Origin of the sequence: Bacillus sp. SIMBA_074, assembly GCF_046534555.1 — a bacterium.
Classification (GTDB): Bacteria; Bacillota; Bacilli; order Bacillales; family Bacillaceae_G; genus Bacillus_A; species Bacillus_A mycoides.
The window spans coordinates 1-56,884 of sequence record NZ_JAWRYM010000027.1; the positions used below are offsets into that span (position 1 = coordinate 1).

A 56,884-nucleotide genomic window follows, 5' to 3' on the forward strand; every position below is an offset into this window, starting at 1 on the left:
GCCCGGTACAATACCGGGCTCATACCCTAGAGGCTGCCTAATGAAACGACCTGTCTAACTTTCGGGGGTCACTTCACGTTGAGACTGACTCTTTTTTATATAGTAATTAGTTTAAAATTTTCACTGTAACTGTTTTACGTCCCCAGTTACTTGATGTACCTTTATCTGGCATTAAAACATCGATTTTATTTCCTTTAATAGCTCCACCAGTATCACCAGCGATTGCCACTCCGTAACCTTCAACCCATACTTTTGAACCTAATGGAATGACACTTGGATCAACTGCAATTAGTTTCATGTTTGGATTAGCTGTTAAGTTATGACCCATAGCTGATTTTACTTGGTCTCCTGCTTTGTAACCATTTTCAAGTGGATCCGCTGTGTAAGCTGTTGCTTGAACTCTTAATTCACGAGAAGAAGATGGTGCACTTGTTTCAGTTTCTTTCGCAACAGGTTGTTGTGTAGCTGGTTTTTGAGCTTTAGCCGTTTCACGAGCTTTAGCTGCCTCTTGAGCCTTAGCTGCTTCACGAGCTTCAGCTGCTTCTTGAGCTTTAGCCGCTTCACGAGCTTCAGCTGCTTCCTCGGCTTTAGCCGCTTCACGAGCCTTAGCTGCTTCTTGAGCTTTAGCCGCTTCACGAGCTTTAGCTGCCTCTTGAGCCTTAGCTTCTGCTTGAGCTTCAGCTTCTGCCTGAGCTTTAGCTGCTTCACGAGCTTTAGCTGCTTCTTGAGCCTTAGCTTCTGCTTGAGCTTTAGCTGCTTCAGTTGCTTCTTGAGCTTTAGCTGCTTCACGAGCTTTAGCCGCTTCTTGAGCCTTAGCTTCTGCTTGAGTTTCAGCTGCTTCACGAGCTTTAGTTGCTTCTTGAGCCTTAGCTTTTGCTTGAGTTTCAGCTACTTCCCCGGCTTTAACTGCTTCACGAACTTTAGCTGTATCTTGAACGTTAGTTACTTTTTCAGCTTTAACTACTGGCTGAACTTTAACTGGTGCTTTTCCTGTTAAGTAAGGAATGTGTACATAAGCTGTTTGGCCGTTATATTCAAATTGGATCCAATCATTTTGTACTTGGTGTGTTGTTTCGATTACATCATCTTTTTTCAATTTACCAAGAATCGCTGAATCTGTATTCGCTCCAGCACGTACGTTTAATACGTTTGCTGTTACGTAGTAAGTATCTTTTGTGTAGTCAGCGCTTATGAAAGCCTCTTTACCACTATTTAATTTAACTTTTGACCATCCGTTTTCTGTATGTAAAACGTTAACTTTATATCCATCTAATAACTTTCCGACAACTTGTGATTCAGTAGTTGGGTTTTCTCGTACATTTAGTACATCAGTCGTTACGATTGTTTCTGCTTTAGCAGATGTTGTGAAAATCCCAAGACCAAAAACCGCTGCTGTTGCTATACCCATAAATTTTTTCATAATAGCCTCCATTGCATTTGTTTTCGTTGACCTCATTATAGCAACCATTATTTTCTTATTTGCGGAAAACACAAAACTACAAAGCATTCGTAACGAGGCATTAATATTCTGTAATAATTCCATTAATATCCTGATAGCGTTTTCTTTGCGTTTTTGAGAGGATTAGAACATACGATTAATAAAATCAACACTTTTTTAATTACTAATAGATTAATAATGTATCATTGGTGTTACTTGAATGTTTCTGTAACGTTACAAAAAAGGGGTATTTGACTATTTGAATCGTAATGTAGTTATGAAAATATAATCTTCTTGTGTGTGAAGTCGTATATATAGGGAGGATTTTAATGAAATAGAGATATAATTGTTACAAAATAAGTTGTAGTATGGAAAAAATTACGCCTTGAATTTGTTCTTTTACATATTATTTTTGCAATAATAGGATTGCTTGATAGCTTTCGTGAGAAATGAAAGTTTAAATGATAAAAAGATAATTGCAACATGAAACATATATAATAGAAGAAACATGATTTAAAGGGATGATATCGTTATGAGGTGGTTCGCGAATTGCAGTAGAATTATCCCGCTATTTGTGGGCAGTAAAACCCCCACCTCAAAATTCGGCTGAAGCAAAGAAATTAGGTGGGAGATTAACTGCCCGTAAAAGCCCGATTGGTGAAGGCTAATAATCAGTGGGGGATGAACAAAACCCCCACTGATTATAGCTTCACTTTATATAATAGAAGTTAGAGGTTCTTATTTTTGTCAAAACGTCGATGAAATTACATTTGCCTTCAACAAAATAAAAAACGTAGGAGTGTAAACTCCTACGTTTTTTTATTTACTCATATCGTAAACATTCAATTGGATCAAGTTTAGCAGCTTTGTTTGCTGGTAGTAAACCGAATGCAATACCGATTAGCATTGAGATACCTACTGAAAGAAGTCCAAGTTCTTTTGAGATAACGAGTGGCCATCCGGCAAAGATTGAGACGATCCAAGCGAAGAAAATACCAAGCATGAATCCGATGAAACCACCGAGTCCTGTTAAAATACAAGATTCAATTAAGAATTGTGTTAATACTTTACCGCGCGTTGCACCAAGTGCTTTACGAATACCAATCTCACGCGTACGTTCTGTTACAGATACAAGCATGATGTTCATTACACCGATACCACCAACAAGTAAGGAGATAGCGGCAATACCACCGAATACCATTTTCATCATACCGATGGATTCGTCTAATTGCTTCGTAAATTCACCTAAGTCCTGTGCTTCGAATTTGTGCTCAAATTTTGGAGCTTTCATTTCGTTTAAAACAGAAACGGCTTGTTTTTCTACACTTTTACGTTCTGTTGGAGAGGTCATTGTTAATCTTACAGAGTCATATTCATTTACTCCTGAAATGACAGGCGCGTTTTCAAGTGATGTATAACCTTCAGGCATAGCCATTCCAAATTCGTTTTTCGTTTCGTATACACCGACTATTTTATACGGCTTTCCTTTTATATCAGTGTATAAATTTGATTCCCAACCACTAAATAATTTGTTGAAAGCTTCTTCATTTAATATAACGGCAGGAATTGCTTGGTTTAATTCGCTGTCGTTTAATTCGCGACCGTGAACTAATTTTATCTTCGAATCTGTCATAAAGGCGCCTGTTCCACCTTTTAAATCAAGAGAGACATCTTTTGAACCAGAAGATGCTTTTACTTTCATACTCACATCTGGATAAACATCTTTAACGCCTGGCACAGTTTGAAGACGGTTTAGCATATCAGGTGTGATTTTGGCACTATCTGTTCCATAATCAGGGTTGTTGTAGTAAATCGTTACTTCAGTATCTTTTCCTTGGCCTAATTCTTTTTTAAACTTTGCGTTTGTACCATCACCCATTGAAATGATAGTAATAATAGCGCTAATACCGATAATAATTCCTAGCATTGTTAAGATAGAACGCATTTTATGAGCAAAGATAGAGGAAAGGGCCATGCGTATATTTTCACTCGTGTTCAAAATTAACCTCTCCAATCTTGGACGATATTTCCGTCACGAATTACAATTTGACGTGCTGCAGCTTCCCCGATTTCACGGTCATGGGTAATCATAATGATTGTTGAGCCTTGTTTGTTTAATTCGTAAAAGAGGTCCATAATTTGTGTACTTGTTTTCGTATCAAGTGCACCCGTCGGTTCATCGGCTAAAATGAATTTTGGATTATTTACGATTGCACGGGCAACTGCGACACGTTGCTTTTGACCACCTGACAATTCATTTGGTAAGTGAGTAGCACGATCAGCTAAACCTACTTTTGTTAAAGCAGCTAATGAGCGCTCGCGTCTTTCTTTTTTATCGACTCCAGCGTAAATAAGAGGTAGTTCTACATTTTGAAGTGCTGTAAGTCTCGGTAATAACATGAAGTTTTGGAATATGAACCCGATCTCTTTATTACGAACGTGTGCAAGTTCTGTCTCAGACATGTTTGAAATGTTTTGACCAGCTAGTTCGTACGTACCTGTCGTTGGTTTATCTAAGCAACCGATAATGTTCATTAATGTTGATTTACCAGAACCAGATGGTCCCATAATAGAAGTGAATTCTCCTTGATTCAGTGTTACGTCAATTCCGTGTAATATTTGAACTGATTCTGCACCGTTTTGGAAGGATTTCGTGATGCTTTTTAAGTTAATCATTCAACGACAACCTCCATACCATCTTTTAAGTCTTTTTCAGGTTTAGAGATAATTTGCTCTCCTTTTTTCACTCCAGAAACTTTTGCTTCGCTATCTGTCTCGAATTCAACAGTAACCGCTTGTTCTTTCGCTTTACCATCTTTTACAACGAAGACAACATTTTTGTCACCTTTTTTCACAATACTGCTTTTCGGAACAATCGTACCAGTTGCTTCACCAGATTTACTTGTTACGTATACATGGAAGCCGTTTTGTAGTTCTTCACTATTGTCTAATGTGACAGTGAATTGATAATTAGAAACAGTTTTATTTTCGTCCATGCTCTTTAATGGTGTAGAACCGATTTCTGTTACTTTTCCTGTCCAAGTCTTACCAGCGACCGTTTTTGACGAAACAGTTACTTCTTGCCCAACTTTCATACTAGCAAGCTCATATTCAGAGAGTTGACCTTTTACTTTAAATGGACCAGCGTGACGAAGTGTAATGCCACTCATACCTGTTTTTTCATCAGCAGTTTTTACGATATCATCAATTACGCCATCAGTAGGGCTTGTTACAGAAAGCGTATTTACTTTCTCTTTTGCAGCTTTAATCATTTCATCAGATTTTTCAACTTCAAACTTCTTCATTTCAATTTGTGATTCTAATTGTTGCACTTCGACTTCCGATGCCTTTAATGCTTCCTGAGGAAGGCCTGCATTTTTATCTTTTTGTAATTTTTGTTTCGCTGCATCAAGTTGTTTTTGATGCAATGTTACTTCTTTTTGTGCGATTTTCTTTTGCATTTCTGCTTCCGTTACACCTTGTTTAGCAGTAGGGTCATTATATTTAAATAGAAGCTGACCTTTTTTTACTTCATTACCTTTTTTAACAGCTAATTCATACGTACCTTTTGTTGGATCAAATGAAATTGTTTCAATTCCATTTGGAATAACTTCACCGCCAAATTTTTGTGCATTTTCAATTTGTTTTTCCGTAACTTTATAACCGCCGTATGCCATTGCTACTTCTGAACCGCCGCCAGCAAATGCAAAATATGATCCAGCTGCAATTCCAATTGCTACTACACTAGTAATTAACACTTTATTTTTCTTCTTCATCTATTTATCACCTTTTCGTTCGTTTTAGTATCTACATTAAGTATAGAGGAGGTGAAGAATCTGACAAATCGTTTTAGCTTACAATAACCTTACAGTTTTGTAAGGTATGAATATCTAAATGTAAGGTAGAGGTTGTCCCAGCCTAAGCAAATGAGTTGACTCGTTGTTTTTTTCTTACAATAATATTGTGTGAAGGAGAGGAGGAAGGAAGATGGAAGTTTATTTTAGTACGCATCCATTAAAACCGTTTATTCCATACTCAAGGCAACATGCTATTATATTATTTATTATGTTGGTGGGGATAGTTTTTCTATATCAATACCAAGATGTATTACGTCAAAGTGAGTGGAATATAACGGTTCGATATGCGATTGCATTTTTATTTATTGGAAGCGAAATTGGGCTTCATATGTGGGAATGGAAAGCGGGGATTTTTGAGCTAGGCACTTCATTACCATTTGAGTTATGTACGATAAGTTTGTTGTTAGCGTCGATTATGATTGTAACGAAAAGTTATCGAATATATGAGATTGTATTTTTTACAGGAATTATCGGTGCATCACAAGCGATTTTAACGCCAAACGTGCAATACGCTTTTCCGCATTTTCGCTTTATAGAATTCTTCATTGCACATGTATTACTTATTTGGGCACCGCTCTTTATGACGTGGGTAGAAGGATATAGACCGACCTTGCAATCTATAAAGCGTACGATGATATTTTTAAACATAGTAATTCCAATCGTTTCATTTGTTAATTATAAAACGGGTGGCAATTATATGTTTTTAGCTCATAAGCCAGAAACTGCTTCATTACTCGATATGTTAGGGCCGCATCCTTACTATATTATTTCATTAGAAATAGCTGCGCTTATGGGATGTTTCATTTTGTATATACCGTTTGCGAAAAGAGAAGGGCATGCGCATAAAGAATCACTAGGGTCATAACCTAGTGATTTTTCTTTATAAATATTTACAATTCAGAAAATTAAGAATAAAATTAAAGGGTAAATCATAGAGAGAGAAGGGGAAAAATGGTCAAAAAAGTATTTTTGAATGGGATGGAAATGACGATTCAATTTATTATTTCGATTTTGGGTATTATTTGTTTAGGGGCACTGCCGAAATTATTTTATGGATTTGAGCTGAATGCATCAAAGTACATAAAGAGTTTAAAAGAAGTGTTTGTGAACTTAATGGATATCTCCAATTTTCAATATGTGAGCGATAAATTTTTATTTCCGCAGTTGTTCATCCATTATAAAGAAACGATTGTTATTTTTTTAGCTGCTTTTTTCATTTCATTATTTGTAGCATTTTGTATTGTTTATGTGATTATGAGTAGTTCACCTCGTATACAACATCGCATTAAATCATTTCTCATCTTCCTAGAATCCATTCCAGACATTCTTCTTATTTTAGGATCACAAATTTTAGTTATATGGTTTTTTAAACAAACAGGTTTTTTACCTTTTCAAATTGCGGCAATTGGAGGCGAGTCGATTAGAGGATTGCCAATATTTTGTTTGAGTATACCGACTACGATTATGTTTGTAAAAATGTTAGTGCTTCGTTTTGAAAATGAGCTAGAAAAAGATTATGTACTATTTGCTAAGGCGAAAGGGCTGAATCGCTTTCATATTTTAAATCGTCATATTTTACGAAATGTGTTGCTTAGTACACTTTTCTTTGCGAAAACGAATGTTTTTTTTATGTTATCCAATTTATATATTATAGAATGGATTTTTAATACGGGTGGTATTTTTATGTTTTTGAAATCGTATGAGGGTATTAGAGTTGAGGTTTTCATCGTTAGTGTGCTGCTTATTTATATTCCGATATTTATTTTATTTAAGCTGTTTCATTATTTCATTCCAGCTGCGATGAAGGAGAGATTATAATATGTGGATGTATATAAAACGTGATAAAAGATTTTGGATAAGCATTGGATTTCTTCTCATATTAGTTCTTTTGAGCATCGGAAATACGATATGGAATGATGGACAGATTAAAAAAGTTACATTGCAATATGATGCGGCCGGAAATCCAGAAGTGCCACCGTTTTCACCTTCATTACAATTTTTACTCGGGACAGACCGGAAAGGATATGACCTTTTACATTTAGTCATTGAAGGCGCGAAGTGGACGATTGGTATATCTATTTTAATTGCGGCACTTAGAATGGTAATAGGTGTGTTTTTCGGTGTTGTACTCGGAACATATGTAAAAAGAGGATTTTCGAAGATTGAGGCTTTTTTTGATAGTTTCACAGTTATTCCGACGGTTATGATTGCGTATTTCTTTCTTCAATCTGTGAATAGATTTGGAAGTGGAGAGGAAACAACAACTTTTTTTGAAAGGGCTTCGTTTCAAGTTGTATTACTTGTAATGCTTGTGATGCCAGTTATTGCACTGTATGTTGCGAAGGAAGTTCGTAAATTACAAACGGAAGAATTTATTGATGCCGCGCGCATATTAGGTGGATCGAGAAGACATATTGTTATAAAACATCTTTTTCCACATCTCTATATGACGTTTATACTCGTATTTCTTCAACAGTTTACGCAGACTCTTACTATTCTACTGCACTTAGGGTTACTGGAAGTGTTTTTTGGAGGAACTGTTAAGTTTTTAGGGCTGGTAGAAGAAATAGACTCTTACACACATGAATGGTCAGGTTTAATAGGAGTCTATTTTAGATCATTAACAGTGCATCCATGGATTCCTCTCGTTCCAATTACATTTTTTGGACTTACTATCTTTTCGGGAAATATGATTGTAAAAAGTATAGAAGAGGCGATGATGAAAGTTCGATTAGGGGGAGAGAGGAAGAAGGAAGTTGTAGAAGAAGAACAATCTGCTGTGCAGTCAAAAGAAGAGTTGTTTACGTTTAAACATACGATGTGAAAATAAAGAAGAAGCAAGCATAATCAATGCTTGCTTCTTTTTTTATTTTGTAGAAACTTCACCTTCAGCTTCTGTTTGCGGAATAAAGTATCCGATTATACCACCGATTATTGCTGGAACGATCCAGCCGATTCCTAAGTTATAAAAAGGAATTGTGTGTACGATATTAGCGATAAAACTTGGAATCATTCCCACATTATCAAGTGCATGAATACAGCTAATAAGGAATGCCGCGATCATCGCTCCGATATAGACAGAAGGTTTACGTTTCGTATATTTATCGATAAATGATACGAAAATTAAAATGATTGTAATTGGGTATAAAATAATTAATACGGGTAATGTAATTTTGATTAATAAACTTAATCCTAAGTTTGAAATAACGAAGCTAAAAATACAAACGTATAGTACAAGCTTCTTATATGAAACATTTGTTAATACTGTTGTGAAATAGTTGGCGAATGCACTTACAACACCGATTGCAGTCGTTAAACAAGCAGCTATAATCGCTATGCTTAATAAAATGTTACCGCTTGTCCCAAAGAATTGATACATAACAGTTGCTAATAGTTGACCGCCATTTTCAAATTGTCCTAAGTTTCCGTTTGAAGCGCCGATATAACCTAGTAAGAAGTAAACAATTGTTAAGAAAAGAGCCGCAATGCTTCCGCAAATAATTGTATATTTCGCAATGGATTTCTTATCTTGTATACCGTTTTGGCGAATTGCATTTACAACAATTGTTGATAATACGAGAGCTCCGATTGCATCTAATGTTAAAAAGCCTTCGAGAAATCCTTTGAAAAATGGGATTTCTTTATAGTCACCAACAGGTTCTGCGAACGATACTGGTGAAAGAATCGCCTTTGTTGCCATAATTGCAATAATTCCAAGCAAAATTGGCGTTAATATTTTTCCGATATGATCTACTAATTTGGATGGATTTAACGATAAGAAGTAGACGACTATAAAGAAAATCGCACTAAAAACTAACATAGAGTACCATTGATCTGGGAAAAGTGGTGCAATCCCAATTTCATAAGATACAGTTCCAGTTCGTGGAATAACAAATAGTGGGCCGATGGAAAGATAAATAATGATAGCGAATACTGCTGCGAATTTTGGGTGAACACGGCTCGCTAAAGTATTAAAACTACCACCAGCAAGGGCAACAGCGACGATAGCTAGTAAAGATAAACCGACATCTGTAATAATAAATCCTGTAATGGAAACCCACATATTTTCTCCGGAAGAAAGACCGAGAAGAGGCGGGAAAATCATATTACCAGCACCGAAGAAAACTGCGAATAGTAATAAACTAATCGAAAGTATTTGCGCTGGTTTTAAAGTTGTACGCATATAAAGAAAAGCCTCCTAATGAGCGTTTTTTTTGTCGAAAATTCAAATAATTTGTCGATTAACTGTTATTATTTTAAAGGTCTGATGACTAGAAAGCAAGAGGGAATTTTAAAAATATTTTAAAATAATGCGTAAAATTGAATAAATATACTATTTATATGTTAATGCAGGAAGAATTTCACTTTTAACGTAAAAAAAACACATATCGCTAGGATATGTGTATTAAAAATAAATTTGCCTATCACGTTCTTCTTTTAAAATTTCTACAGCCTCTCGGAAACGTTGAGAATGGACAATTTCTCGTTCGCGTAAAAAGCGTAAGCTATCATTTATATCGGGATCGTCTGATAAATCAATTAGCCATTGATAAGTCGCTCGTGCTTTTTCTTCAGCTGCAATATCCTCGTATAAATCTGCGATAGGATCTCCTTTCGCTTGAATGTAAGTGGCAGTAAAAGGAACACCACCTGCATTATGGTAAAACAAGGCGCTATCATGATTCGCATAATGCGCGTCTAATCCGGCAGCTTTCATTTGTTCAGGTGTTGCATCTTTTGTTAATTTATAAATCATTGTAGCAATCATTTCTAAATGTGCGAACTCTTCTGTACCAATATCGGTTAGTAAGCCAACGACTTTATCAGGAATAGTATAACGCTGATTTAAGTAGCGCAGAGCAGCAGCTAGTTCGCCGTCCGCACCACCGTACTGTTCAACTAATAATCTTGCGAGTGCTGGATTACAAGTACTCACCTTAACAGGATACTGTAATTTTTTTTCATAAATCCACATAGTTTCTCTCCTTCATATTTGCCATGGCCACGGTCCTTTGCTCCATTCCCAGGGAGCGTTAGAATAACTATTTCCAAACTGCTGAAGTGGTCCGTATTTTTCTTCAATTTTTTGTTTTAATACTCTTCGTTTATAAGAAAAATCGTTGAATTGATTTATAGCTGCAGTATCGTCGGGATGCGTATCTAAATAGAGAGTAAGTTCAACTAATACAAAGTCTAATTCTTGAAGTTCTTCAATCCATTTGTAATATTCATCAGGCGATGTTTGTGTCACGTCTTTATTCACCGTCCTTTTTTGTAAGGATTTTCATAATAATCATAAAAGGCAGGCCATAAAGTCCCTTTTCTTAAAGCTTCTTTTGGTGTGAATTGGGGTAAATTAGTTGGTTGAAAACCCATATATAAGTGCGGGGGAGTTGAGTAATATTTCTTTCCAATTGGAGGACAAGGATCGTTTGGACCATGATAAGGTATGAAGGATTTCATGAATTTATCCATGTTACACGCCTCCTTTATAAATGAAATATCCATTACTATGTATTGTATTCGTACATAATTGTCATTTATGACTCATATAAAAAACTAATAGAGACAGGGGGAGTTGAGGATGGAAGGCATTACAACATGCATCGTATTAGAATCAAAAAATTTAAAGGAAACATTGTATTTTTATGAAGGGATTTTAGGCTTTAAACCAAGCAAGGAGAGACCTCAACTACATGTAACAGGTGTTTGGTATGACGTTGGTTTAACGAGAATTTGTTTTGTGGTAAATCGGAATTTACGAGAGCGAGAGAAGGTTGCTAATTCTTCGTGTGAATTAATAACCTTTTCAATTTCTGATATGGAAAAAGTAAAGAGAAAATTACAGTTTTACAAAATATCTTTTGCGGAAGAACAGCATGCGGATGGGGTGGTAATTACTCTTTATGATCCAGATTGCTATAAGCTTCAAATTTCATCAGAGGCATGAGTAACAATAGGGGGGATAGTGTGGATAGAATGTATGAAGAAAGCGCACTGTTTGAACATAAATTTTGGCTCAAAGTTCTTGGGGATCATGCTCAGTTTTTACTAGATGCTTTAGCTCCACAGGAGAAAGAAGATATACAGAAAGCCACCTATTTTGTAGAAAAATTCACGAACTTTTTAAATGAAATTCATACTGTAAATTTTATTGCATTTTCAAAAGATGCAGAACAAGCTGCAGAGGAGATTCGAGCATTTAAATTAAATATTATACAAAAGCAATTGGAAGGTAAAATTGTGATTCATTTTACTCCGACTTTTATTAATCATATGGTAAATGAAGTGGAGGAATATATAACAGTATTAGAATACTTAGGGAGGGGAGAAGTCCCGCCCGTTTTTCATGAACTACACTATCATCTCGCGTGGTTAACGGATGCAGCAGGGCATGCTGGTTCTATTTCAGGCGGATTAGATGTTGTGGAAAAAAGATTGAAGGAGAAAAGTGATTTGTTTGCTAAACATTTTGAACAATTTTATTTAAAAGCAGTTGAAATGACAGGCTATTTACGGGCAGAACTGAAACATTTTCCAGCTTTGAAGAAGTTTACAAAAGACGTTTCACTAGAGCTAAAGTTATTCTCGCATTTCCTTCGAGAAGTAGAAGAATTAGAGTTGTCTGAGCAAATATTAAGTTCATTATCAGCCAGGATGGCGGATCATATGGCGAGGGAGGAGTGTTACTATTTATTGAAGTTAGCACAATCCTCAGGGTTAGAGATACCGAAATGTAATCCGCTTTAAAAATAGATTGTAGGGAAGATTAAGCAGACAAATTGTAACAGTGATAGAAGTATGTGAACAGGTTTCATTATGAAAAAAATATTGACAAGCCCCTCCAAATATCTTAATGTGATTGTATAAAATTGTGTATCTAAAGGGGAGTAACTTATTACAGTAAAGTCGTCATTACAGGGAGAAACCCTCGGCTTTATTGGCAACGTTTCGTTGTTAGTGAGACCTTTACCAGCAATGGTAAAGGCCCCTTATTGTCTTTTTAGGACCCTTACCATATTTGGTAGGGTCCTTTTTGTATACAAAGAGAGGAGATAGAAAATGAAAAAACTTATTAGTAGATTAAGAGTTGTATTTCATGTCCGCCGATTTGTTCCATTTTTATTTGACTTTTTCACTTCAAAAGAGGTTTCAATAAAGAAGAAAATCTTATCTGTTGCTTTTTTAGTTGGTTACGTTGCGATGCCGCTCGATTTAATTCCAGACTTCTTACCGTTTATCGGTATTTTAGATGATATTGGAATTGTGTTATTTATTTTAAATCGAATTGTAAAAATGGCGCCAGTACAATTGCAAGAAAAGCATAATGTAAATGTAGGATAGGGGCTAAAAGTATGGAGCAAATTATTTTAGATATAATCGAGTTTTTAAAGCAGTTTTCTTATTTTGGAGTTGTGTTAGCTTTAACTTTTGAGTTTATTCCAGCAGAGGTAGTTTTGCCTATGGTTGGATATTGGGTATACGAGGGTGATATGAATTTTTGGCTAGCTGTATTAGCTGGAACACTAGGGGGAACGACAGGACCATTAACGTTATACGCACTCGGTTATTACGGTGGTCGTCCTCTATTAATAAAATACGGGAAATACTTCTTTATTAAAGAAGAACAAATTCAAAAAGCAGATGATTTCTTTGAGAAATATGGGCCGGTTGTAGCATTTTTAGGACGCTTCATCCCGGGAGTTCGAACGCTTATTTCCGTTCCATGTGGTATGGCGAAAATGAACATATGGAAATTTAGCATATATACATTTGTAGCAATGTTCCCGTTAACGACTTTGTATATTTATTTTGGAATGAAATTAGGTCCGCATTGGGAAAAAGCAGCGGGTGTTGTTGGACAATATATGCTACCGATATTAGCGGTCGTTCTTATTATTGTAGGTGGTATTTTAATCTATAAATTTATGAAAAAACGAAACAAAACTGAATCTATTTAGTTAGTAGCACTAAGGTGTGATTATTTTTTGGAAATGGATGAATAGTACAGGCAAAAGACTCTGAGGGACATACACATATAGGGAATATAAAAGAGAGAGGGGAAACAACTATGTCTTGTGAGTGCTCAGGGTCAGCATTAACTTGCTGTCCAGATAAAAATTATGTGCAAGATAAAGTGTGTAGTCCGTGGTCTGCTACTGTAGTTGCAACAGCAATTGATAATGTTCTTTATACAAATAATATTAACCAAAATGTAGTTGGTACTGGTTTTGTTAAATATGATGTTGGTCCAGGTCCAATTACTGTAGAAGCGCTTGATTCTGCTGGGGCTACAATTGATACACAAACATTAAACCCAGGAACGAGTATCGCTTTTACGTATCGCCGCTTTGCTAGCATACAAGTTGTGTTACCTGCAACACCTGGTGGAACGTATCAGGGAGAATTTTGTATTACAACACGTTATCCACTTTCATAGTAGAATAGGAGAGGATCGAAATGGGAATGAGAAGTTCCGGTTTGTCTTGTTGTTCTAATAAAACACTTGTGCAAGATCAAGTATGTACAGACTGGTCTATTACAGGTGCTGGTACTCAAATTGTATATACGAATAATATTACACAAGAAGTATATGGTTCAGGTTATGTGAAATATGATGTAGGCGCGAATCCCATTACAGTTGATTTTTTAGTCGGTGCTACAGTAGTTGATACAATTACTGTACAACCACAAAGTAGTGGTACTTTCACTGTACGATATTTTACTACTGTCCGAATTACTACGACAGGAACAACTGTTAATCAAGGCGAGTTTTGTATTACAGTACGTTATCCAATTTCATAAAAAAAGCATACCGTAAATGGTATGCTTTTTTAAAATTGAGGAAGTAATAAAATTGATATTCTATAAGCAACATGTAAATTGGCAACAGTACTTGCCTTCTAAATATAGTGAAGGATTATTTTGTATATTAATAATACTAACGGATTTTAAATCTTTACCTGTGTAAGATATTGTATTGCCAGGAAACACAGTGAAAATATTGGTTACTGCTCCAATGATTTGAATTGTAATTGCTTCAGTGCTGCTAGTACTATTGTAAACCGAGACAGTACCTGATATAAGCAGTATCCCATCACTTTTCCACAGTATCATCGTTTGTGGTGCATCTTTAGTAGGGAGAATTGTTTCATTAGTTATGAGGAAGTTTCCAGCAAATTCATTTGTTACTAGTTCACAACTTGGATTTGGCGGAGAGATTGGTGGACAAGGGTTTGGGCAAATAATAGATAAGGGAGCGAAACAGCCGATATTTTTTTTGTTTTTCAACACAACCCCTCCTTTTAAATATTTCTTTACTACTATTAAATGTAGAAGCATGGCCGATGTGTTAAGAAAAGGAAAAAAATTAAAAATTAAGATTGTCTAATAGGCTTAAAACGTATATTGATTTTTATTATATAGAAAATATTATATGTAAATAGACGTGGGAAAAGAATGATCATACTCTTTTAGACAAAATGTGGTTGTTTACAATAATACAAGTAATGTTGGAGTTAATGATTAATTAACTGTATATTTACAAAAATCTAATAAAATTAATTTGTCATTTAAACGGAGTTAATATGTTTTCGTTACAATAACCCTTGTAATTAATCAATTATTATGAGGAGGATTCACGTGGAAAGAACTGCTTTACGAAAAGTAAAAGGCCTTATTGGATTATTGATGGTTGTTGTATTAGCGTTTGTATCATTTCCGTGGAGTACATCAGTCAAAGCGGAAGAGAAAAAACAAGAAAAGGCTCCGAGTGAGAAGAAGCTAGTTTTTCCAGTTGTAAGTGATGTGCATATTAAAGATAGTGGAACAGATGATACGTTCCGCTGGAAAAGAGCGATTGAGCAATTTAATACACTTGCACCAAAGCAAGATGCGTTTGTCATTGTAGGTGATTTTACTGATTCGGGTTCAGTAAAGCAATATGATCGTTTCATGCAAGTGTATAACGAAAATGCAAATAAAGATGCGGTACGAATGAACTCTCTAGGTAATCATGATTATTGGAACGGCTTATCTGTAGAGGGAGCACAGAAGCGTTTCTTAGAAAAGACAGGAATGGAATCGGTTTATTATCATAAGGTGGTAAAAGGGTATCATTTCCTTGTTATGTCTCCAGAGGATGGGACAACACATGGCTATTATTCGGACAAGCAAATTAGTTGGTTAAAAGAAGAAATGGCAAAGGCACAAAAAGATGATCCAGAAAAACCGATTTTTGTGTTTTTACATCAACATATTAAAGATACAGTGTACGGTAGCCAAGAATGGGGAACGAAAGATAGTGCGAAAATTAATGCGGTATTAAAAGAATACCCACAAGTAATTACGTTTTCAGGTCATTCACATTATCCGTTAGATGATCCAAGATCGATTCATCAAAAAGATTTTACGTCTGTTGGAACATCTTCTGTAAGCTATATGGAAGTTGAAGGCGGTAAAGTACAAGGGAATATCCCGCCAGGAGCTAGTACATTAAGCCAAGGTTTATTGGTAGAGGTAGATGACAAAGAGGTAACAATTAATCGCCGTGATTTCCATACAAACTCTTGGACAGGTGAACCTTGGAAAATTAAATTACCATCAAAGAAAGAAACATTTACTCATGTAGAAGATCGTGATAAAGAAAAACCATACTTTGCAAAAGATGCAAAGCTTGCTGTATCAAATGTAACAGAAAATGCAGCAACAGTAACATTCCAGCAAGCGTTGGACAACCTTCTTGTTCACTCTTATCGTGTACAAGCTAGAGATAAGCAAACTGGAGAAATAAAGAATAAATTGTTAGCATTCTCAGAGTTTTATCGAGATCCAGTGCCGAAAGAACTGACATTTACACTTGCAGGACTAGATGGCGGGAAAACATATACACTTGAAGTTGTTGCGATTGATTCATTCGGCAATGAAAGTGTACAACCATTAACGGCAGAAATTACTACGAAAAAAGATAATATTGACCCGAATGTGAAAGTACCAAAGGCAGATGTTTTTGATGTAAACTTTGCAGATGGTACATTTAAAGACAGTTCATCATTTGGTACAAAAGGTGATGTTAAGGGCAATGTGACTATTGAATATGATAAAGCATTGAAAAAGAATGTTATGAAGTTAAACGGAAAAGCAAATACATTTGGATACCTTCCATTTTCAGCAGCACAAAAAGAAAAAGTAGCAAATTCATTTACGTTAGAAACTGTATTTTCAATGAATGAAATTCGTGGACAAGGTATTTTGCAAAATACAGAGAGCGGTGGAATTGGTTTTGAGTCTACAGGAAGTGGCTATGTAGAATTATGGGCTCATATTGGTGGAAGCTATAAACGTGTGGGTGTTCAATTAGAAGCAAACAAAACGTATCATTTAACAGGAACATATAACGGCAGTGAAGTAGCAATTTATGTAGATGGTAAAAAAGTAAATAGTCAGCCGGCTCAAGGGAAAGTATATCACCCGAACGTACCATTCGCACTTGGTGCAGATCCTGATAGCAACGGAAATGGCGGTATTCCGTTAAATGGACAAATTGCATTAGCAAAATTATATAGTAAAGCATTAAGTTCTTCAGAAGTAGTAGCGGCATATAACGAGTTTTCTACTCGTACAAAATTAGAGCAAGTAAATACGTTATATGAAGAAATCGGAAAAGTGAAAGAAGTATTGGCAGGTACTTATGAATTTGGTGAAAAACCAGGTCAGTATTCACAAGCAGCTTTTAACGAATTACAAAGAAGCTATGACAATGCAAAGAAAGTGTTTGAGAATATAGCGAGTACAGGAGAACAAATTGTTCAAACGTATAATGAATTAAAAGCAGCAAACCAAACATTTGTCCAATCAAAGGTAGCAGAAGAACAGCCAAAAACACCGAAAGAAAAATTACAAGTGAATATTGAATCTGCAAAAGCTTTAGTAAAGAAAGCGCAAGATGGAAATGTAACAGACGGTTCTGTTAAATCATTAAGTCAAAAAATCACAGTTGCAGAAGCTGTGTTAAAAGATAAAAATGTAAAAGATGAGTATGTGGAATCAATGAATCGTACGCTAGAGCACGCTATTTCACTTGTTGAAAAAAGCATCAACAAATAAGGTATAAGAAAAAGAAGCTTATCATGATAGGCTTTTTTTTTGTTATACTAAAAGTAGTATAGAAAAAGGGAGCGAATAATTTGGAAGAGAAAAAGCTAAAAAGAATTCTTGAATATGTATGGATCGCCGTTGTGCTCCTTGTAGGATATTATTTATTAAAAGATAAAAGTATATGGATTCTATTTTTAATGACATTTTTATTAGCGGGATTAGGAACGCTATTTATTAACTTTTTCTTTGATAGTGTAAACGCGTGGAGAAAGAAAAAGAAAGAGACGAAGTAAGGGAGAATAAAGTGAAACTTTAATCAGTGGGAGTCTTACTGCCCGGCAAATAGCGGGATAAATATACAAAAGTTGATCGGTATATTTTTCGTTTTACAATCGTTAATGAAAATAGCTCGCCTTTATTATAGGCGAGCTATTTTTTTATACTTCTTTTTTCTCATCATTTGTTTTTTTAGTAGCTAAATGACTATGTTTTCTAGAGTAGAAGAAGTATACGCATAAACCGACTATAAGCCAAAATGAAAAGCTGATCCATGTCGTTTTGGACAAATTAGTCATTAAATATAAACAACAAAGAATAGCGACAACCGGTAATGCAGGTACGAGTGGTGTGCGGAAGCCTCGTTTTAAATCAGGATGAGTTTTCCGTAAAATAAGTACAGCAAAGCAAACGAATGTGAAGGCTGTTAACGTACCGATGTTTACTAAATTCGCTAGTAAATGTAGGTCTAAAAGTCCTGCTAATAAAGCTGCAAATACTCCAGTAATCCATGTGTTTAATAAAGGGATTTTTACTTTTTTATTTACGCGTGATAAAGCTTTTGGGAGTAAGCCGTCTCGGCTCATTGCATAAGAAACACGAACTTGTCCATACATAACGACTAAAAGAACGGTTGTCATTCCTGTCATCGCACCAACTGCAAGTAGCCCCGCAATAGTATCTTCACCAACGAAATGTAGTGCAAATGCAACTGGATCAGAAACGTCTAATTGCGTATAAGGAACCATGCCTGTTAAAACGAAAGATACGATCATGTATAAAACTGTACAAATAAGAAGGGAACCGATAATACCAATTGGTAAATCACGCTGCGGTTTTTTCGTTTCCTCTGCCGCGGTTGCGATTGCATCAAAACCTAAAAAGGCGAAGAAGACAGTGGCAGCTCCGGTAATAATACCGTCGTACCCGAATGGAATGAACGGTGTCCAATTTTCAGGCTTTACATATTTTGCACCTGCTACGATAAAGGCGATAATAACTGCTAATTTTATAAGGACCATAATATTATTAATGCGTGCGCTTTCGCGTATACCAAAACTTAAAAGCCCAATAATGAGAAGTAAAATACAAACAGCTGGTAAATCAATGAGACCACCTTTTCCTGTACCAGGGGCCGAGGCTATTATGGCGGGCAGATGGATGTTAAATCCTTGTAGTAAAGATTGTAAATAACCAGACCAACCGACAGCTACTGCGGCGACGGCAAGTAAATATTCGAGCATTAAACACCAACCAACGATAAAGGCGACAACTTCTCCGACAGTCATGTATGCATAAGTGTAAACACTGCCTGAGACTGGTATAGAAGACGCGAATTCAGCATAACAAAAGGCTACACAAGCACAAGTAAATGCAGCAATAAGGAATGATAACATAATACCAGGGCCAGAATGTTTTGCCGCTACGATACCTGTTAATACAAAAATCCCTGTCCCAATTACGGCGCCGATTCCTAAAAATGTTAAATCGAGTGCCGTTAATGTTCTATCTAGCTGTCGTGGTGATTCAGTACTAAGCGCTTTTTTTCGTAATAATGACTTCACTTTGGACTCTCCTCCCGTTTTTCATCTCCATAACTGCGAATAGTGTGAATCCATTGGAAAAGAGTACGTAAGTGAATAAAGGTACAGTTATGGTATGTAGTTTTTTGAAATTTCTGGATTAATTTTATTATAATTCAGAATATTTTGTCAAATAAAATATGACAAATAAAATGCGAATGAATAGGGGAAACTACTTGCAGGAATGGACGAGGGTTAACAGAGTGACAAAACCACTCATTAAAGTTTCACTTTATCCCGCATTAACTGCCCGTAAATGCCCGATTGGTTTAACTAATAATCAGTGAGGATGGGGAAATTCCCCACTGATTAAAGTTTCACTTTATAAAGTAGGAGAAGATGTTATGTTATTTTATTTTGAACTTGTCGTCATTTTACTTTGTACGAAATTAGCTGGTGATATTAGCGTAAGACTCGGCCAGCCCTCTGTACTTGGTAAATTAATCGTTGGTATTATTATCGGTCCTGCTGTGCTAGGTATTATTAATAGTTCAGAACTTATTGATGAGCTTAGCGAAATCGGTGTTTTGCTACTTATGTTTATGGCAGGACTCGAAACTGATTTAGAAGAGTTAAATCGTAATTTAAAATCTGCATTCGCAGTAGCGATGGGAGGAATTATTTTCCCATTCCTTGGTGGGTATTTAGCAGGGCTTGCTTTTGGAATGTTACAGTCGCATGCGATCTTTTTAGGGTTATTACTTTGTGCCACATCGGTTAGTATTTCTGTTCAAACGCTAAGAGATTTAGGGAAAATGAATACGAGAGAAAGTACGACGATTTTAGGTGCAGCTGTATTTGATGATGTAATTGTCGTTATTTTATTAGCGTTTGTCATGAGTTTTTTAGGCACACAAGATGTAAATGTAACGCTAGTCATTGCAAAGAAAATCATCTTTTTTGTAAGTATTGTTTTCATCGCTTGGAAAGTTGTTCCGTGGATTATGAAAATGCTCGTACCACTTCGCGTAACAGAAGCGTTAATTAGTGCTGCACTTATTATTTGTTTCTCTTTTTCGTATTACAGTGAAATGATGGGAATCGCAGGTATTATTGGGGCATTTGCAGCAGGAATTGCGATTTCGCAAACAGAGTATAAGCATGAAGTGGAACATAAAATTGAACCGATTGCTTACGCGATATTCGTACCGGTTTTCTTCGTAAGTATTGGAATGGAAATTACATTTCAAGGTATTGGAAGCCAACTTTGGTTCATTATCATTATGACGCTCATCGCAATTTTCACAAAGTTAATCGGATCAGGTTTAGGAGCAAGATTAACAGGGTTTAACTTACAATCTTCTATTAGTATTGGTGCGGGAATGGTGTCGCGCGGGGAAGTAGCGCTTATCATTGCAGCAAATGGACTTGCGGCGAATTTGTTAGCGAAAGAAAATTTCACAGCGATTGTCATTGTTGTTATATTGACGACAATTATTACGCCGCCGCTTTTGAAGAAGTATTTTGTATAGAGAGGAAGGGCTTATCTGATGTAGGTAAGCTCTTTTTTTATTGCAAAATGCAGTGGTCATGTAGCATGAATGGATTGTAATTATGATAAAATCTATGTATGTGATATGACAAGGAGAGGGAAGTGTGAAGATTACAAAGGGGAAAGTTATAGGTGTAATCATACTTATTGCACTATGTATACCATTTACTGCATGGAAAGAGTCAAAAGTAAAAAATTTTCCAGTTTCTATTTTTTCTTCCTATGTAGAAGACGAAAATCCGAAAGACTATAAGTACACTGCTTTTGTACCTGACTTTGCAATTTGGATACATGGATGGGAAAAACAGCGATCTGAAGGTGAAATAACGTCATATAAAAAAGGGGATCGAACTGTAATTGTTCACCATCCACCTGGCAATGATGGTTTTTATCTATATGATACAAATGATATTAGAGAATATACGCAACCATAAGAAGTGGAGGTTAAATAGTGAAAGCTTCAACATTACTATTTAAAATTGAAAGTAATATGGATCAATTTTCACCAGCCGAAAAGAAGGTTGCCATGTACATAGTGGAGAATGCAGAAATTGTTCCGAACTTAACGACGAAAGAAGTGTCAACGAATGCAGGCGCAAGTGAGGCAAGTGTTGTTCGCTTTTGTAAGTCGATTGGGATTGGGAGCTTTAAATCATTTAAAATCGCGCTCGTTCGTGAATTAACGATTGCTGATTATAATATTAATGATTTTTCAGTGATGAATACGGAAGATGGACCGTACGACTTGTTTAATAAAGTTACATATGTGAATAAAGCTGCAATTGAGGCGAGCATCACGGCGATAGATAAGAAGGAACTTGAGAGAGCTGCAGATCGTATTGTAAATGCGGATAAAGTTATATTTTACGGAGTAGGTGGTTCAGCTACTCCAGCGATGGACGGGGCTTATAAATTTACACGACTCGGATTTACAGCGATGATGCTATCTGATTTTCATATGATGTTACCGCTTGTGACGAATTTAAAAGAAGATGATATATTTGTTGCGATTTCAACTTCTGGTCGTACGAAAGATGTACTTGAAATGGCGCAATATGCGAAGAAGCGAGGAGCTACAGTTATTGCGATTACAAAGCTAGATCAATCATCTCCTTTATATAAAGCGGCAGATATTCGCCTTTGTATGCCAGATGTAGAGCAGGACCATCGCATTGCGAGTATTGCTTCGAGAATGACGCAACTGAATATGATTGATGCTTTATATGTGATTACTTTCAATCGAATTGGTAATAAAGTATTAGATCAATTTATGGAGACGAGAGAAGAAGCATTACGGTTACGGAAATTGAAGTAGAAGAAAAGATGGGGAGACTCATCTTTTTTATTATCTTTGACACAAATATGTCATGTTGTGAAATTTTATTTCATAAAATAAGAAAGAGTTATTGATTTTTAGTTTCTTGAAGTTATAATAAAAGTGTGAAATATAATTTCGAAGAGGGTGGCAATATGTTAGAGAATTTATCGACAGAACACCGTAATGAGAAAACGATGAATCTAGATGAGATGAGTATAAAAGAAGTTTTACAAAGTATGAATGAAGAAGATCGAACTGTTGCGTTAGCAGTTGAAAATGAAATAGAAGAAATTGAAAAGGTTGTACAAATTGTTACTAAGTCTTTTGAAGAAGAAGGCCGTTTAATTTATATTGGGGCTGGTACGAGTGGCCGTTTAGGCATTTTAGACGCAGTAGAATGTCCCCCGACATTTGGAACAGATGATAAAATGGTTCAAGGATTTATAGCAGGTGGATTGAAAGCGTTTACTAAGGCGGTGGAAGGTGCCGAAGATCGTGAAGAGTTAGCAAAAGAAGATTTAAAAAGTATTGGATTAAACGAGAAAGATACGGTTATTGGAATTGCAGCAAGTGGTAGAACACCCTATGTAATTGGCGGATTGAAATATGCAAGTAGCGTGGGAGCAAGTACAGCTAGTATTTCCTGTAATAAAAATGCTGAAATAAGTAAATACGCAAAACTAAATGTGGAAGTGGAAACAGGCGCAGAAATATTAACAGGCTCAACACGGTTGAAGGCTGGCACAGCGCAAAAGTTAGTACTCAATATGATTTCTACAGCGTCTATGATTGGTGTAGGGAAAGTATATAAAAACTTAATGGTAGATGTTCAATCTACAAATGAAAAATTGGTAGAACGCTCAAAACGAATTATTGTTGAAGCGACAGGCGCTAGTTATGAAGTAGCTACAGAGTGTTATGAGAAAGCAGATCGAAATGTGAAAGCTGCAATCGTTATGATATTACTACAGTGTGAATATGGGGAAGCACTAGAAAAATTAAAAAGTGCGAAAGGATTTGTGAAGAAAGCACTTTAAACTTTGGGGAGGGGGATTCTATTATGAAGAAAGAAGAGAGAATGGCCAAAGAGATTTCAGAGCAACTTGGGGGAGTAAAAAATATTCGTGGCATTGCTCATTGTATGACGAGACTGCGATTAACGCTTCATGATGAAAGTAAAGTGAATATGGACCTTTTGAAAAAGGTTGAAGGGGTTATGGGCGTTATTGAAGATGAGACGCTTCAAGTTGTTGTTGGACCAGGGACAGTAAATAAAGTAGCAGCTGAGATGGAAGGTTTAACGGGACTGCGAATTGGTGAGGTGGCAGATCACCACCTTGAAGATCTTGGGCAAGAGATGAAGTCAGAGATTAAGAAGAAAAATAATACACCAGTGAAAAACTTTTTAAGAAAAATAGGAAGTATTTTCATTCCGCTAATTCCGGGGCTTGTTGCGTCAGGAATTATAAATGGTGTTGCTAACTTTGCGAAAAACGCAGGTGCTGACCCGAATGCAACGTGGCTACAAATGCTACTACTCATTGGCGGCGGTATCTTTACATTCTTAGGAATTTTAGTCGGTTGGAATACAGCGAAAGAATTTGGCGGGACACCAGTTCTTGGGGCAATTGCAGGTATTTTAATTTTCAACCCAGCGATGGCGAACGTAAAATTATTTGGTGAAGCGCTCGTACCTGGACGGGGCGGATTATTTGCAGTTATTTTTGCAGCATGGCTTATGGTTGTAGTTGAGAGACGAGTGCGAAAAGCTGTGCCAAATGCAGTTGATATTATTGTGACACCACTCATTACTGTATTAGCTGTAAGTATAGTAACGATGTTAGCGATTCAGCCAGTAGCAGGCTTCTTATCAGATGGTATTACAAGCGGTATTAATGCAATTTTAAATGTTGGCGGAGCATTTGCTGGAGCTGTGCTTGCCGGAACATTTTTACCTCTCGTAATGGTCGGATTACATCACGGTTTAACACCGATTCATATGGAATTTATTAATCAAACGCACGTAACGCCTTTATTACCAGTATTAGCAATGGCTGGCGCTGGGCAAGTAGGAGCAGCAATTGCGATTTATGTGAAAACAAAAAATAAACGCCTTCGTAATGTGATTAAAGGTGGATTACCAGTAGGATTTTTAGGAATTGGCGAACCGCTATTATACGGGGTTACATTGCCACTTGGGAAACCGTTTATTACTGCTTGTTTAGGAGCGGCTGTCGGTGGTGCATTCCAAGCTGTTATGAAAACGGCTTCACTCGGAATAGGTGTATCAGGATTATCATTAATTCCGTTAATTGCTGATAATAAATATTTATTATATTTCCTTGGATTAGTAGTTGCATATACTTTTGGATTCATCTTTACGTACTTCTTCGGCTTTAAAGAAGAAATGGCAGAAAACATATAGAGAAAGGGATTCCTTTCTCTTTTTTTTATATTAATAGAAGGAGAGATTTATATGATAGGAGTTTCAATTTATCTTTCAAAAGAGCGAGTAGAGAAACAAGAAGCATGGTTAAAACTAGCGAAAGAAAACGGATTTTCATCTATTTTTACATCTCTTCACATTCCAGAAGATGATCCGAATACGTATAAGGAGTTAATTCAAATACTTGGGAAACAAGCTCTCGAAAATGAAATGGAATTAATGGTTGATGTCTCTCCAAAATCGTTAAACCATTTAGGGATGACGTATGAAAATGTGGAAGAGTTATTAGACTTTGGCATTACTGGTTTACGAATGGATTACGGTATTACGCCAAAAGAAATCGCACGTGTATCTCATAAGATGAAGGTAGCTTTAAATGCGAGTACGATTACAGAATCATTTTGGAAAGAGTTACTTGCGGAAAATATACGAATAGATCGAGTAGAAGCGTGGCATAATTTTTATCCGCGTCCAGAAACAGGACTAGCCAAATCATTCTTGCAAAAACAAAATAAATATTTACATGAGTGCGGAATAAAAACGATGGCGTTTATTCCGGGAGATGGTGAAAAACGCGGTCCGTTATATGAGGGTTTACCAACTTTAGAAAAGCACCGCTATATGCGGCCACTTGAAGCGTATTTAGAACTTGTTCAAGAGTGTGACATTGATAAAGTGTTAATTGGAGACATAAGTGGGAGCCTAGAAAGTGTACAAGAAATCTCGAGTGCGAGTGGTGGGATTATTCCGGTGCGGTATCAATCGTTTATAAATGATAGCGACACAGTGCAACTGATAGAACGAGTGCATACGAACCGGCTTGATCCGGCTCGTGACGTAATTCGCTCTGTAGAATCAAGAGAAGAAAATAAAGTTGCATTACAACCGATAAATACAATTTCAAGAAAACGAGGCAGTATTACAATTGATAATGAATTGTACGGTAGATATGCTGGTGAAATGCAAATAGTTATAAATGATTTACCTGAAGATAGGAAAGTGAATGTTGTTGGAATGGTGATGAAAGAAGATGTGTCTTTATTGTCTTATATAGGTGCTGGGAAAAATTTTCAACTTTTTTCTAAGTAATAGAGCGAAAGCTTGAATTAGCACTATTTTATAAAAAACATTATCTGCAAAAAGGATAATGTTTTTTGGTTTCTTTAAAAAAGTATTTGACGAATGAAAAGAAATACCGTATTGTTTTGTCTTGTGAATAAATGTTCACCATAACAAAACAGAAAAGGAGAGTTCAGAATGAATCAATATATTGGTAATTTAATTATTCGTATCGTATTAGGAGTTACTTTTTTTGCACACGGTTTAGCAAAGTTTCAATCAGGTATCGATAACGTAGCAGGATGGTTTACAAGCATCGGTTTACCAGGTGGTCTTGCATACGGCGTAGCAACAGTTGAATTAGTAGGTGGTATATTATTAATTATCGGTTTAGGCGTGAGGTATGTAGGATTGTTATTCGCTCTTATTTTGGCTGGAGCTATCGTAAAGGTAAATGGAGCAGCAGGCTTATTAGGAGATGGAAAGAATCCGGGATATGAATTAGATCTTGCATTATTATCAATGGGTGCGTATTTATTCGTTGTAAAAGCAGAAGGATATGTAGATCGTTTCTTAAAAGAGAAAGTAATGAAAACGAAGTAAATTTCACTTTTAAAGTGTTGACTTGACGACTTGATGTAACTATAATGATTACATCAAGTCGATTAGTAATGAAATGATTCATATATTTTTTTATTCTAGTTGTAACTAAAATAGTTACAACTAGAATAAAGCTTAAAGAATAAAGGAATATAAAAGAGTAAATAAAAAGTGGAGGAAATAACATGTCAAAATTACATTTAGAGGTTTTTACAGGATCTGAGCAAGCATTTCAAGTTACATCCACAATTGTATACGGAGAAAAAGATGCAATTCTTATCGATGCACAATTTTTATTAAGTGATGCGCACCGTTTAGCAGCTCAAATTATTGAAACAGGAAAGAATTTAACTCATATTTATGTGACTCATTTCCATCCAGATCACTATTTTGGATTAAATGTATTACATGAAGCATTTCCAGAAGCGAAGATTGTTGCATTACGGAATACTGTTGAAGATATTCGTAACACATTTGAGAAGAAAGTGGAACAGTGGAAACCATCTATTGGGCATAATGTTCCTCATCAACCAATTGTTCCAGAGGAATTAACAGAAGAGAAATTGATTTTAGAGGGAAATGATTTAATCATTAAAGGTGGTTTGCAAGGTGATACACCGAATAATAGTTATGTATGGATTCCATCATTAAAAGCCGTTGTTACAGGCGATATCGTTTATAACAATACTTTCGTATGGACGTTAGAAACAGATGCTGAAGCTCGTCATAAATGGTTAGAAACATTAAGTGAACTTGAAAATCTTCATCCTGAAATTGTTGTAGCGGGTCATCGTGATTATGACGTACCAAATACAGCAGACGCGATTAAACATACTCGTAAATATTTAGTTGCATTTGATGAAGTTCTTGCAGGAAATCCTTCAAGTGAAGAAATTCAAACGGCAATAAAGGAACGATTCCCGCGCGTTAAAGCGTTAGAAATTGGACTTGTTTTAGCCGCAAACGCGTTTGGGGTGAAAAAATAATGAAGCAAAAAACAAATTTAGAAATTGTTCGAAGCACATATGAAGGACCATCTTCTTCAAATGCAAAACATTTAGCGGAAGCTCTCTCTGAAAAAGTAGAGTGGACAGAGGCAGCAGGTTTTCCGTACGGCGGAACGTATATAGGTACAGAAGCTATAATGGAAAATGTATTTAGTCGTTTAGGATCAGAATGGGATGATTATAAAGCGAGTGTAAAGACGTACCATGAAGTAAACGGAAAAGATGTGATTATTGCTGAAGGTGTTTATTCAGGAGTTTATAAAGAGACGGGAAAATCATTTGAGGCGGAATTTGTTCATGTATGGCAGCTTGAAAATGGAAAAATCGTGAAATTTAAGCAATATGTGGACAGTTACATTGTACGAGAAGCGATGAAGGCTTAAAATAAAATAAGGAAACAAATGGAATCGACTATGTGCAGGCGATTCCATTTGTTTATGTAATTATTAGGGGGAATGGGGAGTACATAATATGAAAAAATGGATAATAGGGGCAATTACAATGATTGTAATTGCGATAGGAGCTGTATTCGGTGTTACTAAACTTCTTAATTATATAGAGGAAGAGGAGAAGAGTCTTAAAACACAAAAAGTGATGAGCCAACAGGACAAGAAAGTTGCGGAAGAGAAGCCACAATTTAGTGAAGATGAAATTATTTCTACAATGCATAGGATGGTACATCAAAAAGTGAAATCATCTGATAAATGGGGATTTATCGAAATGACAAATAAGGAAATTCGTAGTGCGAAGAACGCAGTAGAAAGCAGTACAAATTTTAAATATAAAGCAAAGCTACTTTCTACTTTGGAGCGTTGGGAGAAAGGAGACTTTTCACAAACGGTTGAGGATCATAACTTTTTGTGGGAAATTCAAGGTGGTGATACCGGAAAGGCAACAGAACGTTTATCGCCAGAAGAAGAAAAGCAGTATGTGAAAGAAATGAAAGGTAAATAAAAACATCGCCACTCTGGTGGCGATGCTTTTTCATTAAGAATGCTTTCGTACTAAAGCTCTAGTCGTCTGAGGAAAAACAGTTTTAAAATGAGAGAATAAATAGCACCCTGTAACGACGATAATTGTCCCGAAAATTTGAATCCATGTTAGTTCTTCTCCAAGGAAAATAAATGCTAAAATAGCTGTGAAAATTGGATTGAAATTTAGAAAAATCCCCGATGTAGTAGCGCCTAATTTCTGTACACCAATATTCCAAAACACCATACAAAGTACCGTTGAAATGAGTCCTGTATATAAAAGTGATGTAATGAAAGAAGAATTAATATTGGAAACAGTGAAGCTTCCTATGTTAAATGGTAGTAATAAAATAACGCCGAAAATACCAGAATATAATGTTGCCATGAGTGGTGTAGTTGTTTTTGTAGCCCATTTACTACAAACAGAATAGATTCCCCAAATACAAACAGCCGCAATCATCCATAAATCTCCGCTATTAAAATGTAGTGAAAATAAAAGAGCAAAATTTCCTTTTAAAAGGACGAGCATAACCCCGAAAAATGAAAGAATCATAGAAAGAATTTGAAGTGTATTTACTTTTTCTTTTAGAAATAGCACAGAAAATAATGCAATTGAAATAGCGTTCAATGTAGAAATAAGACCTACATTCGTTGCGGATGTTTTTTCTAGTGCTAAAAATTGAAAAATGTTAAAAAGAACGACTCCTGAAATTCCCATAAGTATTAACGGAAGTATTGCAGAGCGTGGTGGAATGATTTTCTTCTCTTTAAACCATACCATTGGTAATAAACAAATGATCGCAATTAGCCATCTTAAACTTGTCAGTGTCATCGGAGATGCATGATCGACGAGTGATTTCCCAACGACGAAATTTCCTCCCCATAATAAGCTTGTTAATAATAGTAAAAAGACATAAAAATAAGGCATGCTAAAAACCCCTTTGTTGAAATAAGAATGAACTGTAAATAATTTTAGCATTTTTCTTTATTATCTAATATATTCTTTTGTATAATGGTAAAAACTCGATAAAATGTTTCGTTAGAAATCTTATTTGCAGAAAAACATTCAGTTTTATATAAGTTATGAGATGTTTCTTCGAATAATCGTCGGTAAGAAAAAAGGGGGAATTTTGATGGAGTCATCTGTTATTAAAGTGCTTGATGATTTGGATGTGAAAATTTTAGATATATTGCAGAAAGAATCACAAGTAAGTAATGCAGAACTAGCACGCCGCGTTAATTTATCACCAGCTGCTATGCATGCAAGAATAAAAAGATTAGACGGGGAAGGATTCATTGATAAGCAAGTAGCAATTTTAAATCAAGAAAAGCTTGGATTTGATTTATTATGTTTCATTTTTATGAGCACGAATATTCATCAGTATGAAAAGCTTGAAGTGTTAGAACGAGAATTAGAATCTATGCCTGAAGTGTTAGAATGTCACTGTTTAACAGGAGAGTATGATTATTTATTAAAAGTTGCGAATCGTGATCGTAAGGAACTGGAGCATTTTATTAGGAAACTAAATAAATTAGGGATTACACGTATACAGACGAGTTTAGCACTTCGTGAAATTAAATATTCGACGGTATTGCCGATACGAAATGAGGAATCAAGCATCGATTAAGTTGCTTGGTTTTTTGTTTATGTAAAGTGAAACTTTAATCAGTGGGGGTTTTGTTCATCCACCACTGATTATTAGTTGAACCAATCGGGCGTTTAGGGGCAGTGGATCTCCCACCTACCTTCTTTGCTTCAGCCGAATTTTGAGGTGGGAGTCTTACTGCCGGTTAATGCGGGATAAAATTCAGAAAAGTGATTGACGGAGAGAAAAGAGAGATGTATTATTATATGAAATTATGAATTAAAATTCATATAATGTTATAAATATTAACACTGGGGCAAGGGGATATAATATGAAAATCTTTAATGCGGTTACAAGTGATGTGAAAGAAATTTATAATCTCATTGAAATGTATGCAAAAGAAGGAGTTGTTTTGCCGCGTTCTCTTTTGTCTCTCTATCAATATTTACAATGTTTATATGTTATGAAAGAAGGAGAGGAAGTCGTTGGAGTTGCTGGTTTACATGTGTTAGGAGAGGATCTTGCAGAAGTACGATCGTTAGTAGTTTCGCATACATATGCAGGAAAAGGGATAGGGCGTATGCTCGTGAGTCATGTGATGGAGGAAGCGACGAAAATAAATGTAAAAAGAGTGATTTCTTTAACGTATGAAACAGTATTTTTTCAAAAGTGTGGATTTGATTTTGTAAATAAAGAATTGCTGCCAGAGAAAGTATGGGTTGATTGTAGACATTGTCCAAAAGTCAATTATTGTGATGAAGTGGCGATGATACGGTATGTTGGGTGAAATTTTTAGAGAGAAAAAAGGCCCACTATTATTTAAGAAATAGTGGGTATCTATATTTTAATTAGAAATGAGATGTTGTTAAGAATTTGAATTCGTTTGTCTTACTGCAAAATTAAAAATGGGATTTTTAAGCTCATAGTTATAAGTAGAACCATCGACAAGTCCTACAACTTTATCGCTATCATAAAGGTCGAGCATAAATTGTGCCATTTGTTTTGCAGTGTGGAATTTCGGTACAACATTATCGTATTGGAACTCATCAATATTAAATGAACGTTTCGCAAATTCTGTTTCAGTTGCACCAGGAGCTAAAACTTTTGCTTGTAGTTTTGCACCTTGTTCTTTCAGTTCGTGAGATAATCCTTCTGTAAATGCACTTACATAAAATTTCGTAGCGCAATACGTAACAGCATTGGCAACAATCGTGTATCCACCGCCTGATGAAACGTTAATAAGCTGTGTTCCTTCGGTCATTGAATAATCTCGAACGAAAAGGGAAGATAGTATTGTTAGTGCTTCTATATTTACATGCAACATCGTTTCTATCTTGTTTAAATTTTGTTCAGCAATTGAGGCGAAATTACCAAAACCTGCGTTGTTAATCCACGTTTCAATTTGAAAACTTTGTAGACTTTCATAAAATTTATAAACTTCTTCAGTGACTGATAAATCAGTTCTTCGAATGACAACATCCAATTCCGGATGCATTTCGTTAATTTTCAATTTTAATTCTTCTAATTCTGCTTGTCTTCGAGCTACAAGTATTAAGTTTTTTCCGCGAGATGCAAAGGCTAAAGCGGATTCATAGCCAATTCCTGAACTAGCACCAGTAATAACAGTATATTTCATATAAAAGCCTCCTAAATTCAAATTAATTCATCATGGTTAGATTGTATTTGTTAGAGTATACTCTAAGTCAAATGTTTTTTATAATTTGGATAAGGCAGTAAAATATATGAGAGTAAATGGCGTGCGGAGGGAGTATGGTTATGTACACAATTAGCGAGGTAGCTAAATTATTAGGAGTGAGCACACATACATTACGTTATTATGAAAAGGAGAACATATTAATTGCAAATCGCGATGCAAATGGGAATAGATTGTATGAAGAGTCACATATAAAGTGGTTGCAGTTTGTAATGAAGTTAAAACAAACACAAATGCCGATAGCGAAAATAAGAGAATATGCTAGATTATATTTAGAAGGAGAGCATACAACCGAAGCTCGTTTAAAACTGTTAGAAAATCATAAAAAATCTATTCGAACTCAAAGAGAAAACTTAGAAATTACAGAGAAGATGCTCGAAAATAAAATTATTGCATACAAAGACTCGTTGAAAAGTAAATAGCGTACAAAATATTTCGTTCTTTGTTGCATGTTGAAAAGGGAGTACAGGTCTTTGTTTTGGAATTTATCTATGAGTATTTTATTATAATGTGCCGATAAATTAAAAAAGAGCAGTTAGCTAAAAGCAACTGCTCGATTCAAAGGGATCTCCAAGGGGGGAATGGAGAAAATATTATGTTACTACCATTATTGACAGATTATTAAGAAATATTCATGTGGATTTAAGAAATTTAAAATATTTTTTGGTTAATAGAATCCGGGTGTTGACACTTTATCAATTGGTCATGTAGAATGTTTATGAATGACATTCAGTCATTTTTTCTGTGAAAGGGTGTAGATAAGCAACTTTTATATGTAGTTAGCTTAATAACGGAGCAAATATAAGGATAAATGAGGATGATATTGGTTTTTTAAATAGTAGTTAGAGTGAGGTTATATTTTTTAAATTAAAAATGACTGACGGTCAGTCAGTAAATAATAGAAGGTGAGAGATATGAAAAATAAAGCTTGGTTATATGTCATATTAACATGTATTTTTGAAGTCTTTTGGGTGTTTGGTTTTAATACAGCTCATACTTGGTGGCATTGGGTCATTATTGTAGGAGTTATCGCTGTTGATTTTTACTTCCTATCGAAAGCGTGCGAACATCTTGCAACAGGGACTGTATATGCTGTGTTTGCCGGAGCTGGTACGGTAGGTACTTTCCTAATGGATGTATTCCTTTTCGGCGGCAGTTTCAGTGTAGGAAAACTATTCTTTATCGTGATGGTCGTAGCGGGCGTTATCGGTTTAAAATTGGCTGATAATAAAGAAGAAACCGCGGAAGAAACTATGGAAGGAGCTGCTTAAAAATGGGTTGGTTTTTCGTATTTTGTGCTGCAATTAGTGAAATAGTCGGTGTGATAGGCCTTAAAATGTATAGTAAAGATAAGACGTTAGCAAATGGAGCGATTTATATAGGTGGATTTGCAACTTCCTTTGCATTCTTATACACATCTTTCTTGTTCTTACAAGTAAGTGTAGCTTATGCGGTTTGGATTGGCATTGGAACAGCAGGAGCTGTTTTATTAAATATGTTTCTGTTTGGTGAATCGAAAAGTAAGGCACGTTTGATTAGTGTAGCTCTTATCGTATGTGGAGTTACGGGGTTAAAAGCTCTTTCATAAGAAAAGGATATTAAAGTTAAATCTCCTAACGATTTGTTGGGAGATTTTTATTATGAAAAGTGCACGATGATTGACAGTACAGCTAGTTATTTTATAAAATGAGTGACAGTCATTCAATACGCGTGTGAAAGGGTTTAGATGATGAATAAAAAAGAAAAAATTGTCTATGCAGCTATTGAAGTGTTTCAGGAAAAGGGCGTTGAAAAAACGAAGATTTCTGATATCGTGAAATTGGCTGGCATTGCACAAGGAACTTTCTATTTATATTTTCCTTCTAAGTTATCTGTTATGCCTGCAATAGCAGAAGTGATGGTTGAGAAGATGATACTTGCAGTGAAAGAAAAAGTACAGAACGATTCACCTTTTTCAAGTAAAGTTGAGCAAGTAATAGATGCAGTATTTACCTTTATAGCTGAATATCGTGAAATACAAGCATTAATGTATGCGGGCCTTGCATCAACTGAACATATAAAAGAATGGGAAGCTGTATATGAGCCTCTTTATATATGGCTAAGTGACTTTTTAAGTGAGGCAAAAGAATCAGGTGAAATTCGTGATTCGGTTCACGCAGAGCGAACAGCGAAGTTATTCATCGCTCTTGTTGAATCAGCAGCGGAACAAGTTTATTTATATGATCATAAAGATGATGAGCAAGTCGAGCTACAAAAGGCAGAAGTACTAGATTTTTTAACACATGCACTACATATAAAGTGAAACTTTAAACAGTGGGAGGGTTCATCCCCACTGTTTATTAGCCTTCACCAATCGGGCATTTAAGGGCAGTTATCTCCCACCTAACTTCCTCGCATTCGCTGAATTTTGAGGTGGGAGTCTTACTGCCCGTTAATGCGGGATAAAGAAGTAGTAAGATGAACCTGTCTGAAAAGGTAGGTTCATTTCTGCGGGAAACTGAATGATAGTCATTCACCCTGTGTTTATGTATGTGTGGAAGGATAGAGTGAAATTCTAATGAGTGGGGACATCTTTACGCAGTATGAGCCCACAAATAGCAGGATAAAGAAAAAGCTTCTTGGGCATTATTTTTGAGAGGAACTACGGGAAGAGGTGTTAAAAATTGAAGAAACCGATAAAAGAACAAAAGATGGTATTGATCATTCTTTTGAGTAATATATTTATCGCTTTTTTAGGGATTGGATTAATCATTCCGGTTATGCCGTCCTTTATGAATGATATGAATTTAACAGGAAAGACGATGGGTTATCTCGTTGCAGTGTTTGCAATGGCGCAGCTTATTACTTCACCTATTACGGGTCGTTGGGTCGACATTTACGGTAGGAAGAAAATGATAATCATTGGATTATTTATTTTTGGTGTTTCAGAGCTTCTTTTTGGATTAGGTACAGATGTGTGGATGCTTTATGCAGCGAGGGTGTTAGGCGGAATTAGTGCTGCATTTATTATGCCGGGTGTTACGGCATATGTTGCGGATATTACATCTATTCAGGAACGTCCAAAGGCGATGGGCTATCTTTCAGCAGCTATCAGCACCGGATTTATTATAGGGCCTGGAATCGGCGGGTTTATTGCAGAATACGGTATACGTGTGCCGTTCTTTATGGCAGCAGTGATTGCCTTTATAGCATGTGTGATTTCCATCTTTATTTTAAAAGAACCGTTAACGAAAGAGCAAATTGCAGAGATTTCTGCTAATACGAAGGAATCAAGCTTTATCGGGGATTTAAAGAAATCATTAAATCCAATGTATGCAATCGCATTTATTATTGTATTTGTACTCGCATTCGGATTATCGGCATATGAAACTGTGTTTAGTCTGTTTTCTGATCATAAATTTGGTTTCACACCGAAAGATATTGCTGCAATTATTACGATTAGCTCCATCTTTGGGGTAGTTGTGCAAGTATTTATGTTTGGCAAATTGGTTGACATGTTCGGTGAGAAAGTATTAATTCAAATATGTTTAATTGTAGGTGCAGTATTAGCATTCGTCTCAACTGTAGTCTTTAATTATTGGAGTGTACTTCTCGTTACTTGCTTTATTTTCCTAGCATTTGATTTACTTCGTCCAGCTTTAACGACGTTTTTATCAAAAGCAGCTGGAAAAGAGCAAGGATTTGTCGCTGGTATGAACTCAACTTATACAAGTTTAGGAAATATTGCAGGACCGGCGATGGGCGGAATATTATTTGATATAAATATTCATTATCCATATGCTTTCTCAGGAGTTGTTTTAATAGTTGGCCTCGGCATTACATTTATGTGGAGAGAGAAACAGTTAGCTGAAAGTTTCGCGAAGTAATGTAGTGAATAACGAAAAGCCTCTTACTATTTTTATGGTAAGGGGCTTTTCGTTTATAAACTTAATCCAAACCGCTTTAATTCAATGAATATCCCCTCTAATTGCTTTCCTTTATCCGTTAACGTGTACTCTACGCGAGGTGGAACCTCTGGATATACTTTTCGCGTTATAATCCCTTGCGTTTCCAATTCTTTTAGGCGAAGCGATAAAGTTTTCGGACTAATCCCATCCAATGATTTTTGTAAATCACTAAAGCGTAAAGTTCCTTCGATAAGAAGGTCACGAATGATTAAAAACGTCCATTTTGTACTAATTACGTCAAGAGTTTTAGCGATAGGACAAGGTATACCAGGTAAACCTTTCGTTAATTCAACTGGATCTATATTGCTCATGGAAATAGCCTCCATAAAAATTTTTTGAATGAATTTGCCTTATCGTATCACAAAACTATCTTTTTCGTAACTATATGAAAAAAATATCACTACTTCCATAAAGGAAGCTAGTGCATATACAATAGCAATACGAAACAGAAAGGATTTATATGAGGAGGTGGTGATTTCCATGGGGATAAAAAAGTTATTTGGATTTCTTAGTTTGTTTGTTATTTGTATTGTGCTTGTAGCATGCGGTGTGGAGGGAAAAACTGAAGTCCAGTTATTAAAAGAAATGCCAAAGCCAAAAGCAATGACAATTGATTCTTCACTAAGTAAAAAGGAAGCGACAGAAATGGTTCATGCAGCGCAGCGCTTTTACGAATTTTGGGATACAGGTAAAGAGGAGCTTATTCTGCAGACTGTGACTGATAATTTCTTTGATAATACGTTGCCAAAAGGCCGTCCACAAGGTGTTGAAGGATTAAAATTTGCAGCGAAAAATTTTCATAAAGTCGTTCCTGATATACATTGTGAGATTGAAGATTTATTGGTTGTTGGTGATAAAGTAACAGCCCGTCTTTCTTTTACAGGAACGCATAATGATAAGAAAATCAATTTTTTTGCAATTGATATTTTACATGTGAAGGATGGCAAGATAACGGAAGATTGGCATTTAGAAGATAATCTTACGCTGAAGCAGCAACTTGGTTTAATAGCTGAAGAGTAGATCATATAGGGGAGAGAAAAGTGATGAAAAATATATTCATTATAAATGGACATGAAAAATATGGTACGAAAGAAGGACGATTAAATAGAACGTTAGTAGATTATATGGTAACTGTATTAAGCGAGAATCATCATGTGAAAACAACAACGATTCAAGATGGATACAGTATTAAGGAAGAGCAAGAAAAGTTTTTATGGGCTGATGTTGTAATTTATCAAACACCAATTTATTGGTTTAGTGTTCCTGGATTATTTAAAACTTATATGGATGAAGTATATGAATATGGCTTGTTCTTTAAAGGTGCAGATGAATATGGAACAGGCGGTTTATTAAAAGAGAAGCAGTATATGTTTTCTACAACTTGGAACGCACCTGAAAAAGCATTTGGAGATAAGACGAAGTTCTTTGAAGGAGAAAGTTTAGAATCAGCACTTAGTCATTTACATCGTGTGCAGAAGTTTCTTGGTATGAGTCCGTTAAAGAGTTTTGCTTGTTATGATGTGGTGAAAAATCCTACTGTTGAGAATTATCTAGAGGACTTGAAGAACCATTTAGAAGAAGTCATTCAATAATTACAGTCATAATATGTAGGCTTATTCATTTATAAAATTGGATTTACAATACTCGGAGTGAGCTATAGTTTATGGATCTTATTAATCGCAGGGCTTTTCTAAACTGTAGGAGAGATGATGTATGTGCCAGTATGTCAATCTATTCTGGCACATATGGTACCAAATGAAGTAAGAGGTTCATTTATTGCATCTTGGGGCATGAGCACTCTATATTTCATCGTTGGTATGAGCAGTATTTTATTATTTATGAAGGCGATAGGGAAAGAGAAGTATCAGAATGAAGGAAATGTTTCTCAGATTGGATGAAACTATATAAAAGCGAACCAGTTATACTGGGACTCGCTTTTTATATAATTTTTAAAACGGATCAACTTCAGCTAAATCAGGATTGGCGTTAGGGTTTGTTAATAAGGTTTTCAGCTCACCTACTTCTGAGAGAGCGACGAGGATATAACCACTAATAAGGACGATGAGTCCGATGACTCGTAATGTTTGCAATTTAATGTCACGGCTATTTTCTTCTGAGTTGTTTTGGGGCGTTGCAGGCGGATTGTTGTTCATAATAGAGCTCCTATCTTTTTTATTTATATGTGCGAAATCATTATTTAACTTATGGATAGGAATTGTATAGTCATTTTCACTATATGAGAACTGCCTATGAAAAGTGATTAGAAATTTTGGGACGAGAAAAGAGGCTATCTCAAAAAATCATTAAAGATGAAGAAATGTTTCATATGGTGTTAATTTTGTTTTTTACAAATAAAAAGGTTAACCAAAGTAGTTATTTAGCTACTTTGGTTAACCTCTAATAACTACCCTAATATATGCAATGATTCTTCAATAAACACTGGGATGTCCTCCGGTTGTCTACTTGTTACTAGCTGATTTTGGCATACAACCACTTCTTTATCATGAAAATTTCCACCGGCATTTTTCAAATCGACCTCAATGGATTTATATCCAGTCACATCGCGTCCTTCAAGTGCTTGTGCAGTGATGAGTAATTGGGGGCCGTGACAAATAGCAAAAACAGGTTTTTTCGCATCCATAAATGCTTTGCTAAAGCGAACAAAACGTTCATCTGCACGAAGTATATCTGGGGAAAATCCGCCTGGTATAAAGAGGGCATCAAAGTTCTCTGGAGAAACATCATCAATACTTTTATCAATTACGACTTCACTTTTTCCTTGTTTACCGTGTACCGTTTTACCTTTTTCCATTTCAATAGTTGTTAATTCGTATCCCTTTTGATTAAAAGCTTCTACTGGCTCTGTGTATTCTGTGTCCTCGAAATAATCCGTTATTAAAATAGCAATTTTTTTACTCATTGCAATCAGCTCCTTATATTATATAATCGGTTCCAGAATCGTCCTTGAGCAACGCCTTTTATAAAGTGAAACTTTAATTCATATTTTTTCATTCCCTCCAGTTCCTTTGCCCTGTTAATTTAATAACTACCCTTTTTATTAGGACGTAAACATGTATTATCGTTTTTGTATGTAAAAATCATAAAATATCGGTTGTTTCAGTGATTCTTGTTTGAGGAAGAAAAATAAAAAAGCCAAGGAGATAATTTATTTTCTCCTTGGCTTTTAAGATAATTCTTTTCGTTAAAACGAAGAAACGCGTTGCTTCGTTTTTGGTACAATAATAAATTTGATCCAGATTAACCCGATAATCATAATGATAAGACTATGTGAAAATTGCCCTGTAGCAATGAGTATAATACTTGAAAATACAATGAGTTGAATGCTTAGCAATATAAAGATTAAGCGGAGAAATTGATTCATTCGTTTTTCAGTATCAATTGGATATAATGCTACAATAATATTTCCCGAAAAATATTTCCACAGGGAACGGAGCTGCATAGAAATCATATATAGGACGATATAAGCGAAAGCACCTTTTACATATATATTCGGAATAAAATATAGAGCGAAAGCACCGATCAACCCTAAGCGAATATATATACCGAAATAATCATTACCGCGTAAAAATGCTAGTGTATGTAAATAGAAGAAAGTTGCTCGTTTTTTATGTAATAAAGGTTCAATCCAATTTGTAAGCCATTTTCTTTTATTTACTTGCTTATTCAGTTGCGGAACATCGGTGAAAATGCTAGCAAATTGATAGAAATGAACGTCCATTTTTTCTTCTTGTTCGATTATGTAATCCCACGGTATTCGTTTTGTAGGTTGTTTCTTCGTGTATAGAAGCAGGAAAGCAAGAAGTAAGAGTAGTCCGCCTAACACGATCACATTTGCAGTATAAAACAGCATGTAAATGATCAGGGCGTTACAAGCAATACGAATGATAAACCATATGCTTTTTTCATAACTATCACGCCACATCCAATGTATGTATATGTTCCAGCCCTTTAGAATCATTAAAATTATAAAGATTGTACATAAGAAAGGTACGGTTAGTTGTAATGATTGCATGGCAAGCGGTACGATAACAAGGAACGTAAATATAAGCGGGAAAAGCTGAATGATGTAATTATATAGAAGAGATTTTTTAAAATAAGATGTTAATTTCTCTTCTAATGCAAGTAAATAGACAGCGTCCGGTTTTTGAATAAATGTGCGAACTTGGCATCTCGTTATAATGAGTGTAAGTACGATCGTGATGAGTAATAAAGATATTCCTTTAGAAGGATCCGTTTTAAGAAACTTAGCGTAATAATATGCACCTACACATGAGACGAAGATGAAGCTATATAGTAAACCGTTAATCATACGTGCAAAGTATGTGATGGCATTTTGAATATGTTGTTGAAAGCGAGAGCTCCATAGTGATTCGATTGACATGTTTTTCACCTCTTTTTTCTATTATATATGTTTTATAAAGTAAAAAACGAGCAAATTGCGTTACGCAACTTGCTCGTTTTTCTTTTCTTTATTTTTTTTCTGATCACGATTCATTAATGGATAGAAGGCAAAGCCGATTACGAATAAACCAATTCCGAGAAGGAATGTTTTTATATCGGATGCGCCTGTTTTAATAACCCATAACGCATAGCAAATTGCAATGACTGCGACCACACCATCTATAATTCTTGCCCGCATTTCATTTTTATAAGTTTCACCAGTTGCGACCAGTTTTAACTGGAAGATTGGTGAAACGAGATATGGAATGAGGTAGGCCAGTGTTGATACGGTAATAACGAATGTATAAGCTTCCGCAATGGTTCCAGATAGTGTTGAGAATAAGAACACTTGCGACATAATGTTTGTTAATCGTAATGAGTAAATTGGACTTCCTTTTTTATTTGTTTTTGTAAAGAAGGAAGGGAAGAAACCTTCTTTGGCTGCTTGATAAGGTACTTCTGAGCTTAATAAAATCCAGCCTAATATTGAACCGAATAGGGAAGTAAGAGCAAGTAATGCCATAAGTTTCCCGCCGCCATGACCCATTGCAGCGTTTAATGCATCTGCTAATGGACGTTCAGAAGCTTGTAATTTATCAACGTGAAGTACACCCATTGTTAAAATTGTAATTCCTAAGTAAATTGCAACTGTGATAAGTAATCCTGCAACAGTTGCGCGTTTTACCGTTTTTGGAGAGGTAGCTCGGTTTGATAAAAGAACGGCTGATTCTATCCCGATAAATGCCCAAAGTGTTGTAAGAGCAGCTAAGTTTACTTGTGAAAGTAGACCGTGTGATACGCCTTCTTTATCGATCATTGGTGTGTACCATTGTCCAAATTTTGAAGCTTCGAACGCAAATAACGTAACGACGATGAATAGAAGGAATCCAGTTACTTTCGTTGTTGTTGCTAAGAAGTTTAGCTTCCCAGCTCCGCTTACACCGTTTGTTAAAATTAAATGTGTTCCCCAAAGTAAGATGGAACAAATAGTAAATGTAATTAGTTTTCCAACTTCTATATTGAAAGAGCCAATTGAAAATAGTAGTCGTGTATCTTTCATAATTGGGAAGAAGAGCGATAAATATCCCGCGAAAGATGTAATAATGGCAACGTTACTTGCCCAGTTTGCAACCCAATATCCCCATACCATGCTGAAACCAGCCATTTTCTTTCTTTTTGGTGTTGAGAATAAAGCATATGCATGACTTTGTGGTCCTGTCGTTAAATCAGGACGACGAATTGCTAAATTACCGAAAACAAGAGCTAGCATTAAAACACCAAACCCTGTTGTTAACCAAGCTAAAGTGACACCGAGTGGGCTTGCTGTTTGTGCTAACGTACTTGGCACCATGAAAATACCAGCGCCAACCATGTTACCGACAACGAAAGCTGTTAGTACCCAAAAGCCCCATTTTTTTTGTTGCATAGAAAATACCTCCAAAGTTAGTATAACCAAGTCAAGCGAGGAGATATGTATGTCTTCCTGATAAGGAAGAGAAGGTCCAAACAAAACAAAAAAAGCACGTAATTTGCCGCTACATGCTTTCTATCTTATAAGAAACCCACGACATACCTCTCGATAGCTCTCCACAAACGAAACGTTTGTGACAGTTCTGCACTTATTAAATGCAGACCCAGCAAGCGTGCATGGTGGACACGACTTACTTCGGCAATCATTCCTTTCTCATTTCTTCATCAATGCCACTACATCTCCTGAAATGATACTCTTAATGACTGCAACCTCTACCTCACCGAGATACGAATGAGGATTTATGTATTAAATTAACATGTTTAAGAGTAACAAATGTATTTTTATACGTCAATGGATATAGTAATAATCAGATTATAGAGAAGAATTTGTTATTAGGTCCCGGAGGATTTTAACTAAAAAGCAGCTGACCTAAATATTAGATCAGCTGCTACATATAAGATTAAACTAAGTTTAATACAGTTACTTTTTCACGTGTCATAGACTCAAGGCTCTTGCGAATACCTTGTGCGCCCATACCTGAACCTTTTACACCGATGAATGGGAAGTGGTCAGGTCCGCGCTCTGTGCGCCCGTTAATTTGAACAGAACCAGTTTCGATTTTGTTAGCAATTGCAAATGCTTTGTTAATGTCTTTTGTGAAGACACTTGCTTGTAAGCCGAACTCTGATTTGTTAGCAATTTCAATTGCTTGTTCATCTGAAGAAACACGGATGATTGGAAGGATCGGGCCGAATGGCTCTTCCCAAGCAACTTTCATTTCTTCTGTTACGTGGTCGATTAATGTTGGATAAATTAGGTTGCGCTCACGTTTGTTACCGATAACGATTGTTGCACCTTTTTCAGTAGCATCGTCAACTAAACCTTGAACGAAGTCAGCAGATTTATCGTCGATTAATGGAACGATTGTGCTGTCTTGTTCTGGAGATCCAACTGATAGTTTAGCTACTTGCTCTTTTAATAAGCCAACAAGCTCGTCCGCTACGTTTTCGTGTACAAGTACACGTTTAATAGCTGTACAACGTTGACCAGAGTAAGAGAATGCACCGCTTACGATATGATTTGCAGCATCTTGTAAGTCAGCATCTTCACGAACGATACCAGGGTCTTTACCACCAAGTTCTAATACAAGTGGAATCATTGCAGCTTTTTTCGCTAAATGTTTACCTGTGTTTGTACCGCCTGTGAACGATACCATATTGATGCCTTCGTGCTCTACTAAGTAGTCACCAATTACAGAACCGCGTCCTGTAGCTACGTTTACAAGACCTTTTGGAAGGCCAGCTTTATGAAGTGCTTCAACCATTTTAACACCACTAATTGCACCTTGAGTTGCTGGTTTGAAAATAACAGCGTTACCCATAATTAGTGCTGGTGCAAGTTTTGCAGCAGATAAGTTTACTGGGTAGTTAAACGGTGCGATTGCTAATACAACACCAAGTGGTGCGCGTTGGATAATCGCAAGTTTCGATTTCGTTCCGCCAGGGAAGCTATCGCCCATCATGCTTTCTCCGTGCATATGTAGAGCTTCTTCGATAGTGTAACGAATGAAGTCAGCTGTACGAACAACTTCTTTCTTCGCATCTTTATATCCTTTACCGACTTCTTTCATAATGATATCGGCAATTTCATCTTGCATATTTACAAGCTCATCAGCCCATTTATATAAGTATTTTGCGCGATCTTGTAGAGAAGCTTCAGCCCATGATTTTTGAGCTTCTTTTGCAGATGCAATTGCTTCATCCACTTCTCCTCGAGTAATTGCTTGTACTTGCCCAATTACTTCGTGTAAGTATGGAGATGGAATGTCGATTGTTTGACCTGAAGAGCTTTCTCTCCATTCTCCGTTTAAATAAAATTTGTACGTATTGCTAGTTGTCATGATTAGTCCTCCTAAAATAGCAACTTGTAAGAGTGAGTATAAGGTGATTGTAGGTGGTTTGATAATATTTTTCAAATGAAATGTTTGTGAAAACGATTTCTTACTATTTTTTTATTTTGTATGCCCTTTCTTACAGAAGATTCTCTTATTTCAAACTGAATTATAAGTAGAATGCATCACTTTTATTTTTTTGTGATAAAAGATTATTTTATTCTAAAACGAAAAAAATAATTGACAGAATACTCAATAAAGTTGTAAGATTATAAATGGAAAATAAATGAAGGGGGTGTGCGTAATGATTGTAATCGTAAATGTAATGGGCTTAGCTCTGTTAAATGGCGGAAAACATTCATATCATTACGCAACCCGTGCGGATATATAGGACCTTTGTGTCTTATGAGAAGCGTACGTTGCGTATATCGTAACGTACGCTTTTATGCATTCTATTGCATATCGTCAAGCGGCGGTATGCTTTTTTTTGTTTATCCCGCTATTTGCGGGCAGTAAGACTCCCGCCTCAAAATTCAGCTGGAGCAAAGAAGTTGGGATGGGAGTCGGGCTGCCCGTAAACGCCCGATTGGTGAAGGCTAATAATCAGTGGGGAATGAACAAAACCCCCACTGATTAAAGTTTCACTTTATTTTCCTTGTTATTATAAAAAATTAGAATTTGGAAGGTGGAAAAATGTGATGAAATTGTATGGCTTACGAAATGTAAATGTGATGGGTTTGGATAGCGGATAAAGAAATGTGAATCAAACGAGAAAGAGAAAGGAGAGGTTATATTGTTTTCAGTATTACTAAAGTTAAGCTGGTTTTTTAGAGAGCATTGGAAAAGGTATAGTATTGCAATTGGGGTACTTTTAATTGTAAACGTGATAGAGGTAATTCCACCGAAAGTGTTAGGAATTACAATTGATAATATTAAAACGGGAGCCTTAACGAATGAGGCGATTATGCAATATATTCTTATTTTACTTGGGGTAACGATTGGTGGGTATGTACTTACTTTCATTTGGCAGCACCAACTATTTGGCGGTGCGTTCGTACTTGAGAAAACGATGCGTTCAAAATTTATGGGGCACTTACTTAAGATGACACCGACGTTTTATCAAAAAAATCGTACTGGCGATTTAATGGCGAGAGCAACAAATGATTTAAAAGCAATCTCCATGACAGCTGGTTTTGGTATATTAACGCTCGTTGATTCTAGTCTATATATGCTTACAATCGTTTGTATGATGGGCTTTTCAATTAGTTGGCAGTTAACATTTGCTGCGCTTATACCGCTTCCGATTATGGCGTATGCGATGAATAGATACGGAAAGAAATTGCATGAAAGATTTACAGTCGCGCAAGATGCGTTCGGGGATATGAACGATAAAGTACTTGAATCAATTGCGGGTGTACGCGTTATTCGTGCGTACGTACAGGAGAGTGCTGATCAAGGAAGGTTTCATCATTTAGGAGATGACGTGTACGAAAAAAATATGAGAGTAGCAAGAATCGATGCATTATTCCAGCCAACTGTAAAAATGCTCGTCGGTCTTAGCTATTTAATTGGTTTAGTGTACGGTGCATATCTCGTATTCCAATCAAAGGTGACACTTGGTGAGCTCGTTTCTTTTAACGTCTATTTAGGGATGATGATTTGGCCGATGTTTGCAATTGGTGAATTGATTAATGTTATGCAAAGAGGAAATGCGTCGCTCGATCGTGTAAATGAAACGTTAGCTTATGAACCGGATGTAAAGAATCCGAAAGATCCAAAGGTTGTACAAGAGCCAGATTACATTCAATTTGATAACGTTACTTTTTCATATCCTTCATCAATTGAAACAAATTTAAAAAATGTTTCGTTCTCATTAAAACAAGGAGAGACACTTGGAGTTGTTGGGAAAACAGGAAGCGGGAAAACGACGCTCGTTCGTCAGCTTCTTCGTCAATATCCACTTGGAGAAGGGGATATTGCAGTTTCTGATGTGAAGCTAGATAAAATTACGAATGATAACGTACTTGGCTGGATTGGGTATGTACCGCAGGAACACATTTTATTTTCAAAAACAGCGAAGGAAAATATTTTATTCGGAAATAGAGAAGCGACTGAAGAAGAGCTTGAAAAAGCGATTGAAATAGCTGCGTTTAAAAAAGATTTAGAGTTTTTACCGGAAGGTTTAGAAACGCTCGTTGGAGAGAAAGGTGTTTCTTTATCAGGTGGGCAAAAGCAAAGGATTTCAATTGCAAGGGCTGTTATTCAAAATCCGGAAATTTTAATTTTGGACGATTCTTTATCAGCTGTTGATGCTCGTACTGAAGCGGCAATTATTGAAAATATACGAACAGAAAGAAGCGGGAAGACGACGATTATAACGACGCATCGTTTGTCAGCAGTGCAGCATGCTGATTGGATTCTCGTTATGGATAACGGTGAGGTTATTGAAGAAGGTTCGCATGAAGCGCTCGTTCGAAATGGGGGTTGGTATGCAGAGCAGTTCGAAAGACAACAAGGTGAAAGTGAAAGTACGGATAGTGGGGTGAAAATATGAGTGTTTCAAAACGATTGTTTCAATACGCGATGAAAGTAAAAGGGCCGATTTTTGCAGCGATGGCGATGCTATTTGTTTTCGTTATTGCAGAACTCGCGGGTCCTTTCGTCGCAAAAACGATGATCGATGAGCATATCGTTGGAATAGAGAGACCCTGGTATGAAACAGAAAAGAGTGAGGATGCTGTTTCATATAATGGCGCCTTTTATAAGCGAAGTGATCGCTTTGAACAAGGTGAGCAAAAAGGGAAAGAAGTCCGAGTGATTCAAGTTGGTTTTCAGTACTATTTTGTACCGAATAAAATAACGCTTGAAGGAACTCGTTCTGTTAAGGGTGATGTGCTTACAGTACAAAGTGGTAAGGCAGTGCAAGTGTATAAATCGAAAGCCTTAACGAAAGAAGAAGTATTTGCGTTTTATAAACCAGAAATAAATAGGTTATTACTACTTGGCGGTGGATATTTCGCTTTATTAGTAGTCGTATCATTATTTGCATACGGAAAGCAGTTCTTCTTACAGAAGGCGGCAAACAAAATTATTCAAATTATGAGGGAAGACGTCTTTTCCCATATTCAAACGTTGCCAATTCGTTATTTTGACCATTTACCAGCAGGGAAAATTGTATCGCGTGTAACGAATGATACAGAAGCGATTCGTGATTTATATGTAACAGTGCTTGCGACATTCGTCTCTAGTATCATCTATATTATCGGGATTTTCGCTGCGCTATTTTTACTTGATGTAAAACTGGCGGCACTATGCTTACTCATCATCCCAATTTTAATTGTTTGGGCGATTATGTATAGAAAGTATGCGTCTGTATACAATCATAAAATGCGTTCGCGTTTATCGGATATTAACGGAACAGTGAATGAATCAATTCAAGGGATGCCAATTATTCAAGCATTTCGTCAAGAACATGAAACGAAGAAGGAATTTGAAGAGTTAAATGGTGATTATTTTAAATATCAAAATAAAATTTTAAATTTAAATGCAGCAACTTCGCATAATTTAGTGTCTGTATTAAGAAACATCGCTTTTACAGGTGTAATTTGGTATTTCGGTGGTGCTTCATTAAGTGCTTCGGGCCTCCTTTCTCTAGGGATACTGTATGCTTTCGTCGATTATTTAACGAGATTGTTCTCGCCAATTACGAACATGGTGAACCAACTTGCTAACTTAGAGCAATCGCGTGTTGCATCAGAGCGCGTCTTTGAATTGCTAGAGGAAAAGGGAGAGGCAGTAGAAGAAGAACGTATGCCTCGCTTAACCGGAAATGTGAAATTCGATAATGTTTCGTTTTCTTACAATGGAAAAGATGAAGTATTAAAAAATATTTCTTTTGAAGCGAAACAAGGGGAGACAGTGGCACTTGTCGGTCATACTGGATCAGGAAAAAGTTCCATTATGAATGTGCTCTTTCAGTTTTATGAATTTCAAAAAGGGAAGCTTACGATTGATGGTCATGATGTAACAGAGATGCCGAAACAAGCAACACGTGAACATATGGGAATTGTATTGCAAGATCCGTTTTTATTTAGCGGGACAGTGGCATCCAATGTAAGCTTAGAAAATGAAAAAATTTCAAAAGATCGCATCGTAAAGGCGTTACGTGATGTTGGTGCGGAAAGGTTTGCGAACAATGTAGATGAAAAAATTACGGAGAAAGGAAGTACACTTTCAACCGGAGAACGTCAGCTTATATCGTTTGCTAGGGCACTTGCTTTTGATCCTGCTATTTTAATTTTAGATGAAGCGACTTCCAGTATTGATACAGAAACAGAAGCAATGATTCAACAAGCGCTAGAAGTTGTGAAGAAAGGACGAACGACGTTTATTATCGCTCATCGTCTTTCAACAATTAAGAGCGCTGATCAAATTATTGTGCTTGATAGAGGAACGATTTTGGAAAAAGGCTCCCATGATGAATTAATGAAAAAGCGCGGGCGTTATTACGATATGTATAAAACGCAAATGGAAGGAAACCAGAGTGCTTAATTTTTAGAAGAACTTGCGATTTTCGCAAGTTCTTTTTTGATCGGATTGTCCGCTTAGAAGTTAATATATTTCACCGGCTGAAAAACTTATAAATAAGTAGGTATTGTTTTACCTTTTTCTTTATAAATGCTATATTAAAAAATGTTACTTATTTTTTGTATGTAGCGCTATTTTTCCATTTTGTTTGATTATGAAGAAAAAGGTTAAACTAAATAAGAACATTTTCATTGAAAAATTGTTCGAAATTGCATACAATCAATATAGTTTTTAAATTCCTATCAGAATACTTGGAGGACTACTATCATGAAAAAATTATTTTCAGTGCTTGCAGTAACTACATTAGCGATTGGGATTGTAGCGGGCTGCGGTAAAGAAGAGAAAAAAGATACAGCTAATCAAGATGCATTACAGAAGATAAAACAAAGCGGTGAGCTTGTAATTGGTACAGAAGGTACATATCCACCATTTACGTTCCACGATACAAACGATAAATTAACTGGGTTTGACGTTGAATTAGCAGAAGAAGTTGCAAAACGTTTAGGTGTAAAGCCTGTATTTAAAGAAACACAATGGGATAGCTTACTTGCAGGAATAGATGCAAAACGTTTCGACATGGTTGCGAACGAAGTTGGTATTCGTGAAGATCGCCAAAAGAAATATGACTTCTCTAGTCCATATATTTCTTCTTCAGCAGCATTAGTTATTGCGAAAGATAAAGATAAACCTGCTACATTTGCTGACGTAAAAGGATTAAAAGCAGCACAATCTTTAACAAGTAACTACGCAGATATTGCTAAGAAAAATGGTGCGGAAATCACAGGTGTAGAAGGATTTAGCCAAGCAGCAGAATTATTAAGTTCTGGCCGCGTTGATTTCACAATCAATGATAAATTATCAGTGTTAAACTATTTAGAAACGAAAAAAGATGCAAAAATTAAAATTGTAGATACAGAAAAAGAAGCGTCACAAAGTGGATTCTTATTCCGTAAAGGTAGCGACAAACTTGTCCAAGAAGTAAATAAAGCGTTAGAAGATATGAAAAAAGATGGTACGTACGATAAAATAACGAAAAAATGGTTCGGTGAAAATGTATCTAAGTAGCGCATTGATGTCAGATCGATTGTCTACTTGGATAGATATTATGCAGACTTCCTTCGCGCCTATGCTGAAGGAAGCTGTCTTTACGACAATTCCGTTAACGCTTATTACATTTATTATCGGTATTATACTTGCGACGTTAACAGCGCTCGCACGTATTTCAGGTAGTCGTATTTTACAATGGATTGCTCGTATCTATGTATCTATCATTCGCGGAACGCCACTTCTTGTACAGTTATTTATTATTTTCTATGGTCTTCCAACTCTTAATATTGAAGTTGAGCCATATACAGCAGCAGTTATTGGATTTTCATTAAATGTAGGTGCATATGCATCTGAAATTATTCGTGCTTCTATCCTTTCAATCCCGAAAGGACAGTGGGAAGCAGCTTACACAATTGGGATGACATACCCGCAAGCATTAAAACGTGTTATTTTACCACAAGCAACACGCGTATCAATTCCGCCGCTTTCGAATACATTTATTAGTTTAGTGAAGGATACGTCATTAGCGTCGTTAATTTTAGTAACAGAAATGTTCCGAAAAGCGCAGGAAATTGCGGCAATGAACTATGAGTTTTTAATTGTTTATTTTGAAGCAGGTCTAATTTATTGGGTAATTTGCTTCTTATTATCTATCGTGCAACAAATATTAGAAAAACGTTCAGAACGTTATACTCTAAAATAACCCTTTCATAAAAGGAGTTTTTGTTTTTATGATTTCAATTCAACATTTACAAAAAAGTTTCGGAGATAATACCGTATTAAAACATATAGACTTATCAGTTGAGAAGGGCGAAGTGGTTGTTATTATCGGGCCATCTGGATCTGGTAAAACGACATTCTTGCGTTGCCTCAATGTGTTAGAAACACCGAACGCTGGTAACATTCGCATCGGCAATAAAGAGCTCGATTTCTCTCAAAAAGTATCGAAGAAAGATATTGTAAATCTTCGTACGCAAACAGGTATGGTATTCCAACACCATAATCTATTTCCTCATTTAACAGCAATTCACAATGTAATGGAAGGGCTCGTTACAGTGAAAAAGATGGGGAAAGAAGAAGCGAAGAAAAAAGCAAACTATTTCCTTGAAAAAGTTGGTCTTGCGGATAAAGTAGACTTATATCCGTTCCAATTATCAGGTGGACAACAACAGCGCGTTGGAATCGCTCGTGCGCTTGCGATGGAGCCGGAAGTTTTACTATTTGATGAGCCAACGTCAGCACTTGATCCTGAGCTAGTTCAAGAAGTTTTAAAGGTTATGAAAGAACTTGCTAAAGAAGGAATGACGATGGTCATTGTAACGCATGAAATGCGCTTTGCTCATCAAATTGCGAACCGTGTTATTTTCATGGATGGCGGTGTCGTTGTCGAACAAGGTACACCGGAAGATGTATTTACAAATCCAAAAGAAGAACGAACGAAGAAGTTTTTACAAATGTTGCAATAAATTAAGGAAGGTCTCAAGGCATATGCCTTGAGACCTTTTTGCCATATATATTTATTTTTGGAATCCGCCAAGGCTTTGCTCAGCCATTGCAACTAAACGTTTTGTAATTTCTCCACCAACAGAACCGTTAGCGCGAGCCGTAGAATCTGCTCCTAATTGTACACCAAATTCTTGAGCGATTTCGTACTTCATTTGATCGATTGCTGCTGTTGCACCTGGTACTACTAATTGATTTGAAGAATTTTGGTTTGCCATAGGAATATATCCTCCTTAGAGTTATAAAAGTTTTTTTGGTTGGACTAGCTGGATTTGAACCAGATTATCGCCCCGTTTGGCGCTAATCCATCGGTAATTAAGTTTGTACTCATAGTATGGATGTTACCTAGAAAGATATACAAAAAAATAATTTGTAAATTTTGTAAAAAACATTTCATCATTTCGTAAATTATGAAATAAGAGTAATCGTTGTATTTTTAAGAAAGAAGGCTAAACTAAGAGCGAAATCATATGCGTTTTTTTCTTTGTATAACCAGCTTGGCTTACTTAACTTATGATTTGTTAAAGTGAGACAAATTCCAGTTTAGTAAAATGAAAATTAAATCGGGAGCAACTGCATAGTTCTGTTTTAACCCAGGGTAGGGCAGAAAAAGGAACTGACCGCGTCTATGCACGGCTAGATGCTCTCTTTAATCTAAAAAAAGGGTTTTTTAATTGTTTTTAAACGATAACGTCTGGAGGAATCATGATGGGAATTTGCCCGCTTTGCAACGCGCTAGAATCACAAACATATTCTTGTCAAAATTGCCAAGGTATACTCCAAGATTATGGGAAAACTGTAGATTACATAGACGATTACAGTGCATATATGGATCAAGAATTATTAAGTGCAGTAGACGGTTTAACACATAATAATTCACAGGAGTATTGCAATCATGTTTTTTATTGCGGAGTATGTAATGTGGAAACAGAAGTTGTAGTGAAGCTCGTTTAAATAAAAAACTTCCACCTTATGAAGGAGGTGGAAGTTTTTGTTTTTGTATTTGTGAGTTAATCATAGGGGAAGGGATGTTTTCGGTATGTGACGAAGGACCTGATTTTATTTGTGACTTTTTTTCTTTCGTGTCGCGCAAAGAGTGTTCAGTTAAATAGATGGCATATTCATAAAATAATTGGCGCGTAAGTTCACTTTGTTCTTTTAACTTTTCATCTTGGAATACAGTTCGCCCCGGTTTAGAATTTGCTTCAAATAGCCACGGGTTTTCCGTGGTGTCTAAACCAATGTCAAAACCAATTTCTCCAATGTTCCCGGTTACTTGCCCATCAAGTGCATAACTGATTTGTAAGGCTGTTTGTTTTAGTTTATTTTCAATTTGAACTTGCTTTGTTGAATCAGGAAATAGTTCCTGAAGTAATTTCGTATCACCGCCGCTATTTACATGAGTTGTTAAGCTACCTTTGCCGGCGATTTTTGCGACGATTGCACTGACTACCCAATTACCAAAATGGTTTTTATTTGTATGAATGCGAAAATCGACGGGTTGCCCTTCGAAGCGGAGCAGTGAGATACCTTGTTGTACGATAAACTTTTTTAAATCATGTCCTTTTAACACATGGTTAAGAAGGGCTTCTAATGATTGATACTTTCTTAGTTTGTTTTGTTCATTTTCACGGTAACGACAATAGTAGCAATTCTCTGTTTGAGAGTAAAATATTTGATGAATGTTTCTCCCGAAGCTACCGTGTATCGGTTTCATGTAAACAGATTTATACGTGCCAAGAAAGCGTTCTACTTGTTCAAAATGTTGAAATACTTCTGTATTTGGTAAGAATGGTTTGATTGAATCTTCTTTCATTAAAAGTTGATGCACTTCCCATTTATTGAAAAATCCCGGATTAAACCACGGAATCCCATAGTCGCTTTCTAAACGTTTTTTTGCTCTTACGATAGGTTTGTAATTTTCTGCTTGCCGATTTGGTAATCGGTCGTAAATGACATTTGGTAAAGGGACTTTGTTTTTTACCCATTTTCCTTCTTGAAAGAAGTACCCTTCAATTGTTTCCTCTTCCCAGTTTATATGTTGAATGCCAAAGACAAATACAAATGGCTGCAATGTGAATGGTGGTGTTAATAACTCACTGAGAGAGATGGAACGACTTCCTAAAGGAGAATTAGAATCATCGTTAAAGCCAGTTGTGAAAATCCCGATTAATGGGCCGAAAACAATGGTTTGATTGTGTAAAAAGGCATGGATTGTTGCTGAATGCGGTAGTAAAAGATCGGCTGCAATCTGTTCGCCAATAATAATTTCTCGCGTGAATGAATAATGAATTTTAATATTCTCACATGTAATATAACGTAAGCCAAAGAAAAAGGATGTAATTGGTGGTGTAATAGAAAAAACGTAAGGTAAAGTAATACTATTTGGATGCTCATCTGAAATACTTAATGTATATATGTGCTCTTTCAACGGGGATTTCCTCCTTTCGTTATGGTGTAAATCGGCTAAACTTTAATGGACCATGAAAAATTTGTTCAGCCAGTTCGTCGTTGTACCTAGTATAAACATCGTAAGATGGCATCGTATTGACGTACATAAGCCAAATGGCACCTTTTTGATCCATAATGGTAGAAAGCTCTAGTTCAAATAATGAAGAATAGGACTGATCGAGTGTTTTAAACACTTCATTTACAACATCATGTAAAGCATCTTTTAATAATTGAACGCCAGTTGGAGAAAGTAAATATTTAATTTTAGAAAATGGATGTAACATAGAACGTTCTGTTGCTGAAAGTAAAAATTGTGCTGGGAATGAAGATTTTTGTATAAATTGACCGAGCACTTTCCAATTCTGTTCTTTATTTTTTTGCATAATGGTTCGAATATGAATCGGATATGATAGTTGATTTGGAGGTTGTAACATTGGATGAATCATATAACGGAATGAGTGTATGTTCGATTTGCACCATGATATAAATTTATCTGTTCGTTTGAATTGAGTAGAAGTATGATGTTGTTCATTTATTGTATCGATATGAAATGTTTTATTTTTGTAAGTGGCCCGATATAAATTTTCATTGGAGTGTATATTGATTGGTCTTATAATAATATCTCTTGTTTCTAGTAGTAATTTAAAAATTCCTTGTACTGTTCCTTTTATTATTTTTGGTACGTAAGGGGAAAGACGTTTATTAGTAAGAAAAAGATTGTGTAAATCGCTTGGGTTAATAAGTGTGTTGTTTAAAAAAGTAGTGGAAGAACGTTTGTGTAATGAATGAATAATCGCATTTGCTTGTTGGAATTCCTCATCCTCTTTGAAATGACAACGATCATATATATATGAAGGAATGGGAAAGGTTTGATCTATCCAATTTCCTGTATCTGTATCGTAAATAAGACCAGAAACAAGATCTGTCTTTGAATCAATGCTAAACGGTGTGAATTGGGCAACGATGTTATGATAAAGACGAGCTCGCTTAGCGATTTCGGTGTAATACATTTGCTCGTGATGGAGCCCGGAAGTTAAAAGACCAAGAACCAACGAAATCACTCCTTTAGTAATAAGATGTTTGCATTATAGGCGAAGCTATATATTGCAAATACGTTTTTATACCATTATACTTTTGTCCGTATGATGATATGCTATAGTTTTGGAGAAGTGAAAGGTTGATTGTGATGAATATATGGTTAAATATGTTAATAACGACAGGGCTCGGGGCAATTATTGGAGGATACACAAATCATTTAGCGATAAAAATGTTATTTCGTCCTCATCGTCCGATTTATATTGGGAAGTTTCAGGTTCCATTTACGCCAGGATTAATTCCGAAGCGCCGCGATGAGCTTGCTGTTCAATTAGGTAAAATGGTTGTAGACCATTTGTTAACACCAGAAGGAATCGGAAAAAAACTAACAAATAAAGAGTTTCAAACCAGTTTAATTCGCTGGACACAAGTGGAAGTTGATAAAGTAATTACAAATGAACAGTCGTTACGGGATATGTTAGAAAAATGGAATTTAGAACATGTAGAAGAAGAGGCGACTCAAAAAATCGAACATGTTATTACAGAAAAAATTCATGCATTTTTAGCAGAGTACTATACATATACATGGGAACAGGCGTTACCTCATTCTATACATGAAAAAGTAGAGAATACGATTCCGAATGTATCGGCGTTTATTTTAGATCGAGGAATTCGCTTTTTTGAAAGTGAAGAAGGGAAAGGTCGTCTTTCAAAAATGATTGATGATTTCTTTGCTTCTAGGGGAACGCTACTTAACTTAGTCGGAATGTTTTTAGGGAATGTCAGTTTAGTGGATCGAGTACAGCCAGAAGTCATTAAGTTTTTAGGACAAGATGGCACGAAAAAGCTTTTAACTGATGTACTGCAAAAAGAGTGGGAAAAGTTAAAAGGAAGAGATGTAAAAGAATTAGAGACGTTTGTAGAGAAAGAAATGATTGTGAAATCCATACTGTCAGCAGTTAAAGTAGAGGAAACAGTGAGTAAATTTTTAAATCAGTCTGTTCAGCAAGTATGTGAACCGGTCCGAGAAACAATCATAGAAAAGATCGTCCCAAGTGCAGTAACGAAAGGCTTGAAGTGGGGAACAGAAAATGTAGAGAGCATACTAAACAATCTACACCTTGCGGAAATTGTCCAGCAAGAAGTTTCTACATTTTCAACGGAGAGATTAGAAGACCTAGTTCTGTCCATAACGAAAAATGAATTGAAAATGATTACGTATTTAGGGGCATTATTAGGAGGAATGATCGGACTCGTGCAAGGGGTGTTACTTCTGTTCCTTAGGTAATAAAAGCGAATACATAGAAATAAAAGTGAAATTTCTTCACATCTCTTGCATAGTTTGATATGGTAAGAAGAGGTGCGTATGTAAATGCACTTAAAAGGCAGTGCGAGCGAAAAGCGCTAGCCTTCTAAAGGAGGAAAAATAAAATGACAAAAAACATTCATGATGTTGCATATGAATTACAAAAAACAATCGCTGAAAACGAAGATTTCCAAACTTTAAAAGCAAGCTACGCAGCAGTACAAGGAGATGCAGAGTCAAAGAACTTATTCGATGAGTTCCGTACAATGCAACTTGGCCTACAACAAAAAATGATGCAAGGTCAAGAAATCACTGAAGAAGATAACCAAAAAGCACAAGAAGTTGTAGCTCGCATTCAACAAGATGCTAAAATTACAAAGTTAATGGAAACTGAGCAACGTTTAAACATCGTTATCACTGACGTTAACAAAATTATCATGAAGCCACTTGAAGAATTATATAACGCGCAACAAGCGTAATGATGGAAGACGCTCCTAGTATGGGGGCGTTTTTTTTGTGGGGAATTTGATAGTCCTTCCACAAAAAAATCCCCGCCGAAATAGCCATGTGTTAGTGACTGTTTTGAAGGGGATATATGATGTATCTTTCAATTTCTCTTTTACATATATCATTACTTGTTGAAATACTCAGTTCTAATATTTTTTTCTTTCAAAAACTTTTCAATTTCTTTTTGCTTCCTACCATTAACTTTCTCAAAGCGTTTTGTAAAAGAAAAATCGGTTTTGAATAAGTTACCATCTTGCGCGATTTTGTCTAATTCGTGCTCTAGTTCTACTGAAAGTGCCGTAGATGCTGAAATGAATTCATACATTTCTTTCGAAGGTTTTTTGTAATCATCAGGGATCGTATTGTTACTAATAAAATCATGGAAATTCGCATCATTTTGTTGCGCTAAATCTACTAGTTGCTTTAATTTCTCTCGGTCGGATTCCGTGACATTCTCGTCAGACATAGATGATGAAAGTGGAACGATGTTTTCGTCTAACTCTCCGCTATAATCTAAATAAATTTTTATATTTTGTTTCATTTCGTCTTCGTTAATCGTTTCATTCTTTTTTGAGGAAGTGAATATAGTTTCTGGAATTTTTATCGTTACATCTTTAATAGATTGCACATCGTTTTCTGCCTTAGGTTGTGCACTGTTTGAACAAGCTGATAGAAATAAAATTGTAAGTAACATGAGTAGATATAAAGTATACTTCTTCATTTTAATCTCCTTTTATATTCATTATTATCTTTGTAAAATAGCTATATTCCATTTCAAATACTTTACTAAAGTTGCGTATAGATGTTTTACCATTTGGTAAGATATGACGGATATGAGTAAACCGCTGCAAAAAGCGATGAACACATTGTAAACATCGGAATAACTGATTTGATGAAACCCTTTAAAAAATCCTAACGCTATTAATAAAATAGGTGAAATGATTAAAAATGGAGTAGCAATGATAAGTGCTAGAAGAATCGGTAATAAAAAGAGTAGTACGAAAAAGGCGATAATGATAAAGGTAAAGTTTAAAACACTTAAACTCATAACAGAAAATAGTGCGGTTATCATATTTTTAAAGCTTCGTTTATTATCAGCGTTATGTATTGCATAGGAAACATTAAGCTCTTTCGCGATCGTTTTAGGGTTTCCTAGTTTTCTAGCAACTTCTTCTTCAGATTTCCCATCTTGTTTACCACTGATAAAATGAGTTTCGTACTCTGGGATAATATCT

The 56,884-nt window shown here is 35.9% G+C and carries 62 protein-coding genes, 1 pseudogene and 1 riboswitch (1 of these 64 cut by a window edge); of the genes and pseudogenes, 40 read left to right on the plus strand and 23 right to left on the minus strand.

The window, feature by feature from the left end:
- Positions 1-106: 106 nt before the first annotated feature.
- The 4 genes from entC to SB773_RS22705 form a co-directional block, all read right to left on the minus strand.
- Positions 107-1,543 carry a cell wall-binding protein EntC gene (gene entC, locus SB773_RS22690; RefSeq protein WP_410592293.1) on the minus strand — a complete coding sequence of 479 codons (1,437 nt, stop codon included), beginning with the start codon at positions 1,541-1,543 and terminating at the stop codon, positions 107-109.
- Positions 1,544-2,261: 718 nt separating this feature from the next.
- Entirely contained in the window at positions 2,262-3,413 is a 1,152-nt protein-coding gene (locus SB773_RS22695; RefSeq protein ID WP_407707246.1) for an ABC transporter permease, read from the minus strand.
- A 26-nt stretch (positions 3,414-3,439) separates the two neighbouring features.
- The gene (locus SB773_RS22700; RefSeq protein ID WP_002159177.1) at positions 3,440-4,114 is read right to left on the minus strand and encodes an ABC transporter ATP-binding protein; all 675 of its coding nucleotides are present in this window, start codon (positions 4,112-4,114) and stop codon (positions 3,440-3,442) included.
- Positions 4,111-5,214: an efflux RND transporter periplasmic adaptor subunit gene (locus SB773_RS22705; RefSeq protein WP_410592296.1), complete on the minus strand. Its 1,104-nt coding sequence runs from the start codon at positions 5,212-5,214 to the stop codon at positions 4,111-4,113. The genes SB773_RS22700 and SB773_RS22705 overlap by 4 nt, the downstream gene beginning before the upstream one ends.
- Positions 5,215-5,425: 211 nt before the next feature.
- On the opposite strand from SB773_RS22705, the gene SB773_RS22710 reads away from it, so the two are divergent.
- The 3 genes from SB773_RS22710 to SB773_RS22720 all read left to right on the plus strand — a co-directional run bounded on the left by SB773_RS22710 (position 5,426) and on the right by SB773_RS22720 (position 8,119).
- Positions 5,426-6,160 (plus strand): YwaF family protein, encoded by a 735-nt coding sequence (locus SB773_RS22710; RefSeq protein ID WP_113733364.1) that lies wholly within the window; start codon positions 5,426-5,428, stop codon positions 6,158-6,160.
- Between the two features lie 86 nt (positions 6,161-6,246).
- The gene (locus SB773_RS22715) at positions 6,247-7,113 is read left to right on the plus strand and encodes an ABC transporter permease subunit (RefSeq protein WP_131247336.1); all 867 of its coding nucleotides are present in this window, start codon (positions 6,247-6,249) and stop codon (positions 7,111-7,113) included.
- Position 7,114: 1 nt separating this feature from the next.
- The gene (locus SB773_RS22720) at positions 7,115-8,119 is read left to right on the plus strand and encodes an ABC transporter permease (protein ID WP_410592299.1); all 1,005 of its coding nucleotides are present in this window, start codon (positions 7,115-7,117) and stop codon (positions 8,117-8,119) included.
- A 42-nt stretch (positions 8,120-8,161) separates the two neighbouring features.
- Here SB773_RS22720 and brnQ2 read toward each other — a convergent pair whose 3' ends face one another.
- The 4 genes from brnQ2 to SB773_RS22740 form a co-directional block, all read right to left on the minus strand.
- On the minus strand, positions 8,162-9,478 hold the full coding sequence (gene brnQ2, locus SB773_RS22725; RefSeq protein ID WP_060750014.1) for a branched-chain amino acid transport system II carrier protein BrnQ2: 1,317 nt from the start codon (positions 9,476-9,478) through the stop codon (positions 8,162-8,164).
- 222 nt (positions 9,479-9,700) lie between these two features.
- On the minus strand, positions 9,701-10,270 hold the full coding sequence (gene cotJC, locus SB773_RS22730) for a spore coat protein CotJC (RefSeq protein WP_002140479.1): 570 nt from the start codon (positions 10,268-10,270) through the stop codon (positions 9,701-9,703).
- Between the two features lie 12 nt (positions 10,271-10,282).
- Positions 10,283-10,558, minus strand: a complete 276-nt coding sequence (locus SB773_RS22735; protein ID WP_410592302.1) for a spore coat protein CotJB — start codon at positions 10,556-10,558, stop codon at positions 10,283-10,285.
- Entirely contained in the window at positions 10,555-10,770 is a 216-nt protein-coding gene (locus tag SB773_RS22740; protein ID WP_002140483.1) for a spore coat associated protein CotJA, read from the minus strand. Before SB773_RS22740 ends, SB773_RS22735 begins: the two co-directional genes overlap by 4 nt.
- 109 nt (positions 10,771-10,879) lie before the next feature.
- Here SB773_RS22740 and SB773_RS22745 point away from each other — a divergent pair, with 109 nt between their 5' ends.
- From SB773_RS22745 to SB773_RS22770, 6 genes are all read left to right on the plus strand, one after another.
- Positions 10,880-11,245, plus strand: a complete 366-nt coding sequence (locus tag SB773_RS22745; protein WP_341023381.1) for a VOC family protein — start codon at positions 10,880-10,882, stop codon at positions 11,243-11,245.
- A 20-nt stretch (positions 11,246-11,265) separates the two neighbouring features.
- Positions 11,266-12,045, plus strand: coding sequence for a DUF2935 domain-containing protein (locus SB773_RS22750; RefSeq protein WP_060750015.1), 780 nt, complete (start codon positions 11,266-11,268; stop codon positions 12,043-12,045).
- Between the two features lie 312 nt (positions 12,046-12,357).
- Positions 12,358-12,639, plus strand: coding sequence for a YkvA family protein (locus tag SB773_RS22755; protein ID WP_000733852.1), 282 nt, complete (start codon positions 12,358-12,360; stop codon positions 12,637-12,639).
- A gap of 11 nt (positions 12,640-12,650) precedes the next feature.
- Positions 12,651-13,256, plus strand: a complete 606-nt coding sequence (locus tag SB773_RS22760) for a DedA family protein (protein WP_016119643.1) — start codon at positions 12,651-12,653, stop codon at positions 13,254-13,256.
- 110 nt (positions 13,257-13,366) lie between these two features.
- Positions 13,367-13,735 (plus strand): DUF3992 domain-containing protein, encoded by a 369-nt coding sequence (locus SB773_RS22765; protein ID WP_002087413.1) that lies wholly within the window; start codon positions 13,367-13,369, stop codon positions 13,733-13,735.
- A gap of 20 nt (positions 13,736-13,755) precedes the next feature.
- A complete protein-coding gene (locus SB773_RS22770) occupies positions 13,756-14,100 on the plus strand; it encodes a DUF3992 domain-containing protein (protein ID WP_000525803.1) in 345 nt (114 codons plus the stop codon).
- Between the two features lie 60 nt (positions 14,101-14,160).
- Here SB773_RS22770 and SB773_RS22775 read toward each other — a convergent pair whose 3' ends face one another.
- Positions 14,161-14,568, minus strand: coding sequence for an S-Ena type endospore appendage (locus SB773_RS22775; RefSeq protein ID WP_410592385.1), 408 nt, complete (start codon positions 14,566-14,568; stop codon positions 14,161-14,163).
- On the opposite strand from SB773_RS22775, the gene SB773_RS22780 reads away from it, so the two are divergent.
- The 3 genes from SB773_RS22780 (at position 14,456) to SB773_RS22790 (ending at position 17,684) form a co-directional block, all read left to right on the plus strand.
- Positions 14,456-14,686, plus strand: a complete 231-nt coding sequence (locus SB773_RS22780) for a hypothetical protein (protein WP_410592307.1) — start codon at positions 14,456-14,458, stop codon at positions 14,684-14,686. The two genes, SB773_RS22775 and SB773_RS22780, sit on opposite strands and share 113 nt — an antisense overlap.
- 251 nt (positions 14,687-14,937) lie before the next feature.
- Positions 14,938-17,400: a LamG-like jellyroll fold domain-containing protein gene (locus SB773_RS22785; RefSeq protein WP_410592309.1), complete on the plus strand. Its 2,463-nt coding sequence runs from the start codon at positions 14,938-14,940 to the stop codon at positions 17,398-17,400.
- An 80-nt stretch (positions 17,401-17,480) separates the two neighbouring features.
- Complete coding sequence (locus SB773_RS22790) at positions 17,481-17,684, plus strand: hypothetical protein (protein WP_000391506.1); 204 nt, start codon at positions 17,481-17,483, stop codon at positions 17,682-17,684.
- Positions 17,685-17,828: 144 nt separating this feature from the next.
- Here SB773_RS22790 and bcaP read toward each other — a convergent pair whose 3' ends face one another.
- The gene (gene bcaP, locus SB773_RS22795) at positions 17,829-19,232 is read right to left on the minus strand and encodes a branched-chain amino acid transporter BcaP (RefSeq protein WP_410592311.1); all 1,404 of its coding nucleotides are present in this window, start codon (positions 19,230-19,232) and stop codon (positions 17,829-17,831) included.
- A 362-nt stretch (positions 19,233-19,594) separates the two neighbouring features.
- Between bcaP and SB773_RS22800 the strand changes: the two genes are divergently transcribed.
- From SB773_RS22800 to SB773_RS22845, 10 genes are all read left to right on the plus strand, one after another.
- Complete coding sequence (locus SB773_RS22800; protein WP_002010790.1) at positions 19,595-20,722, plus strand: cation:proton antiporter; 1,128 nt, start codon at positions 19,595-19,597, stop codon at positions 20,720-20,722.
- 124 nt (positions 20,723-20,846) lie between these two features.
- Positions 20,847-21,176: a hypothetical protein gene (locus SB773_RS22805; RefSeq protein ID WP_000704964.1), complete on the plus strand. Its 330-nt coding sequence runs from the start codon at positions 20,847-20,849 to the stop codon at positions 21,174-21,176.
- Positions 21,177-21,193: 17 nt separating this feature from the next.
- A complete protein-coding gene (locus tag SB773_RS22810; protein WP_410592314.1) occupies positions 21,194-22,057 on the plus strand; it encodes a MurR/RpiR family transcriptional regulator in 864 nt (287 codons plus the stop codon).
- Between the two features lie 155 nt (positions 22,058-22,212).
- The gene (gene murQ / locus SB773_RS22815) at positions 22,213-23,097 is read left to right on the plus strand and encodes an N-acetylmuramic acid 6-phosphate etherase (protein WP_410592316.1); all 885 of its coding nucleotides are present in this window, start codon (positions 22,213-22,215) and stop codon (positions 23,095-23,097) included.
- Positions 23,098-23,120: 23 nt separating this feature from the next.
- The gene (locus SB773_RS22820; protein ID WP_002029962.1) at positions 23,121-24,485 is read left to right on the plus strand and encodes a PTS transporter subunit EIIC; all 1,365 of its coding nucleotides are present in this window, start codon (positions 23,121-23,123) and stop codon (positions 24,483-24,485) included.
- Between the two features lie 51 nt (positions 24,486-24,536).
- On the plus strand, positions 24,537-25,595 hold the full coding sequence (locus SB773_RS22825) for a DUF871 domain-containing protein (RefSeq protein WP_410592319.1): 1,059 nt from the start codon (positions 24,537-24,539) through the stop codon (positions 25,593-25,595).
- A gap of 168 nt (positions 25,596-25,763) precedes the next feature.
- The gene (locus SB773_RS22830) at positions 25,764-26,168 is read left to right on the plus strand and encodes a DoxX family protein (RefSeq protein WP_001077751.1); all 405 of its coding nucleotides are present in this window, start codon (positions 25,764-25,766) and stop codon (positions 26,166-26,168) included.
- Between the two features lie 182 nt (positions 26,169-26,350).
- Entirely contained in the window at positions 26,351-27,151 is an 801-nt protein-coding gene (locus SB773_RS22835) for an MBL fold metallo-hydrolase (RefSeq protein WP_410592321.1), read from the plus strand.
- Entirely contained in the window at positions 27,151-27,555 is a 405-nt protein-coding gene (locus tag SB773_RS22840; RefSeq protein ID WP_410592323.1) for a nuclear transport factor 2 family protein, read from the plus strand. Before SB773_RS22835 ends, SB773_RS22840 begins: the two co-directional genes overlap by 1 nt.
- A gap of 88 nt (positions 27,556-27,643) precedes the next feature.
- Positions 27,644-28,126, plus strand: a complete 483-nt coding sequence (locus SB773_RS22845) for a PRK06770 family protein (RefSeq protein ID WP_002125464.1) — start codon at positions 27,644-27,646, stop codon at positions 28,124-28,126.
- 33 nt (positions 28,127-28,159) lie between these two features.
- Here the strand turns inward: SB773_RS22845 and SB773_RS22850 are convergent, their stop codons facing one another.
- Positions 28,160-29,071, minus strand: a complete 912-nt coding sequence (locus tag SB773_RS22850) for a DMT family transporter (RefSeq protein ID WP_410592328.1) — start codon at positions 29,069-29,071, stop codon at positions 28,160-28,162.
- A 205-nt stretch (positions 29,072-29,276) separates the two neighbouring features.
- Here SB773_RS22850 and SB773_RS22855 point away from each other — a divergent pair, with 205 nt between their 5' ends.
- Together SB773_RS22855 and SB773_RS22860 are read left to right on the plus strand one after the other, a co-directional pair.
- Positions 29,277-29,771: an Lrp/AsnC family transcriptional regulator gene (locus SB773_RS22855; protein WP_002029975.1), complete on the plus strand. Its 495-nt coding sequence runs from the start codon at positions 29,277-29,279 to the stop codon at positions 29,769-29,771.
- A gap of 289 nt (positions 29,772-30,060) precedes the next feature.
- On the plus strand, positions 30,061-30,516 hold the full coding sequence (locus tag SB773_RS22860) for an N-acetyltransferase (protein ID WP_002166324.1): 456 nt from the start codon (positions 30,061-30,063) through the stop codon (positions 30,514-30,516).
- Between the two features lie 78 nt (positions 30,517-30,594).
- Here SB773_RS22860 and SB773_RS22865 read toward each other — a convergent pair whose 3' ends face one another.
- Positions 30,595-31,365 (minus strand): SDR family NAD(P)-dependent oxidoreductase, encoded by a 771-nt coding sequence (locus SB773_RS22865; protein ID WP_002186662.1) that lies wholly within the window; start codon positions 31,363-31,365, stop codon positions 30,595-30,597.
- Positions 31,366-31,505: 140 nt separating this feature from the next.
- On the opposite strand from SB773_RS22865, the gene SB773_RS22870 reads away from it, so the two are divergent.
- The 5 genes from SB773_RS22870 (at position 31,506) to SB773_RS22890 (ending at position 35,309) form a co-directional block, all read left to right on the plus strand.
- A complete protein-coding gene (locus SB773_RS22870) occupies positions 31,506-31,865 on the plus strand; it encodes a MerR family transcriptional regulator (RefSeq protein WP_410592332.1) in 360 nt (119 codons plus the stop codon).
- Positions 31,866-32,357: 492 nt separating this feature from the next.
- A complete protein-coding gene (locus SB773_RS22875; RefSeq protein ID WP_002010813.1) occupies positions 32,358-32,714 on the plus strand; it encodes a DMT family transporter in 357 nt (118 codons plus the stop codon).
- Positions 32,715-32,716: 2 nt separating this feature from the next.
- Positions 32,717-33,031, plus strand: a complete 315-nt coding sequence (locus SB773_RS22880) for a DMT family transporter (protein WP_000539672.1) — start codon at positions 32,717-32,719, stop codon at positions 33,029-33,031.
- A 138-nt stretch (positions 33,032-33,169) separates the two neighbouring features.
- Positions 33,170-33,745, plus strand: a complete 576-nt coding sequence (locus SB773_RS22885) for a TetR/AcrR family transcriptional regulator (RefSeq protein ID WP_002029987.1) — start codon at positions 33,170-33,172, stop codon at positions 33,743-33,745.
- 361 nt (positions 33,746-34,106) lie between these two features.
- Positions 34,107-35,309, plus strand: coding sequence for an MFS transporter (locus SB773_RS22890; protein ID WP_410592336.1), 1,203 nt, complete (start codon positions 34,107-34,109; stop codon positions 35,307-35,309).
- Between the two features lie 53 nt (positions 35,310-35,362).
- Here SB773_RS22890 and SB773_RS22895 read toward each other — a convergent pair whose 3' ends face one another.
- A complete protein-coding gene (locus SB773_RS22895; RefSeq protein WP_410592338.1) occupies positions 35,363-35,701 on the minus strand; it encodes a winged helix-turn-helix transcriptional regulator in 339 nt (112 codons plus the stop codon).
- A 169-nt stretch (positions 35,702-35,870) separates the two neighbouring features.
- On the opposite strand from SB773_RS22895, the gene SB773_RS22900 reads away from it, so the two are divergent.
- From SB773_RS22900 to SB773_RS22910, 3 genes and pseudogenes are all read left to right on the plus strand, one after another.
- Positions 35,871-36,410 carry an ester cyclase gene (locus tag SB773_RS22900; protein ID WP_410592340.1) on the plus strand — a complete coding sequence of 180 codons (540 nt, stop codon included), beginning with the start codon at positions 35,871-35,873 and terminating at the stop codon, positions 36,408-36,410.
- A gap of 23 nt (positions 36,411-36,433) precedes the next feature.
- Positions 36,434-36,982: an NAD(P)H-dependent oxidoreductase gene (locus SB773_RS22905; RefSeq protein WP_410592342.1), complete on the plus strand. Its 549-nt coding sequence runs from the start codon at positions 36,434-36,436 to the stop codon at positions 36,980-36,982.
- Between the two features lie 12 nt (positions 36,983-36,994).
- Positions 36,995-37,288: pseudogene (locus tag SB773_RS22910) on the plus strand (MDR family MFS transporter); the annotation flags it as partial.
- Between the two features lie 51 nt (positions 37,289-37,339).
- Here the strand turns inward: SB773_RS22910 and SB773_RS22915 are convergent.
- The 5 genes from SB773_RS22915 to gapN all read right to left on the minus strand — a co-directional run bounded on the left by SB773_RS22915 (position 37,340) and on the right by gapN (position 43,222).
- Positions 37,340-37,543, minus strand: coding sequence for a hypothetical protein (locus SB773_RS22915; protein ID WP_002010828.1), 204 nt, complete (start codon positions 37,541-37,543; stop codon positions 37,340-37,342).
- Positions 37,544-37,794: 251 nt separating this feature from the next.
- Positions 37,795-38,310: a type 1 glutamine amidotransferase domain-containing protein gene (locus SB773_RS22920; protein ID WP_410592345.1), complete on the minus strand. Its 516-nt coding sequence runs from the start codon at positions 38,308-38,310 to the stop codon at positions 37,795-37,797.
- 282 nt (positions 38,311-38,592) lie between these two features.
- Positions 38,593-39,792 carry an ABC transporter permease gene (locus SB773_RS22925; protein WP_410592347.1) on the minus strand — a complete coding sequence of 400 codons (1,200 nt, stop codon included), beginning with the start codon at positions 39,790-39,792 and terminating at the stop codon, positions 38,593-38,595.
- A 60-nt stretch (positions 39,793-39,852) separates the two neighbouring features.
- The gene (locus SB773_RS22930) at positions 39,853-41,277 is read right to left on the minus strand and encodes an amino acid permease (RefSeq protein ID WP_410592349.1); all 1,425 of its coding nucleotides are present in this window, start codon (positions 41,275-41,277) and stop codon (positions 39,853-39,855) included.
- Between the two features lie 146 nt (positions 41,278-41,423).
- Positions 41,424-41,605: riboswitch (Lysine riboswitch) on the minus strand.
- Between the two features lie 177 nt (positions 41,606-41,782).
- The gene (gapN, locus tag SB773_RS22935; protein ID WP_410592351.1) at positions 41,783-43,222 is read right to left on the minus strand and encodes an NADP-dependent glyceraldehyde-3-phosphate dehydrogenase; all 1,440 of its coding nucleotides are present in this window, start codon (positions 43,220-43,222) and stop codon (positions 41,783-41,785) included.
- Positions 43,223-44,006: 784 nt separating this feature from the next.
- Here gapN and SB773_RS22940 point away from each other — a divergent pair.
- The 5 genes from SB773_RS22940 to SB773_RS22960 all read left to right on the plus strand — a co-directional run bounded on the left by SB773_RS22940 (position 44,007) and on the right by SB773_RS22960 (position 50,313).
- Positions 44,007-45,767: an ABC transporter ATP-binding protein gene (locus SB773_RS22940; protein WP_002125499.1), complete on the plus strand. Its 1,761-nt coding sequence runs from the start codon at positions 44,007-44,009 to the stop codon at positions 45,765-45,767.
- Positions 45,764-47,764, plus strand: a complete 2,001-nt coding sequence (locus SB773_RS22945) for an ABC transporter ATP-binding protein (protein ID WP_410592354.1) — start codon at positions 45,764-45,766, stop codon at positions 47,762-47,764. Before SB773_RS22940 ends, SB773_RS22945 begins: the two co-directional genes overlap by 4 nt.
- A 303-nt stretch (positions 47,765-48,067) precedes the next feature.
- Complete coding sequence (locus SB773_RS22950) at positions 48,068-48,865, plus strand: amino acid ABC transporter substrate-binding protein (RefSeq protein ID WP_002030008.1); 798 nt, start codon at positions 48,068-48,070, stop codon at positions 48,863-48,865.
- Positions 48,852-49,550: an amino acid ABC transporter permease gene (locus tag SB773_RS22955; protein ID WP_033706449.1), complete on the plus strand. Its 699-nt coding sequence runs from the start codon at positions 48,852-48,854 to the stop codon at positions 49,548-49,550. Before SB773_RS22950 ends, SB773_RS22955 begins: the two co-directional genes overlap by 14 nt.
- 28 nt (positions 49,551-49,578) lie before the next feature.
- Positions 49,579-50,313, plus strand: coding sequence for an amino acid ABC transporter ATP-binding protein (locus SB773_RS22960; protein WP_002010843.1), 735 nt, complete (start codon positions 49,579-49,581; stop codon positions 50,311-50,313).
- Between the two features lie 51 nt (positions 50,314-50,364).
- Here SB773_RS22960 and sasP read toward each other — a convergent pair whose 3' ends face one another.
- Positions 50,365-50,568, minus strand: a complete 204-nt coding sequence (gene sasP / locus SB773_RS22965) for a small acid-soluble spore protein, SasP family (RefSeq protein ID WP_000013339.1) — start codon at positions 50,566-50,568, stop codon at positions 50,365-50,367.
- 490 nt (positions 50,569-51,058) lie between these two features.
- On the opposite strand from sasP, the gene SB773_RS22970 reads away from it, so the two are divergent.
- Positions 51,059-51,304 (plus strand): hypothetical protein, encoded by a 246-nt coding sequence (locus tag SB773_RS22970; protein WP_002087367.1) that lies wholly within the window; start codon positions 51,059-51,061, stop codon positions 51,302-51,304.
- Between the two features lie 16 nt (positions 51,305-51,320).
- On the opposite strand, the gene SB773_RS22975 is transcribed toward SB773_RS22970, so the two are convergent.
- Positions 51,321-52,781 carry a YheC/YheD family endospore coat-associated protein gene (locus tag SB773_RS22975; RefSeq protein ID WP_410592358.1) on the minus strand — a complete coding sequence of 487 codons (1,461 nt, stop codon included), beginning with the start codon at positions 52,779-52,781 and terminating at the stop codon, positions 51,321-51,323.
- A gap of 19 nt (positions 52,782-52,800) precedes the next feature.
- The gene (locus SB773_RS22980) at positions 52,801-53,853 is read right to left on the minus strand and encodes a YheC/YheD family protein (RefSeq protein ID WP_410592360.1); all 1,053 of its coding nucleotides are present in this window, start codon (positions 53,851-53,853) and stop codon (positions 52,801-52,803) included.
- A 125-nt stretch (positions 53,854-53,978) separates the two neighbouring features.
- Between SB773_RS22980 and SB773_RS22985 the strand changes: the two genes are divergently transcribed.
- Entirely contained in the window at positions 53,979-55,124 is a 1,146-nt protein-coding gene (locus SB773_RS22985) for a DUF445 domain-containing protein (RefSeq protein WP_289403151.1), read from the plus strand.
- A gap of 143 nt (positions 55,125-55,267) precedes the next feature.
- A complete protein-coding gene (locus SB773_RS22990; RefSeq protein WP_128855687.1) occupies positions 55,268-55,621 on the plus strand; it encodes a YlbF/YmcA family competence regulator in 354 nt (117 codons plus the stop codon).
- Between the two features lie 152 nt (positions 55,622-55,773).
- On the opposite strand, the gene SB773_RS22995 is transcribed toward SB773_RS22990, so the two are convergent.
- Positions 55,774-56,370, minus strand: a complete 597-nt coding sequence (locus SB773_RS22995; protein WP_410592364.1) for an NDxxF motif lipoprotein — start codon at positions 56,368-56,370, stop codon at positions 55,774-55,776.
- Between the two features lie 24 nt (positions 56,371-56,394).
- Positions 56,395-56,884 carry the 3' portion of an HAAS signaling domain-containing protein gene (locus tag SB773_RS23000; protein WP_410592366.1) on the minus strand. It continues 68 nt past the right edge of the window, so only the last 490 of its 558 coding nucleotides appear in the window; the start codon falls outside the window, past its right edge — the gene reads right to left on this strand; it ends in the stop codon at positions 56,395-56,397.

What these genes read in the sequence shown, in the direction of transcription:
- SB773_RS22705 (WP_410592296.1), bottom strand. Translation starts at nt 5,214, where the DNA reads ATGAAGAAGAAAAATAAAGTGTTAATTACTAGTGTAGTAGCAATTGGA.
- SB773_RS22840 (WP_410592323.1), top strand. Translation starts at nt 27,151, where the DNA reads ATGAAGCAAAAAACAAATTTAGAAATTGTTCGAAGCACATATGAAGGA.
- SB773_RS22800 (WP_002010790.1), top strand. Translation starts at nt 19,595, where the DNA reads ATGTTATTTTATTTTGAACTTGTCGTCATTTTACTTTGTACGAAATTA.
- SB773_RS22720 (WP_410592299.1), top strand. Translation starts at nt 7,115, where the DNA reads ATGTGGATGTATATAAAACGTGATAAAAGATTTTGGATAAGCATTGGA.
- SB773_RS22765 (WP_002087413.1), top strand. Translation starts at nt 13,367, where the DNA reads ATGTCTTGTGAGTGCTCAGGGTCAGCATTAACTTGCTGTCCAGATAAA.
- gapN (WP_410592351.1), bottom strand. Translation starts at nt 43,222, where the DNA reads ATGACAACTAGCAATACGTACAAATTTTATTTAAACGGAGAATGGAGA.
- SB773_RS22895 (WP_410592338.1), bottom strand. Translation starts at nt 35,701, where the DNA reads ATGAGCAATATAGATCCAGTTGAATTAACGAAAGGTTTACCTGGTATA.
- SB773_RS22695 (WP_407707246.1), bottom strand. Translation starts at nt 3,413, where the DNA reads ATGGCCCTTTCCTCTATCTTTGCTCATAAAATGCGTTCTATCTTAACA.
- SB773_RS22770 (WP_000525803.1), top strand. Translation starts at nt 13,756, where the DNA reads ATGGGAATGAGAAGTTCCGGTTTGTCTTGTTGTTCTAATAAAACACTT.
- SB773_RS22905 (WP_410592342.1), top strand. Translation starts at nt 36,434, where the DNA reads ATGAAAAATATATTCATTATAAATGGACATGAAAAATATGGTACGAAA.
- brnQ2 (WP_060750014.1), bottom strand. Translation starts at nt 9,478, where the DNA reads ATGCGTACAACTTTAAAACCAGCGCAAATACTTTCGATTAGTTTATTA.
- SB773_RS22715 (WP_131247336.1), top strand. Translation starts at nt 6,247, where the DNA reads ATGGTCAAAAAAGTATTTTTGAATGGGATGGAAATGACGATTCAATTT.
- SB773_RS22950 (WP_002030008.1), top strand. Translation starts at nt 48,068, where the DNA reads ATGAAAAAATTATTTTCAGTGCTTGCAGTAACTACATTAGCGATTGGG.
- SB773_RS22920 (WP_410592345.1), bottom strand. Translation starts at nt 38,310, where the DNA reads ATGAGTAAAAAAATTGCTATTTTAATAACGGATTATTTCGAGGACACA.
- SB773_RS22820 (WP_002029962.1), top strand. Translation starts at nt 23,121, where the DNA reads ATGAAGAAAGAAGAGAGAATGGCCAAAGAGATTTCAGAGCAACTTGGG.
- SB773_RS22830 (WP_001077751.1), top strand. Translation starts at nt 25,764, where the DNA reads ATGAATCAATATATTGGTAATTTAATTATTCGTATCGTATTAGGAGTT.
- SB773_RS22870 (WP_410592332.1), top strand. Translation starts at nt 31,506, where the DNA reads ATGTACACAATTAGCGAGGTAGCTAAATTATTAGGAGTGAGCACACAT.
- SB773_RS22945 (WP_410592354.1), top strand. Translation starts at nt 45,764, where the DNA reads ATGAGTGTTTCAAAACGATTGTTTCAATACGCGATGAAAGTAAAAGGG.
- SB773_RS22925 (WP_410592347.1), bottom strand. Translation starts at nt 39,792, where the DNA reads ATGTCAATCGAATCACTATGGAGCTCTCGCTTTCAACAACATATTCAA.
- SB773_RS22865 (WP_002186662.1), bottom strand. Translation starts at nt 31,365, where the DNA reads ATGAAATATACTGTTATTACTGGTGCTAGTTCAGGAATTGGCTATGAA.
- SB773_RS22860 (WP_002166324.1), top strand. Translation starts at nt 30,061, where the DNA reads ATGAAAATCTTTAATGCGGTTACAAGTGATGTGAAAGAAATTTATAAT.
- SB773_RS22955 (WP_033706449.1), top strand. Translation starts at nt 48,852, where the DNA reads ATGTATCTAAGTAGCGCATTGATGTCAGATCGATTGTCTACTTGGATA.
- entC (WP_410592293.1), bottom strand. Translation starts at nt 1,543, where the DNA reads ATGGAATTATTACAGAATATTAATGCCTCGTTACGAATGCTTTGTAGT.
- SB773_RS22915 (WP_002010828.1), bottom strand. Translation starts at nt 37,543, where the DNA reads ATGAACAACAATCCGCCTGCAACGCCCCAAAACAACTCAGAAGAAAAT.
- SB773_RS22745 (WP_341023381.1), top strand. Translation starts at nt 10,880, where the DNA reads ATGGAAGGCATTACAACATGCATCGTATTAGAATCAAAAAATTTAAAG.
- SB773_RS22885 (WP_002029987.1), top strand. Translation starts at nt 33,170, where the DNA reads ATGATGAATAAAAAAGAAAAAATTGTCTATGCAGCTATTGAAGTGTTT.
- SB773_RS22850 (WP_410592328.1), bottom strand. Translation starts at nt 29,071, where the DNA reads ATGCCTTATTTTTATGTCTTTTTACTATTATTAACAAGCTTATTATGG.
- SB773_RS22960 (WP_002010843.1), top strand. Translation starts at nt 49,579, where the DNA reads ATGATTTCAATTCAACATTTACAAAAAAGTTTCGGAGATAATACCGTA.
- SB773_RS22995 (WP_410592364.1), bottom strand. Translation starts at nt 56,370, where the DNA reads ATGAAGAAGTATACTTTATATCTACTCATGTTACTTACAATTTTATTT.
- SB773_RS22875 (WP_002010813.1), top strand. Translation starts at nt 32,358, where the DNA reads ATGAAAAATAAAGCTTGGTTATATGTCATATTAACATGTATTTTTGAA.
- SB773_RS22740 (WP_002140483.1), bottom strand. Translation starts at nt 10,770, where the DNA reads ATGGATAAATTCATGAAATCCTTCATACCTTATCATGGTCCAAACGAT.
- sasP (WP_000013339.1), bottom strand. Translation starts at nt 50,568, where the DNA reads ATGGCAAACCAAAATTCTTCAAATCAATTAGTAGTACCAGGTGCAACA.
- SB773_RS22970 (WP_002087367.1), top strand. Translation starts at nt 51,059, where the DNA reads ATGGGAATTTGCCCGCTTTGCAACGCGCTAGAATCACAAACATATTCT.
- SB773_RS22780 (WP_410592307.1), top strand. Translation starts at nt 14,456, where the DNA reads ATGAGGAAGTTTCCAGCAAATTCATTTGTTACTAGTTCACAACTTGGA.
- SB773_RS22710 (WP_113733364.1), top strand. Translation starts at nt 5,426, where the DNA reads ATGGAAGTTTATTTTAGTACGCATCCATTAAAACCGTTTATTCCATAC.
- murQ (WP_410592316.1), top strand. Translation starts at nt 22,213, where the DNA reads ATGTTAGAGAATTTATCGACAGAACACCGTAATGAGAAAACGATGAAT.
- SB773_RS22880 (WP_000539672.1), top strand. Translation starts at nt 32,717, where the DNA reads ATGGGTTGGTTTTTCGTATTTTGTGCTGCAATTAGTGAAATAGTCGGT.
- SB773_RS22990 (WP_128855687.1), top strand. Translation starts at nt 55,268, where the DNA reads ATGACAAAAAACATTCATGATGTTGCATATGAATTACAAAAAACAATC.
- SB773_RS22845 (WP_002125464.1), top strand. Translation starts at nt 27,644, where the DNA reads ATGAAAAAATGGATAATAGGGGCAATTACAATGATTGTAATTGCGATA.
- SB773_RS22835 (WP_410592321.1), top strand. Translation starts at nt 26,351, where the DNA reads ATGTCAAAATTACATTTAGAGGTTTTTACAGGATCTGAGCAAGCATTT.
- SB773_RS22825 (WP_410592319.1), top strand. Translation starts at nt 24,537, where the DNA reads ATGATAGGAGTTTCAATTTATCTTTCAAAAGAGCGAGTAGAGAAACAA.
- SB773_RS22760 (WP_016119643.1), top strand. Translation starts at nt 12,651, where the DNA reads ATGGAGCAAATTATTTTAGATATAATCGAGTTTTTAAAGCAGTTTTCT.
- cotJC (WP_002140479.1), bottom strand. Translation starts at nt 10,270, where the DNA reads ATGTGGATTTATGAAAAAAAATTACAGTATCCTGTTAAGGTGAGTACT.
- SB773_RS22930 (WP_410592349.1), bottom strand. Translation starts at nt 41,277, where the DNA reads ATGCAACAAAAAAAATGGGGCTTTTGGGTACTAACAGCTTTCGTTGTC.
- SB773_RS22855 (WP_002029975.1), top strand. Translation starts at nt 29,277, where the DNA reads ATGGAGTCATCTGTTATTAAAGTGCTTGATGATTTGGATGTGAAAATT.
- SB773_RS22755 (WP_000733852.1), top strand. Translation starts at nt 12,358, where the DNA reads ATGAAAAAACTTATTAGTAGATTAAGAGTTGTATTTCATGTCCGCCGA.
- SB773_RS22700 (WP_002159177.1), bottom strand. Translation starts at nt 4,114, where the DNA reads ATGATTAACTTAAAAAGCATCACGAAATCCTTCCAAAACGGTGCAGAA.
- SB773_RS22900 (WP_410592340.1), top strand. Translation starts at nt 35,871, where the DNA reads ATGGGGATAAAAAAGTTATTTGGATTTCTTAGTTTGTTTGTTATTTGT.